The organism is Lancefieldella parvula (assembly GCF_963547875.1).
Taxonomy (GTDB): Bacteria; Actinomycetota; Coriobacteriia; order Coriobacteriales; family Atopobiaceae; genus Lancefieldella; species Lancefieldella parvula_D.
Map to the genome: position 1 here is coordinate 57,672 of NZ_CAUUSI010000004.1, position 50,905 is coordinate 108,576.

At 46.9% G+C, this 50,905-nt stretch carries 44 protein-coding genes (1 of these 44 running past the window's edge); 29 read left to right on the forward strand and 15 right to left on the reverse strand.

Translation table 11 applies throughout. The features are described from left to right. Both RWJ96_RS02885 and RWJ96_RS02890 read right to left on the reverse strand, forming a co-directional pair. Window positions 1–109 carry the 5' end (the start) of an aminopeptidase gene (locus tag RWJ96_RS02885; RefSeq protein ID WP_314018842.1) on the reverse strand. The gene continues 1,313 nt to the left of window position 1, outside the view, so only the first 109 of its 1,422 coding nucleotides appear in the window; it begins with the start codon at window positions 107–109; its stop codon lies off the left edge, out of view. Between the two features lie 144 nt (window positions 110–253). Continuing rightward, window positions 254–1,195, reverse strand: a complete 942-nt coding sequence (locus tag RWJ96_RS02890; protein WP_314018843.1) for a hypothetical protein — start codon at window positions 1,193–1,195, stop codon at window positions 254–256. 195 nt (window positions 1,196–1,390) lie between these two features. Between RWJ96_RS02890 and fba the strand changes: the two genes are divergently transcribed. Both fba and RWJ96_RS02900 read left to right on the forward strand, forming a co-directional pair. Further along, window positions 1,391–2,263, forward strand: a complete 873-nt coding sequence (gene fba, locus RWJ96_RS02895) for a class II fructose-1,6-bisphosphate aldolase (RefSeq protein ID WP_035432865.1) — start codon at window positions 1,391–1,393, stop codon at window positions 2,261–2,263. 386 nt (window positions 2,264–2,649) lie between these two features. Continuing rightward, window positions 2,650–3,852 (forward strand): hypothetical protein, encoded by a 1,203-nt coding sequence (locus RWJ96_RS02900; RefSeq protein WP_314018844.1) that lies wholly within the window; start codon window positions 2,650–2,652, stop codon window positions 3,850–3,852. A gap of 277 nt (window positions 3,853–4,129) precedes the next feature. Here RWJ96_RS02900 and RWJ96_RS02905 read toward each other — a convergent pair whose 3' ends face one another. Genes RWJ96_RS02905 through sufC form a run of 6 tightly spaced genes read right to left on the reverse strand, consistent with a single transcriptional unit; the run spans window position 4,130 to window position 9,767 of the window. After that, window positions 4,130–4,582: an Rrf2 family transcriptional regulator gene (locus tag RWJ96_RS02905; protein WP_035428255.1), complete on the reverse strand. Its 453-nt coding sequence runs from the start codon at window positions 4,580–4,582 to the stop codon at window positions 4,130–4,132. Between the two features lie 2 nt (window positions 4,583–4,584). Next, window positions 4,585–5,085 (reverse strand): Fe-S cluster assembly sulfur transfer protein SufU, encoded by a 501-nt coding sequence (gene sufU, locus RWJ96_RS02910; RefSeq protein ID WP_314018845.1) that lies wholly within the window; start codon window positions 5,083–5,085, stop codon window positions 4,585–4,587. 17 nt (window positions 5,086–5,102) lie between these two features. Further along, complete coding sequence (locus RWJ96_RS02915; protein ID WP_314018846.1) at window positions 5,103–6,374, reverse strand: SufS family cysteine desulfurase; 1,272 nt, start codon at window positions 6,372–6,374, stop codon at window positions 5,103–5,105. Then, window positions 6,374–7,582: a SufD family Fe-S cluster assembly protein gene (locus RWJ96_RS02920; RefSeq protein ID WP_314018847.1), complete on the reverse strand. Its 1,209-nt coding sequence runs from the start codon at window positions 7,580–7,582 to the stop codon at window positions 6,374–6,376. The genes RWJ96_RS02915 and RWJ96_RS02920 overlap by 1 nt, the downstream gene beginning before the upstream one ends. Further along, the gene (sufB, locus tag RWJ96_RS02925) at window positions 7,582–9,000 is read right to left on the reverse strand and encodes a Fe-S cluster assembly protein SufB (protein ID WP_314018848.1); all 1,419 of its coding nucleotides are present in this window, start codon (window positions 8,998–9,000) and stop codon (window positions 7,582–7,584) included. Before sufB ends, RWJ96_RS02920 begins: the two co-directional genes overlap by 1 nt. Then, entirely contained in the window at window positions 9,000–9,767 is a 768-nt protein-coding gene (gene sufC / locus RWJ96_RS02930) for a Fe-S cluster assembly ATPase SufC (RefSeq protein ID WP_314018849.1), read from the reverse strand. Before sufC ends, sufB begins: the two co-directional genes overlap by 1 nt. A 333-nt stretch (window positions 9,768–10,100) precedes the next feature. Between sufC and hisS the strand changes: the two genes are divergently transcribed. The 3 genes from hisS to RWJ96_RS02945 all read left to right on the forward strand — a co-directional run bounded on the left by hisS (window position 10,101) and on the right by RWJ96_RS02945 (window position 14,481). Continuing rightward, entirely contained in the window at window positions 10,101–11,411 is a 1,311-nt protein-coding gene (gene hisS, locus RWJ96_RS02935) for a histidine--tRNA ligase (protein WP_314018850.1), read from the forward strand. A gap of 248 nt (window positions 11,412–11,659) precedes the next feature. Beyond that, window positions 11,660–13,825 (forward strand): hypothetical protein, encoded by a 2,166-nt coding sequence (locus RWJ96_RS02940; protein WP_314018851.1) that lies wholly within the window; start codon window positions 11,660–11,662, stop codon window positions 13,823–13,825. A gap of 2 nt (window positions 13,826–13,827) precedes the next feature. Next, complete coding sequence (locus tag RWJ96_RS02945; RefSeq protein ID WP_314018852.1) at window positions 13,828–14,481, forward strand: ATP-binding cassette domain-containing protein; 654 nt, start codon at window positions 13,828–13,830, stop codon at window positions 14,479–14,481. 64 nt (window positions 14,482–14,545) lie between these two features. On the opposite strand, the gene RWJ96_RS02950 is transcribed toward RWJ96_RS02945, so the two are convergent. Further along, window positions 14,546–16,051, reverse strand: coding sequence for a Na+/H+ antiporter NhaC family protein (locus tag RWJ96_RS02950; RefSeq protein ID WP_314018853.1), 1,506 nt, complete (start codon window positions 16,049–16,051; stop codon window positions 14,546–14,548). 44 nt (window positions 16,052–16,095) lie between these two features. Here RWJ96_RS02950 and RWJ96_RS02955 point away from each other — a divergent pair, with 44 nt between their 5' ends. The 3 genes from RWJ96_RS02955 (at window position 16,096) to RWJ96_RS02965 (ending at window position 19,459) form a co-directional block, all read left to right on the forward strand. Continuing rightward, window positions 16,096–17,037, forward strand: a complete 942-nt coding sequence (locus RWJ96_RS02955) for a LysR family transcriptional regulator (RefSeq protein ID WP_314018854.1) — start codon at window positions 16,096–16,098, stop codon at window positions 17,035–17,037. 1 nt (window position 17,038) lies between these two features. Then, window positions 17,039–17,779: an RluA family pseudouridine synthase gene (locus tag RWJ96_RS02960; RefSeq protein ID WP_314018855.1), complete on the forward strand. Its 741-nt coding sequence runs from the start codon at window positions 17,039–17,041 to the stop codon at window positions 17,777–17,779. Window positions 17,780–17,863: 84 nt separating this feature from the next. After that, a complete protein-coding gene (locus RWJ96_RS02965) occupies window positions 17,864–19,459 on the forward strand; it encodes a 4Fe-4S dicluster domain-containing protein (RefSeq protein ID WP_314018856.1) in 1,596 nt (531 codons plus the stop codon). Window positions 19,460–19,627: 168 nt separating this feature from the next. Here the strand turns inward: RWJ96_RS02965 and RWJ96_RS02970 are convergent, their stop codons facing one another. Both RWJ96_RS02970 and RWJ96_RS02975 read right to left on the reverse strand, forming a co-directional pair. Continuing rightward, window positions 19,628–19,936, reverse strand: coding sequence for a hypothetical protein (locus RWJ96_RS02970; protein WP_035435265.1), 309 nt, complete (start codon window positions 19,934–19,936; stop codon window positions 19,628–19,630). 160 nt (window positions 19,937–20,096) lie between these two features. Next, window positions 20,097–20,750, reverse strand: a complete 654-nt coding sequence (locus tag RWJ96_RS02975) for an HAD-IIIA family hydrolase (protein ID WP_314018857.1) — start codon at window positions 20,748–20,750, stop codon at window positions 20,097–20,099. 246 nt (window positions 20,751–20,996) lie between these two features. Between RWJ96_RS02975 and aspS the strand changes: the two genes are divergently transcribed. The 4 genes from aspS to crcB are packed head-to-tail and all read left to right on the forward strand — an operon-like array spanning window position 20,997 to window position 26,865. Further along, entirely contained in the window at window positions 20,997–22,823 is a 1,827-nt protein-coding gene (gene aspS, locus RWJ96_RS02980) for an aspartate--tRNA ligase (RefSeq protein ID WP_314018858.1), read from the forward strand. A 45-nt stretch (window positions 22,824–22,868) separates the two neighbouring features. Next, a complete protein-coding gene (locus tag RWJ96_RS02985; protein ID WP_314018859.1) occupies window positions 22,869–24,671 on the forward strand; it encodes an ABC transporter ATP-binding protein in 1,803 nt (600 codons plus the stop codon). Continuing rightward, window positions 24,664–26,484, forward strand: coding sequence for an ABC transporter ATP-binding protein (locus RWJ96_RS02990; protein ID WP_314018860.1), 1,821 nt, complete (start codon window positions 24,664–24,666; stop codon window positions 26,482–26,484). The genes RWJ96_RS02985 and RWJ96_RS02990 overlap by 8 nt, the downstream gene beginning before the upstream one ends. Before the next feature lie 9 nt (window positions 26,485–26,493). Next, a complete protein-coding gene (crcB, locus tag RWJ96_RS02995) occupies window positions 26,494–26,865 on the forward strand; it encodes a fluoride efflux transporter CrcB (protein ID WP_314018861.1) in 372 nt (123 codons plus the stop codon). A gap of 93 nt (window positions 26,866–26,958) precedes the next feature. Here crcB and RWJ96_RS03000 read toward each other — a convergent pair whose 3' ends face one another. Further along, the gene (locus RWJ96_RS03000) at window positions 26,959–28,383 is read right to left on the reverse strand and encodes a DHA2 family efflux MFS transporter permease subunit (RefSeq protein ID WP_314018862.1); all 1,425 of its coding nucleotides are present in this window, start codon (window positions 28,381–28,383) and stop codon (window positions 26,959–26,961) included. Window positions 28,384–28,974: 591 nt separating this feature from the next. After that, on the reverse strand, window positions 28,975–29,736 hold the full coding sequence (gene gpmA / locus RWJ96_RS03005) for a 2,3-diphosphoglycerate-dependent phosphoglycerate mutase (protein WP_035433192.1): 762 nt from the start codon (window positions 29,734–29,736) through the stop codon (window positions 28,975–28,977). 769 nt (window positions 29,737–30,505) lie between these two features. Between gpmA and RWJ96_RS03010 the strand changes: the two genes are divergently transcribed. The 10 genes from RWJ96_RS03010 (at window position 30,506) to RWJ96_RS03055 (ending at window position 42,680) form a co-directional block, all read left to right on the forward strand. Further along, a complete protein-coding gene (locus RWJ96_RS03010; RefSeq protein WP_314018863.1) occupies window positions 30,506–30,709 on the forward strand; it encodes a FeoB-associated Cys-rich membrane protein in 204 nt (67 codons plus the stop codon). 128 nt (window positions 30,710–30,837) lie between these two features. Next, window positions 30,838–32,151, forward strand: a complete 1,314-nt coding sequence (locus RWJ96_RS03015) for a glutamine synthetase family protein (RefSeq protein WP_314018864.1) — start codon at window positions 30,838–30,840, stop codon at window positions 32,149–32,151. Between the two features lie 336 nt (window positions 32,152–32,487). Continuing rightward, a complete protein-coding gene (locus tag RWJ96_RS03020; protein WP_314018865.1) occupies window positions 32,488–33,339 on the forward strand; it encodes an ABC transporter substrate-binding protein in 852 nt (283 codons plus the stop codon). A 99-nt stretch (window positions 33,340–33,438) separates the two neighbouring features. Then, window positions 33,439–34,869, forward strand: coding sequence for an amino acid ABC transporter permease (locus RWJ96_RS03025; protein ID WP_314018866.1), 1,431 nt, complete (start codon window positions 33,439–33,441; stop codon window positions 34,867–34,869). Continuing rightward, the gene (locus tag RWJ96_RS03030; protein WP_314018868.1) at window positions 34,869–35,729 is read left to right on the forward strand and encodes an amino acid ABC transporter ATP-binding protein; all 861 of its coding nucleotides are present in this window, start codon (window positions 34,869–34,871) and stop codon (window positions 35,727–35,729) included. The genes RWJ96_RS03025 and RWJ96_RS03030 overlap by 1 nt, the downstream gene beginning before the upstream one ends. A gap of 153 nt (window positions 35,730–35,882) precedes the next feature. Further along, window positions 35,883–36,557 (forward strand): winged helix-turn-helix domain-containing protein, encoded by a 675-nt coding sequence (locus tag RWJ96_RS03035; protein ID WP_035427982.1) that lies wholly within the window; start codon window positions 35,883–35,885, stop codon window positions 36,555–36,557. Between the two features lie 196 nt (window positions 36,558–36,753). After that, on the forward strand, window positions 36,754–38,172 hold the full coding sequence (locus tag RWJ96_RS03040) for a trypsin-like peptidase domain-containing protein (protein WP_314018869.1): 1,419 nt from the start codon (window positions 36,754–36,756) through the stop codon (window positions 38,170–38,172). Window positions 38,173–38,233: 61 nt separating this feature from the next. Continuing rightward, window positions 38,234–39,595, forward strand: a complete 1,362-nt coding sequence (rmuC, locus tag RWJ96_RS03045) for a DNA recombination protein RmuC (protein WP_314018870.1) — start codon at window positions 38,234–38,236, stop codon at window positions 39,593–39,595. 148 nt (window positions 39,596–39,743) lie between these two features. Continuing rightward, entirely contained in the window at window positions 39,744–40,067 is a 324-nt protein-coding gene (locus RWJ96_RS03050; protein ID WP_314018872.1) for a metal-sensing transcriptional repressor, read from the forward strand. Window positions 40,068–40,076: 9 nt separating this feature from the next. After that, on the forward strand, window positions 40,077–42,680 hold the full coding sequence (locus RWJ96_RS03055; RefSeq protein WP_314018874.1) for a heavy metal translocating P-type ATPase: 2,604 nt from the start codon (window positions 40,077–40,079) through the stop codon (window positions 42,678–42,680). On the opposite strand, the gene add is transcribed toward RWJ96_RS03055, so the two are convergent. Together add and RWJ96_RS03065 are read right to left on the reverse strand one after the other, a co-directional pair. Further along, window positions 42,670–43,668: an adenosine deaminase gene (add, locus tag RWJ96_RS03060; RefSeq protein ID WP_314018875.1), complete on the reverse strand. Its 999-nt coding sequence runs from the start codon at window positions 43,666–43,668 to the stop codon at window positions 42,670–42,672. The two genes, RWJ96_RS03055 and add, sit on opposite strands and share 11 nt — an antisense overlap. Before the next feature lie 45 nt (window positions 43,669–43,713). Then, window positions 43,714–44,748: an ADP-ribosylglycohydrolase family protein gene (locus RWJ96_RS03065; RefSeq protein WP_314018877.1), complete on the reverse strand. Its 1,035-nt coding sequence runs from the start codon at window positions 44,746–44,748 to the stop codon at window positions 43,714–43,716. A 433-nt stretch (window positions 44,749–45,181) separates the two neighbouring features. On the opposite strand from RWJ96_RS03065, the gene RWJ96_RS03070 reads away from it, so the two are divergent. The 7 genes from RWJ96_RS03070 (at window position 45,182) to RWJ96_RS03100 (ending at window position 50,715) form a co-directional block, all read left to right on the forward strand. Next, window positions 45,182–46,144: a zinc dependent phospholipase C family protein gene (locus RWJ96_RS03070; RefSeq protein WP_314018878.1), complete on the forward strand. Its 963-nt coding sequence runs from the start codon at window positions 45,182–45,184 to the stop codon at window positions 46,142–46,144. A 6-nt stretch (window positions 46,145–46,150) separates the two neighbouring features. Next, a complete protein-coding gene (locus RWJ96_RS03075) occupies window positions 46,151–46,930 on the forward strand; it encodes a metallophosphoesterase family protein (RefSeq protein WP_314018880.1) in 780 nt (259 codons plus the stop codon). Window positions 46,931–46,932: 2 nt separating this feature from the next. Next, window positions 46,933–47,490, forward strand: a complete 558-nt coding sequence (locus RWJ96_RS03080) for a DNA-deoxyinosine glycosylase (RefSeq protein ID WP_314018882.1) — start codon at window positions 46,933–46,935, stop codon at window positions 47,488–47,490. A 204-nt stretch (window positions 47,491–47,694) separates the two neighbouring features. After that, window positions 47,695–48,348, forward strand: coding sequence for an amino acid ABC transporter permease (locus RWJ96_RS03085; RefSeq protein WP_314018884.1), 654 nt, complete (start codon window positions 47,695–47,697; stop codon window positions 48,346–48,348). Continuing rightward, a complete protein-coding gene (locus RWJ96_RS03090; RefSeq protein WP_314018886.1) occupies window positions 48,335–49,012 on the forward strand; it encodes an amino acid ABC transporter permease in 678 nt (225 codons plus the stop codon). The genes RWJ96_RS03085 and RWJ96_RS03090 overlap by 14 nt, the downstream gene beginning before the upstream one ends. Further along, window positions 49,005–49,760 carry an amino acid ABC transporter ATP-binding protein gene (locus RWJ96_RS03095; protein ID WP_314018887.1) on the forward strand — a complete coding sequence of 252 codons (756 nt, stop codon included), beginning with the start codon at window positions 49,005–49,007 and terminating at the stop codon, window positions 49,758–49,760. Before RWJ96_RS03090 ends, RWJ96_RS03095 begins: the two co-directional genes overlap by 8 nt. A gap of 58 nt (window positions 49,761–49,818) precedes the next feature. Continuing rightward, a complete protein-coding gene (locus RWJ96_RS03100) occupies window positions 49,819–50,715 on the forward strand; it encodes a transporter substrate-binding domain-containing protein (protein ID WP_314018888.1) in 897 nt (298 codons plus the stop codon). The last annotated feature ends 190 nt before the right edge of the window (window positions 50,716–50,905 follow it).

Sequence of the window (50,905 nt, forward strand, 5' to 3'; positions counted from 1 at the left end):
CGCGCTCAGTCTTGTTCTCGGAGATAAACTTTCTGTAGCCCTCGGTAAACGACTGGAGTTTGTCCAGGTCCTCCGAGGTGTACTTTTTCCATGCGTTTGTGGTTTCCATACCTATCCTTTCTGTAGCAAGCTCAGTTGAGCTGCTGTTTGTTGTTGCTGTTAGGTGCGTTGCAGTGGCCGCGAAGGCGGCTGCTGCGCCGGCGGCTGCTGCGCGGCGGCAACCGCCGGCGCCGGCAATTGACACGACCGCGGCTTAGTTGCCTCCGTTGGAGCCGTTTGAGCCAGAACCGTTAGATCCGCTTTTGGTGCCGCTGTTAGAGCCAGAGTTCTGATTGGAACCAGAATTGCTGCTTGAGCTGCCTGTTCCGGAGTTGTTGCTGGAAGAGTTGCTCTCCGATGAGTTGTTTGAACTGCTAGAATCGCTTGTCTTTTCCGAGCTAGACGAGCTGTCGGAGCTGGTGGTCTCCGATTTCTTGGAGTCAGTGCTCTCGGAAGAAGAATCCTTGGAATCAGTGGACTTGCTAGACTCGTCGGTCTTCTCGCTAGAAGAGCTGGAGTCGTTCTTCTTATCCGTTGAATTGCTGGTATCCGCAGTTTTTTCTGTCACAACTGGGGTAGTGCTGACCTTTGGTCCAAGACCGGATCCGTCGGTGATATAGCTGAGGAACATAGCGTAAAGAATGACGGCAGAAATGGTAAAGATAATCGAAATAATGGTCACGATAGTCAGCGCTCTTACACGCTTGCGCGACAACTTTGGCGCGCGATTTACCTGCGAAGACTGTCCCGCGGTAGAAGCGGCGTTGGAATAATAATCGCGAGAAGGTGCGTATTGGGGTTGAGGCATGTACTGCGTGCCCTCGAGCGTGTTCTGATTGCTGTCAGAATATGTCTGCTGGTTGTAGTCATCGTTGTCGCTGCTACGGAACTTGTGCGTGGAGCGCCTAATAACGTTCTGGTAAATCTGCGAGGCAAGCGCCGACGCAGCGGCACCAACGGCCACGCCGATGATTGAGCCAGCAATACCAATCTGGTTTGACAACACAAATGCGGTTACCGCAGCAAGCGACGTTGCCAAAATTTGGGTAATCGAGACATCCTTCAGAAGGCCGGGTTTCTCGTCTGCCGCTTCATCTGTAGGTTGAGCAGGCGACGCAAGTCGAGTTTTGTCTGCATCAAAGTGCTTATAGCTCACAAGATGCTCCTTTCTTCGAACTGATAGCCTACCTCATTTTTGTGAAGAAGTAATGTTTCGTCGCTAAATCGCAACATCAGTTGGCGAGAAACCCGTCGGGTTTCTCGCGGTGTTTTGTTAAAAACGACCCTATCAATGGTGATGAAACAAGGTATCATTTATATGTATCAGTTTTCCGTCAAACGGAGGTTTAGCATGCTTGTAAGCGCAAAAGCCATGCTCCAGAGTGCCGAGAAGGGTCACTATGGCATCGGCGCATTCAACGAGAACAACCTTGAGTGGACCGCAGCAATCCTTGATGCAGCAGAAGAGCTTCAGTCTCCTGTCATCATTCAGTGCACCAGCGGCGCAGCAAAGTGGCAGGTAAGCTACCGCGTTGTTGCAGATATGGTTCGTCGTCTTGTTGAGGACAAGAACATCACTGTTCCAGTTGCTCTCCATCTTGACCACGGTTCATACGAGGATGCATTCAAGTGCATCGAGGCTGGATTTACTTCCATCATGTATGACGGTTCTCACGAGCCTGATTTTGAGACCAACCTTAAGCGTACCGAAGAGGTCGTAAAGGCAGCTCACGCAAAGGGTATTTCTGTTGAGGCTGAGGTCGGCGGCATCGGCGGCACCGAGGATGGCGTTACCGCTAAGGGTGAGCTTGCTGATCCTGAGCAGTGCGCAAAGATTGCTGACCTGGGCGTTGACTTCCTTGCTTGCGGTATCGGCAACATTCACGGCATCTACCCAGCTAACTGGGAGGGCCTCTCCTTCGATCAGCTCAAGGCTATCAAGGAGCGCGTCGGTGATCTTCCACTTGTTCTCCACGGTGGTACCGGCATTCCTGTAGAGCAGGTTCAGAAGGCTATCTCTATGGGCATCTCCAAGATCAACGTCAATACCGACCTTCAGCTTGTCTTTGCTGAGGCAACCAAGAAGTACGTTGAGGCTGGCCTTGTTGACAACGGCAAGGGCTACGATCCTCGTAAGCTCCTGAAGCCTGGTCGTGAGGCAATCGTCGAGCGTACCAAGGAGCTCATCCGCGAGTTTGGTTCCGACGGTAAGGCTTGGAACTAACCTTCGACATGCGCTGAGCGCGGGCGTCGATGCGATGGCGTGCGATGCGACAGCGCGTTCTTGCTGCTAGTTAAAGCAACGGACCTGGATTTTCTCCAGGTCCGTTTTTTGTTGGGCACGGTACGCGCGAAAGACGTGCACCTAGCACGCCCTTCTCGCGAGAGGCGGTTGATGTGTTTGATGTGAGTTATAATGCGCGCCTGAAAAGTGAAAAGATTCTGTGGATTTTGCCTAAATTCGTCAAAGAGTCTGTGGATTTGCCTGATTTTGTCAAAGATTCTGTGGCCGTTTTACAGATTCTTTTAACTTTTTAGGCAACTTTTATACAAGGAAGATTAGATTTTCGCGCCTCAGTGCATTCTCACAGAAAAATGAAAATTACGAATTTGGCGCAAATTGAATTTGACCGAAATTTGACCGAGAATACGTCGCATGGAAGGTCTAACGCTACTAGCTGGGCATTTAGGAGCAATGATTTTCTGATAGATATCCCTAACCTGCAGTTTTACAACAAATGGCGCTTATCTACAATCAGCGACTTGGGTTGCAAGTTTTTCTTAAGAAAATACTATTGGCTTATGGAATTTTATCTATCACATACAACAGCTTTACAATTATTCCGTGCTATGAGAATTAAGGGTCACGGACTGATTCACCATGACTCGCCAAGTGCCGGAATTCATACAGAGTCTTTAACTTTGGAAATTGATCAAATCAAGAAAGAGGTATTTTCCAATCTAGGAATAATGCTGGCTAATCCAATTGAATTGGTGGTTGACGAGAAGAAAAGGACTTACCGATCGAGTGAAATAAAATTTCATACTTCGTCCCATTTTGCCCAGACATCATGTATGGAACTAACTCTCGGTAAATTAGCAATTAAAGTGGCATCACCTTTTGAACTCATGATTGAATTGGCCCAGGAACAAACGTTACTAGAAACCGTGATGCTAATTTCAGAATTTCAAGGCAGGTTTGCCATCGATCCATCTACCTCTGAATTAAGATCTAATTGGTATGAACCTGTCTTTCAAAAGACAGACTTTGAGCGTTATTTGTCTTCAGTATCTGGATGCCGCGGAATAAGGAATGCTAGATTGGCGTCTTTTTATTCTTTTGAAAATGCCGCTTCTCCGATGGAAGTAAAGCTTGCTCTTCGCGCTTCGCTTCCTATGTCTGCAGGTGGTTATGCAATTCCTAAGGTTGAGCTAAATAAGGAAGTACGGATTCAGCAATTAAAGAGCAGGAAGTCTACGGAGAAAACAAGGGCTATTGATTTATTACTTTCAAAAGGTGACTGCAATGCAGATACAAATAGACAGGCAGCCATTGAATATAATGGCGCTGTACATGAATTAGCAGATGTTTCAATGCGCGACTATCAACGTAATAATGAGCTCGTTTCAGCTGGCATATTGGAGTTCGTTATTGGGAAAGCTGAGTATGACGACATCATTTTTATGGATAACATGTTTAATTCAATTAGAAATCAGCTGGAAATGCCAAGAAGACACACATCACCTGATCGCAGAAAAATGGAAAGAGCAAAAAGAATTAAATTGTGGAGCGAATTAGAAAAGCTTCGTTAAAGTCATGGCAAGTGAGCCTGAGGCCCTTTTAAGTTGCCTAAAAAGTACAAAGAATCTGTAAATCTGACACAGATTCTTTAACGAAATCAGGCAAATCCACAGATTCTTTGATGCTTTTAGGCAAAAGTTACAGATTTTTTGCAGAAATCAGGCGCGCATTCGGAACACATCTGGCGCACTCCTGGTGCGCCCTTCTCGCGAGAAACCCGGTGCACTCCGGGGTTTTCTCGCTGTGCAAGTCCCACCGCACACGACAATAAAAGCGCAGTTTAAACGCTTACTCAGCAGTAGGGTTATCGGCGGGGGAGACGTGCATGTTGCCTTCGTTGCGGGCGATGTCCGCAAGCGTCTTGCTATCCAGGAAACTGGAGGTCATGCGGCCAAGGTCGCGCCAGATGTTGATGGTGGTGCAAGACTCCATCTGAGGACAAAGTGTGGTGTTTGTGCAGTTCAGGCAGCTAGCGGGAGCAAGATTTCCCTCAGCCGCGCGAAGAATCTCACCCAGCGTGTAGTCCTCGGGCTTGCGCGTGAGTCGATAGCCGCCGCCCTTTCCACGCAGGCTCTCAACGTATCCCGCCTTGTGCATCAGGGCAATGACCTGCTCAAGGTACTTGCGCGAGATGTTCTGGCGCTCGGAAACATCGCCCAGCGAGACCCAGCCGTCGTGAACGGCCAGGTCAGCCATTGCGCGAAGTGCGTACATTCCCTTTGTAGAGAACATTCCGGCCACGACTACTCGCCGTCCTTGGCGCTGCCGCTATCCGCGTCCTCGGTGGTAGATGCGCCAGCTGCGGCGGAACCGCTGTTGTGAGCCTCGAGCATCTCCTCGAGCGTGTGCCATGCCAGCTCAGCGCACTTAACGCGTGCAGGCATGTGTGCGATGTCGTGCAGAATGTTGGCGTCTTCCAGCTGATCAAGCACAGCCTCGTCAGTCTCTTCTCCGCGAATCATGCGCCCAAAGAGTTTGCAGAGCTCAATAGCCTCTTCTGGAGTGCGGTCAATCATCAGGTCGCTCATGATGTCGGCGGACGCCTGAGAGATTGCGCATCCGCTACCCACAAAAGCAGCCTCGGCAATCTTTCCGTCCTCAATACGCACGGAAAACGTCAGCTCATCGCCACAAGAAGGATTAACGCCCTCGTGAGAAACGGTAGGGTTGTCCATCTGATATTTGTAATCGGGGTGAGAAACGTGGTCCATAAACTCAGCGTTATACAGGTCGTTTGCTGCCACTTATTTCAACTCCTTGTTTATTTGCTGCTGACCGCGCTGCCAAAGATCTTCCATACCTGGTTAAGACCCTCGATCAGCTGGTCAATGTCGTGTTTATCGTTGTAGAACGCAACGGATGCGCGGCAGGTGCTGGACTCGTGCAGCTCAATCAAAAGCGGCTCGGCACAGTGATGACCAGCGCGAATGCAAACGTTGTTCATGTCCAGGATGCTCGAGACGTCGTGTGGATGAACGCCGCGCACGTTAAACGCCACAGCGCCCACGTGGTTCTGTCCCAGCTTAGAGCCTACGATGTCAACAAAGTCCAGCGTGCACAGTTGCTGCACCAAGTACCTGGCGAGAAGTTCTTCTCGCTTCTCGATCTTTGCCATGTCCAAGCCGTTAAGGTATTCGACAGCGGCGCCGGTAGCGTAGATACCTGCGGCGTCCTGCGTACCAGCCTCAAACTTCTCGGGAACAGGAGCCCAAACGGCGCTGGTTTCGGTGACAGAATCGATCATCTCGCCGCCAGTAAGGAACGGTGGCATGGCATCAAGCAGCTCGGCGCGACCCCAGAGCACGCCAATGCCCATAGGTCCGCACATCTTGTGTGCCGAGAAGGCCAACAAGTCGCAGTCAAGATCATGCACGTCAATAGGGATGTGGGGCGCTGATTGAGCGGCGTCAACAACCATGTAGGCACCCATGGTGTGAGCGCGCTTAGCAATGGCCTTGATGTCGTTACGGGTACCCAACACGTTGGAAACATGTGTGACAGATACAATTTTGGCGCGCTCAGTAATCTTTGATGCAATCTCTTCAGGCGTAATCTGGTACTGCGAATTCATGCGCAGGTACACAAGGTTAGCGCCGGTAGCTTTACAAATCTGCTGCCATGGGATGATATTGGAGTGGTGTTCCATAATGGAAATAACCACGTCATCGCCTGGCTTGAGTGCATAGCGGCCAAGGCTTGAAGCAACCAGATTAAGCGCCTCAGAAGTGTTGCGCGTAAAGATAATCTGATGGTCTTCTGGCTTGCCGTTTTTATCAACAGCACCAATGAACTTTGCAATCGAAGTACGAGCACCCTCGATAGCTGCGGTTGCTTCAACACTCCAACGATACAATCCACGCAGTGCGTTTGCGTTCATGGTCTCGTAAAAGCGAGACTGCGCTTCAATAACCGCACGGGGACGCTGAGAAGTAGCGGCGCTATCCAAGTAAGCTACCTCGGGATTTGCTGCCAAAAGCGGAAAATCTGCCTTGTAAGGGTTATCGGTAATCTGAGCAACTTCTGCGTCGGTCATTACGCGACACCACCTTTATTGGAATCAGCTTCAGCGCCGGAATCCCTGCCATCGCTGGCAGCCAGGGAGTTGCCAGCTGCGTCGTCACTAGCTGCAGCTTCGTCATAGTCGTGAGCAATTTCTGCGCCCAGCTCAGTCTCGCAACGCTCAACAGCCACGCGGTGAGAAATCTCTTCGGGTGCATTAATGATGGCGTCTTCAAAGAGCGCGCGTACAAAGAGCTGCTCAGCAGCCTGGCGAGAAAGTCCTCGAGCTGCAAGATAATCAAGCTGCTCAGGGGAGACAGAACCGATAGTAGCGCCGTGGTTACCGGCAACATCATCTTCATCGCAGAGAATAACAGGCATGGTCTTGTTGACAACGTCGTCACCAAGAATCATAACCGTTTCAATCTCGTTGCCCTGGGCATCCTTTGCACCGCGGACAAGATCAATAGTTGCGCGAAGCGTCTTCTTAGCTGCCTCGTTAAGGACGCCGGACTCGGTGAGCTGCGCGCGCGTAGAGGTACCACGCATGCGTACCAGGTGGTTAATATCAAGCGTCTCTTCGTGAGTAGCGTGATAGCGATTGTTAAGGTCAAGGCGGGCTCGAGCGCCAACTAAGTTGGCGGTAAGGCCAAGACCAATGGTTGATCCACCCAGAGCATATTGCTTAACGTCAACAGCAGCGTTCTGGTGAATCTCAAGGCCAACGCTTTCAAGGTGTTGCTGGCCCTCGTTGACGCCAAGCATCTCAATAAGGTGCAGCTTGGCACCAGCCTCAACCACAATGCGGGTGAGTGCAGCGCTGGTTGGAAGCGCGTCGCTGGAAGCACTCGCGTCGTCGTTCGCGTCGTTGCCTGCAGGTGCGTCGCCCGCGTCGCCTGCAAAAGCAGCGATAACTACGGTAGCCTCAGCGCCTTCACGCACAATAACGCCGGTGTTAGCGCACTTGTTTTGAGCTGCAGAAACAGCAACAACAATAGGATCTTCTCGCTTGGTATGAGCGGGAACATTGTAGAAATCAGACTTAAATGCCTGAGACTCTACGTAGTCAGTAACCTCCTGGCCCATTCCACACTCAATGCGCTCAAAAAGGCGAGGCAGAGGCAGGTACACTTTGCCTGCATCAGCGTGATTTGGGACAGAAACTGACAGTGAGTTAGCGCGTAGACGGTTCCATGTCTGAGCTGCAGGAACGTTGGCGCGATTAATCAAAACGTTATCCATTAGCCAATCGCTCCTTCCATCTCAAGTTTAATGAGGTTGTTCATCTCAACGGCGTACTCCATTGGGAGCTCCTTTGAGACGGGGTTTGCAAATCCGTTTACTACCATGGTGCGAGCCTCAGCCTCAGAGCAGCCGCGGCTCATCAGATACAAAACGGTGTCGTCAGAAATACGGCCAATAGTTGCCTCGTGGCCAATCTGAGCAGTTGCATTGCGGACATCCATCTCTGGAATGGTGTCGGAGCGGCTGATGTTATCCAACATCAGCGACTGGCACGAGAACGCTACGCGAGCGTTTTCTGCCTTGCGACCAACGGTAACTGCAGAGCGGAAGGTGTTGACGCCACCGTCCTTGGAAATGGACTTGGTATCAACGTTTGCCGAGTTGTTGGAGCCGTTGATAATAACCTTGCAGCCTGTATCCAGGTCCTGCGTAGCGCCTGCAAACGTAATACCGGTGAACTCGCAGTTAGAGGAATCGCCGTTCATGATGGTAGAAGGGTAGAGGTAGGAAACGTGGCTACCAAAAGAGCCCGAGACCCACTCCATCTTTGCATTGCTGCCAATGATTGCGCGCTTGGTGTTGAGGTTGTACATGTTCTTGGACCAGTTTTCGATGGTCGAGTAACGTAGACGTGCCCCGTCCTTAACAAAGAGCTCAACAGCTCCCGCGTGGAGGTTTGCTGCGTAGTACTTAGGTGCGGAGCAACCCTCAATAAAGTGCAGGTCAGCGCCTTCCTCAACAATAATAAGTGTGTGCTCAAACTGGCCAGCACCCTGAGCATTTAACCTAAAGTAGCTCTGAAGTGGGTAGTCCAGAGTGACGTTTTTTGGAACATACACAAAAGAGCCACCAGACCAAACGGCATAGTGCAGAGCCGCAAACTTGTGGTCTGAAGGAGGAATCAGCTTGCCAAAGTACTCTTTAACAACAGGCTCCCACTGCGGATCATGCAAAGCATCCTCAATGGTGGTGTAAATAACGCCCTGCTCAGCAACTTCCTCACGCATGTTGTGATAGACAATCTCGGAATCGTACTGAGCACCAACACCAGCAAGGCTCTCTGCCTCTGCCTGTGGAATGCCCAGACGATCAAAGGTATCCCTAATATCCTCAGGTACGTCGTCCCAGCTATTTGCTTGCTGAGTCTTTGGCGAGACATACGTGGAGATATGGTTCAAATCCAGACCTGCAATAGAAGGTCCCCAGTTGGTAGCCATCTGGCGCTGGTGATAGGTTTCCAGGGCCGACAACCTCATCTGGAGCATCCATTCGGGCTCTTCTTTTTTCTCGGAAATAGCACGCACAATTTCTGGCGTAAGGCCATCATCGTAGCGCTCGTAACCCTCTTCGGACTTGGTGAAGTCGTAGAGCGAGCGGTCTACATCAGCGACCTCAGATCGCTTCTTCTCGCTCACTAGTTAGCACCGCCCTCATCAGTCTGGTTCTCAAAACGCTCAAAGCCCTCGTGGTCAATCTGATTGATGAGGTCTGCAGAACCATCTGCTACCAGGTGACCCTTAACCATAACGTGAGTGCGGTCAATCTCAAGGCGCTCAAGAATGCGAGTGTTGTGAGTAATGATGAGCAGCGAGCCGTCGCAGGTCTCGCGATAGGCCTGAATGCCCTTTGAAACAACGGAGAGTGCGTCAACGTCCAAGCCAGAGTCTGTTTCGTCGAGAATGGCAAGTTTAGGCTGGAGCAGCAAAAGCTGGAGCATCTCAACCTTTTTCTTCTCGCCACCAGAGAAGCCAACGTTAAGCTCACGCATCAAGAATCCCTGATCAAGTTCAAGCTGATCAGAAATCTGACCAACACGCTGACGGAACTGACGAGCGGTCATCTTAAGCTCAGGGCGCATCTGTGTAATGGTGCGCAGGAATGAATAAAGAGGAACACCAGGAACCTCAACTGGCGCCTGATAGGAGAGGAAGATGCCTGCAAGGGAGCGCTTGTCTGCTGCAAGCTCGGTTACGTCCTCGCCGTTAAAGATAAGAGAACCATCGGTAATCGTATAGGTTGGATCACCCATGATAACGCGGCCAAGTGTAGATTTACCTGCGCCGTTAGGCCCCATAAGAACATGAGCCTGGCCATCACCAATGCTCAAATCAATTGAATGCAGGATGGATTTCTCCTCGGTACCTGCGGAAATTCCGTTTACACGGAGTAGCTCAGTTGCCATAAATCTCTCTCCAAATATCTCTACGTGCAAGCACGTGATACGTTTGTGACTAGCTAGATGTCAGCTCTAGGGCGAGCAAAACCTTTGCGCTAGTGCGATTTTGTGACAAAGACAAACGCCAATGTCACTGACGTTTTTGTCATACCCCAAAATCCGCTAATTCATACTAAATGGTAGGAATTAAAAAGCAACCCTTACATGAGCACTTTTTCACGTTTTCTAGAAAATAATCGGATTTTTTCATAGGTTTCAGAAGTTATGAAAGCTTTTCTGTGCCAGAGTTGCCGCTCACGGGTAAACTAGAAACATCTATGTTTGCAACAAGGAGGATTCATGGGTCAGAGAATTCAAGGTACCGAAGATCTTTACGGCGGCTATATGCGCTCTTGGGAGCATATGCAAGATATTGCCCGCCATCTGTTTGGTACTTACGGTTTTGACCGCATTGAGACTCCTGCACTTGAGCAGGTAGATACCTTTGTTCACGGTATTGGTGAGTCAACCGACGTGGTACGCAAAGAGATGTTCCGCGTCTTCTCTGGCGCGCTGCTTGAGGACCTGCTAGCTGCCGGCAATGAGTCCGGTCTTAAGCCTCGTCAGCGCATGGCTATGCGTCCTGAGGGAACTGCTGGTGTGGTTCGTGCTGCTGTTGAGCACAATTTTGTGCCACAGGGAGGAACACCCGCAAAGCTTTGGTATGCCGAGGCAATGTTCAGGGGAGAGCGTCCTCAGAAGGGTCGCCTGCGCCAGTTCCACCAGGTAGGTGTTGAGTGGCTTGGAGCTTCTGATCCAGCTGCCGATGCAGAGTCCATCATCATGTTGATGAAGTTTTACGAGCAGATGGGTTTCTCGCCAGCTGATATGAAGCTCATGATTAACTCCATGGGTGATGCGGAGTGCCGTCCTACATATCGCGAGAAGGTCAAGCAGTTCATTCTTGATCACAAGGATGAGATGTGTGAGGACTGTCTTGAGCGTGCAGAGATTAATCCGCTGCGTGCGTTTGACTGCAAAAACGAGAGTTGTCATGCGGTCATGAAGGACGCTCCGCTGATTTCTGACAACCTGTGTGATGATTGCCGTGCTCACTATGAGCAGGTCAAGGCATATTTGGATGCTGCTGGTATTTCATACGTTGAGGATCCAACACTTGTTCGTGGTTTGGATTACTATACGCGTACCGTCTTTGAGGTAGAGGTTCCAAACGCTGGTGTTGGCGCCATTGGCGGTGGCGGTCGTTATGACGGTCTTGTTGAGCTTGAAGGCGGAAAGCCAACTCCAGGTGTTGGATTTGCTGTTGGTTTTGAGCGCATTATGCTTGCGCTGGAAGCTCTTGGTGTTGCAGCCGAGCCAGCGGCTCCAAGCTGTGTCTATGTAGCTTGCGCAGGTGCTGAGCAGGCTCCTGTTGTATTTGATGCTGTGCTGGCACTACGTGAGGCTGGCATTAGATGCGAAGCTGATCGTACTGGCCGTTCGCTAAAGGCTCAGTTTAAGCAGGCAGATAAGATGGGTGCAACGCTTTGCGTGGTCATTGGTCCAGATGAGGTTGAAGCTGGCGCGGTAACTCTTCGTGACATGGAGTCTCACGAGCAGGTACAGGTACCTGCTGACCAGCTTGTTTCTGAGGTTATCACAAGACAGTAACAGCTAACAGTTTCTAACAGTTAATAGTTTCGATTCCTGAAACCTCTCATGTCCTAGCATGAGAGGTTTTTATTTAGGTAGTAAACACCGTTTGTAGAATAATAGAAGCCGTTTACGATAGTTATCAGTGAGATCAATTAAACGTAAACGGTTTAAGTTCATACTAATTCTGTAGAAGCATATTTATAGCTTTATAACTAATAAGCACCTTCATTTATTTGTAATCCAAAGAAATTGTAGGTGAAGAAATGAAAAGAGCGTACCGCTTCATTGTTTCTATCATAGTTGTCTTAATTGCACTTTCCTCATTTTTGGTGGGAAAAGGGTTTTTAGAAATTTTTACTTCCCGAAAATTCGATTCTTGGCTCTCTGATCAGCCGCAATTATATACTTCACAGATGTCTGATGAGACAAAAGAAACGTTTGTATCAGTTATTAGGTCTTACGCACAAACTCACAAGATGATTCTTATAACTAAGAAAACTGAATCAATTACTGAAGGGCCTAGGATATTGACCGTTGGCGTGCTATCTTCTCCAGGTAGTGAGGCTAATAGCTTTGATTCCTTTGATATTCTTGGTACCCAAGTTATAAATAGGCAAAAAATCAATGAACTCCTAGGACATTCTCCAGAGTCATATCTTGGCTACGGAATGGATACTAACAATAAGGTTAGTGACTTGCCGTATGTTTTGGGTTCAGTTTATTTCAAATTAGATCAAATTACTTCTGGCTATAATCTAGGAAATTCTTGTGCTGTTTTAGGCCTTTCTCCTGAAGAATTTGATGAATTGGTTAGTCAGATTTCAGAAGCTACTGGCCTACACAAAGAAAAATTTATTACTAATTATTCAGGATCAGCGGTTGAAATTGGACTCTTCTACTACGTTGCTGGAGTAACTTTTATAATCCTGAGCATATCGTTTTGTTTGCTGACGTATTACAACTCGTTACAAGAATTAAAGAAACTCGGTGTTCACGTAATGCTTGGCTGGAGTAAGAGCGATTACGTCGTTCATCATTATTTTTTCTATTGTGCTTTAGCAGCTGTTTTACTGCCATTAGCCTTTATGTGGACAATGGTTAATTGCTCCGGATTTGATATTACTGGCAGTTTTTTACTGTTTACGTTTACCTCGGCAATGCCAGCAATACTTGTAGTTGTGGTTTCGGTACTAATTTCTGCTGCTCCACTTCTAACAATTCGGCCTGTAGATGCAATTTTAGGAAGACTGTCGCAAAAGGGTCTGTACGTTCTAACGGCGATCATTTATGCGCTTTGTTGTGTAGTAGTTTTTGCTGGTTCTACGTATATGGATGCTCCTATAACAATGTACTCAAATTTACTATCCACTCAAGAAAATTGGTCTGTATATAAAGATTGGTATATTGTCCGAAATCACGTTTCTCAAGGTAATTTTTTCAACGGCAGGCCAATGGATAAAAGTAAGGAATTATTTGATTGGTATAAAACCCACGAGCACGATACAGGCGTGTATATTGCTCATGTAAATCAAATAGGTGAGCCAACGCTAAATGCCTATGAAGTAAATTCATCGATTTTGAAGCCATTTGATGTTCTGATTGCATCCCCATCTTATCTAAAAGAAATTGGGGTAGCGTTGACTGATGAACAAGTTAAAAAAGCGGAGAATGGAACAAGGATTTATCTCGTTCCAAGCTCGTACTCAGAAGAGCAAAAATCTCTGCTAAGAGAACTTGTGGCTAGAAGCGACAAGATATTTGAGTCAGACATTGTCACACCCTATATGCAAAATCCTTCATCTGAATTTATTGAATACGATGCTAGTGGGGGATTTTTTACCTGGTCAACAAATATAGACAGCCCTTCTATAAGCACAAATGTTGTAATCAAAGTGGTAACCTCAAATAACATGGTTCCCAAAGAATCAGAGAGCTTAGTTGCTACGGGGCTTGATAATAGCTACATAAAGTTATCACCTGAGGCCGCTGCAAATTTGTTGGATTCCAGCGGTGTTGTACAGCTATCTGATGATGGTTTTGGAACACAGTTTAGTTCGATAGAGAGCTTTATAAAGGACTACAGAAAATCTCTGCAGGAGCTCTTCCTCTTATTCGGTGTTGTAATTGTGCTTATGTTTGCAGCTATAACGGTGATTCAAATAAGCATGATTTCAATTGTTCAAAGATTGAATGAAAGAAAAATTGCCGTTGAATGCATGTTGGGATTTGGCATTTACAAGCAATACATAAATATTTTCCTCATAGTGAATTTCATTGCACTTGTTGGAACACTTTGCATGATTGTCATAGGTTCAACTCTTGGAATAATAATGGGCTGCTTGATGTTATTGATTTCCAATTTGACTATCAGTATTTCTGCAAATAGAAGCACTATGAGAATTGTTCTAGAGAATCTCTCTAAGGAGTAGTTATGAAAACATTTCTACAGGTAGATGCTCTCAATAAGTCATTTGGAAGCAACACAGTTCTTCATAACATTTCATTTGAGATAGAAAGCGGAGAGTCAGTGGCTCTCGTGGGCCCTTCTGGATGTGGAAAATCAACGCTTCTTAATATCATCGGTCTTCTCGAGACGCTAGACTCAGGCACAATCAACCTTGAGGGAAGAGCATATCCTTCGATCAATAGTAAAAAAGCAACAATAATGAGGCGTACAGAGATCAATTATTTGTTCCAATCTTTTGCTCTCATTAATGACTGGAAAGTAAGTAAAAATCTCTCACTAGCGCTTCAATACACTAAGTTGTCAAGGCAGGAGCAAGAACGCCTCATAAGAGCTGCTTTGGAAGGTTATGGAATTGGCGAGAAATACGACGCAGTTGTAAATGAGCTTTCTGGTGGAGAAAAGCAGAGGGTGGCAATTGCTCGAGCAATGATAAAACCGGGTAATTTAATTCTTGCTGACGAACCAACTGGATCACTTGATAAGGCTATGGCCACTATTGTTATAGACAGTTTGCTAGATTCCGTTCGCGCAAACCATAAGACGCTTCTTATGGTCACGCATGATATGAGTATTGCTCAACGTTGTGACCGAATTATTGAATTACCAAAGCATCAATAGAAGCGCAGGTGTAGTAAGGCACTTACAGTTTTAGCAATGCGTATTACAGGTGTTAAACAGAGCCTTAAGCAACCTTTACGGCAGGAAGGTTTGCGGTAGAGTCTGCGGACTCATCATCCTGTACGCGTGGCCATGAGCAGCTACGAACATCGTCAGAGGTAAGACCAAGCCAACGAGCGCGGTGACCGTCAATTTTTGCTGGACGGCGATGGAGCCACAGGGAAATTCCCAGAGTCCAAAGAGGCAGCAAATAGAGGAAACTTGCAGCCAGAAGGCTCATAGAAGGTGCGCCAATTGCAGAGAGTACCGAGATGTTTGAGATGGACCACGGAACCAGTGGAGCAAGAATTACAGCGCTATTCTCGATATCCAAAGCAAGGGCGCTTGAAGAGTCTTCTGCGTTCTCGCACAGATCGTTTGTCAGCATAATTGCCAAGGTCTGATTGCAAGAAACCATTGAAGTAAACATGCTGGTAATCAGAACGCCAAAGAAAGGCGTGGAGTTATCGGAGAGGTCAGCTACCAGCTGGCACATACGACGAAGCAGGCCAGTTGTCTGGAAAAGACCAGCGTAGCTTGAAGAAATGGTCACGATTGTCAAGACGTTCATCATGGAGAAGACGCCGCCGCCATTAACCATGTTTGCAACAGTAGCTCCTGGAGCACGTAGGCCAAAGAGCAGGATGACAGGCAGATCTGCAAGAGGAACTCGCTGAACGGTGACACACAGAATGCAGGCAAGTACCAGGCTGGATGCCATAGTCACAATGACATCAACCTTAAGAAGCGAGAAAACAATTACAAGAAGTGCTGGTGTAAGTGAAATCAAAGAAAGCCTAAAGGAGCGGCTCAGAAGACCAGTAATGTCGGGAATAGTTCCCGTGTTTGCCATGAAGAAGTCCCAAGCCACGTAGATAACACATGCAGCAATAAAAGGCACCACGCTGGTACGAAGCATGCGGTTAATGTTCTTGGATAGATTGGTATCGGTGAGTTGCGAAACAAGGATTGCGCTGGTAGACATAGGGGAGCAACGATCGCCAAAGTAGCTACCTGCAAGGACAGCGCCACCAATAAAAAATTCGCTTGCTCCAATTGCCTTACCAATAGACATGCAGATGATACCCATAGTTGCAGCGGTACCAAATGCGGTGCCCAAAAGCATGGACATCATGGTGCAGAGTAAGAAGGTTGCCAGAATAAAGACAGAAGGAGAAATAAGAGAAGCAGAAATGCTGACAATCTCTGGAATGGTTCCAGCTGCTCGCCATGCTGCGCTCATAGCACCAACAACAGCAAACAGCGCAATAATTGTTTTAACTTCCCAAACAGATTCAAAGGCTGCCAAAAGAAGCTTTTTTGCAGAGATTTTACGAGAGAGTCCGTAACCAAAAAAGAGGAAGAAACCAATGGTCAAGATAGATGTAAGGGGGAAAGATAGGGCTGTACCTACGATGAGCATCACCGCAAAGGCACTTAGTACTATTAGCTCTACCATGCATCCACTCCAAACGAATTTCTTATGTAAATAGAGTAGGCAACTAAAAAGTTGAAGTCCAACTGTTTTCAATGGTTATAATTACAAGTAATTTTTGTAATACAGTGGGAGCAAAAATGAACTTTCAAACTATGGATTATTTTGTTGCCGTTGCAGAAGAAAAGAGCTTCACCAAGGCGGCTGAGCGCCTGAGCGTAACGCAGCAAACGCTCTCGGCAAATATTGCGGCAGCAGAAAAAGAACTTGGCTCTAAGCTGTTGGAACGCACCGTCCCGTTGTCTCTAACGTTTGCGGGAGAAGAGTTCTTGCGTTATGCCCGTAGGTTTCAGGCTCAGCGTCGCGCTATGGATCAAGAGTTTCTTGATATTGCGGGCAACGAGCGAGGTCGCCTGCGTGTTGGTGTTACCGCAACACGAGGCCACATCATCATGCCGCGCTCCATCGCTGCTTTCCAAAAATTGCATCCAAATATCTCCATTGAGCTTGATGAGGGCGAGAATGACGAGCTGGTTGAGTGGCTATCTGAAGGCCAGCTTGACTTGATTGTTGCAACGGTTAATTCATCGTCGTATGACCTAGTTGTTAAAAAGCTATTTGACGAGAAGATCGTTCTGGTTGTTTCTCAAGCGCTTCTTGAGTCTTTGTATGCAGATAAGGTTGACTCGGTTGTCGCGCAAGTCAAAAAGACGGGAAAGCTCACGGCCTTGGAAGCTTGCCCCTTCTTAACGGTAGGTAAGCGAGACATTGCTGGTAGTTTTGCTCGCCATGCGTTTGCCGCGTCGGGTATTTCTCCCACTATCAAGGTCATGTCCAGAAACTCCGAGACGCTTTTGGCGCTTGCCATGAGAGGCGTTGGTGCGTGCTTCTTGCCATCAGAGCTGGTTGCTTCGTCTAATTACGACTTTGAAACGTCTGGCCTTCACATTATTGAGCTGGGAAAAGAGATGTCGTACTCGGTTAGTGTTGCCTGGCGGCGCACCGACCATGTGTGGAGCACAATCGAGTCATTTGCCCAGGTTCTCTCTGAGCAGCGCTATGTAGTTAAGCGAGGTGAGTAGCGTGGATGCTCTTCAGCCTGACAACAACCTTGAGATTTTGTACCAAGATGAGTATCTGCTTGCCGTGAATAAACCAGCGGGAATTATCGTTCACGCGGACGGTACCCAAGAGCCCTCGTTAACTGAGGTAGTTCGCGAGAAACTCCGTGCACTTGAGAGCCCAAGCCAGATAGACCTTTCCCAGGTCCAAGCTCTGAATCGCCTTGATAGAGAGACTACGGGCATTGTGCTTTTCTCGCTCAAAAAAGAAACGCAGCCACAGTTTGATCAGCTTATTGCCTCCAAGGAGCTTTCCAAAGAGTATCTTGCAGCTGTTAAGGGAGCATTTGAACCAAATAAACTGCTGATAGATAAGGCAATTGGAAAAGATCGTCATGATGCTCAGAAGATGAGAATCTCAGCCACAGGTAAGCCTTCTCAAACGGAGGTACGTCTTATTAAGGTTTCATCGTCAGCACAAGGTCAAATTCAAAGCTTGCTACTGGTCAATTTGCTGACAGGAAGAAAACATCAAATTAGAGTGCATCTCTCGTCACTTGGATTTCCTCTGGTAGGAGACATGCTGTACGGAGGTGTGTTGTCTTTTCAGCGTGCGTCAAAAAAGAAGCATAGGCCGCAGCCGTTAATGCTTCATGCATATCGCGTTGGATTTATTCATCCAGTCACGGGCGCAAAAATTGTGATTAAAACGGATATTCCAGAGCGATTTTCTTATTTTGGTGTCACCGAGGTGGACTTATAGTACATACTTTGTGGTAGAGACATACATTCATTTTGTGCGGAAACGTTACCCAGACGTGCATAAAGTGAACGAGGAGGGGGAGAAATGCCTGGCACAATGCGAGGTGTCTATACCAACCTGACTGAAATCCGCAGGAAGGTATTTAAAGAAGTTTCAACGCTTGCGTATGAAAAAGCAGATAAGAGCGTTGATGAAATTGCTCACCAGATGGAAGAGCTGCCGTACAAGATTATTCCTGGTGATATTGCTACGTATCGTGAGAGCGTCTTCTTGGAGCGCGCTATTGTTGGCGAGCGCATTCGCATGACTATGGGCATGCCTATGCAGGGCGTTGATCAACCAGAGCTTATTTCTGACGGCTTGGAAGAGGCCTCTCGACCTGAGGTTTATTACCAGCCACCGCTGATTAACATCGTTAAGTTTGCGTGTAACGCCTGCGAGGACAACGTGTATCGCGTTACCAACGCGTGCCAAGGTTGTCTTGCGCACCCTTGTCGAGAGATTTGTCCTAAAGAGGCAATTAGCTTCGTAGACAAAAAGGCATACATTGACCAGGAGAAGTGCATTCAGTGTGGCATGTGCTTCAAGGTTTGCCCTTACCAGGCAATTCATCACCACGTACGTCCTTGCGCAGCTGCTTGTGGTATGGACGCTATTGGCTCCGATGAGCATGGTCGCGCAGATATTGATTACGAGAAGTGCGTATCTTGTGGCCAGTGCCTGGTCAACTGCCCCTTTGGCGCAATTGCCGATAAGAGCCAGATTTTCCAGGTAATTCAGGCTATTAATGAGGGGTACACCGTTGTCCCAATTGTGGCTCCTTCGTTTGTTGGTCAGTTTGGCAAGGGTAGCGTTGGTCGTCTTCGTGAAGCCTTCAAAGAGATGGGCTTTGCCGAGGTAGAAGAGGTAGCAACCGGCGCTGACCTTTGTACCGTTCAGGAAGCAGAAGACTTTGTCAAAGAAGTCCCGGAAAAGCTTCCATTTATGGGAACAAGCTGCTGTCCTTCCTGGTCTGCCATGGCTAAAAAAGAGCACCCAGAACACGCAGATGCAATCTCTATGGCGCTAACCCCCATGGTTTTGACTGCTCGTCTGGTAAGAAAACAAAACCCAGAGTCCAAAATTGTCTTTATTGGGCCATGCACTGCTAAGAAGCTTGAGGCACTGCGTCGTTCCGTTAAGTCCGAGGTCGATTTTGTTCTGACTTTTGAGGAGCTTGCAGGAATGATGGAGTCTAAGGGTATTGACTACACCAAGCTTGATGACGATAACTCCGACTTTGAAAATGCTTCTCATGATGGCCGTGCTTTTGCAGTGGCCGGTGGCGTTGCAGGCGCAGTTGTAAACGTCATTCACCAGAAGTACCCCGATAGAGAAGTACCTATCATGGCTGTTGACGGTCTTGCTGAGTGCCGAGCTATGCTCAAGGACGCCGTTAAGGGTAAATATCCAGGTTATCTTCTTGAGGGCATGGCTTGCCCAGGAGGATGCGTTGGTGGCGCCGGTACGTTGAGCGCCGTTAACCGTGCTGCTGCGGCAGTTAAGCGTTACGCAAAGACCGCTTCTTCTGAGCTTGCTTCTTCTAATAAGTACAACGATCTTATTCCAGAGCTTGCCGGTACCGTCTCGCCTGAGGTTGAGATTGCCGAGGTTCTTGAGGTTCAGAAGCCTGTTGAGTAGACAGGTTTTCTCAAATTACAAGTTAAACGCCGGTGCACTGCATCGGCGTTTTTTATAAGGAACGTAGATTAATAAGGCAATTTACCAGGTAATAAAAAAGGATCTGCGATTAACAGATCCTTTAAGTTTTAGCTGAGAAATAGTCAACAAAATGCTGATTATTTTGAATTACTCAGATTTTTCGTTCTTCATGGACGCATAGAACGTTGCATGCGCAAATACGTCTTTAATGGTTTTTCCATTGATAAAAGGAAGAGCGAGAAATTCGTCTACCGTAGGAACTAGTTCAGAACAATCTACAAAGTGGTTTTTTGAGTTTCTGATACTGGTGTCTTGAGCTCTCCATGCCTCAAAATTGACATCAGTGAGGTAATAAACCTGGTGTCCGACTTGCATGTACACAGAGTGATTACTGTGCAGGTACTCTACCAGGTCTTCGTAAGAAATCTGGAGAACCTCAGAACTTTTCTTGCCCATGATGCAATCCTTTCCACGTCGCTTGCGCGCAAATTATGGACGCACTTTTATAGACTATACCGCCCTCAGAATACGCTTATTCAGATGAATTGAGAGGCATAGGCAAGCGGACGTTTTTTCTCGCTCAACGGCAATGAACGGATGGTTGCAATTTTTAGTGCTAGTATTTGAGAACTTCTTGCACCATTTCTTCTGCGGTATCGCAAAGCGTGGTAGCGCCTGCAGCTAGAAGCGTTTCTTTATCTCTAAATCCCCAGGTAACGCTAATGCAAGGCATGCCACTGTTGTGTGCTGTTGCAACATCAACCTCTGAGTCTCCAATATAGACAGCATTTTGAGGGTCAACGCCAATTTGAGCAAGGGCGTAATGGACAGGCTCGGCATCAGGCTTTCTTTTAAGGTCATCTCGCTGACCCAGAGCAAAGTCAAATCTGCCTGGGAAGAAATTACTCATTAAATCTGCAATGGCAAAGTCTGGCTTGTTTGAGACAACGGCACATTTAACACCAGCTGCCCTGAGTGTATCAACAGCATCAAGTATGCCAGGGTAGGGTGTCGTGTTGTCCAAACTGTGGTCAGCGTAGTGCTCCTTAAAACATGCAAGTACGCGCTGGTATGTTGCGTCATCGGTGCCCTTTGGTACCGCATCACGGATAAGCTTTGCAACGCCATTTCCCACCATCTGACGTACTTCATCAACGGTATAGGTGGGCATGTTGAACTGCTCAAGGGCATAATTTGTTGCCCAAGCAAGATCATCTATAGTGTTGAGTAATGTACCATCAAGATCAAAAACGGCGGCTTTATAGGCCATGAAAGCTCCAAGTTCTTCTCGCCCTGTAAGAGGGCTTGTGTGCATCAATTTCAGTCTAGCGTAAAAGTGTGACGGTAAGTTATTTATTCCTCGTGAATCTCCACTAAGTTTAGATTGAGAGGATTCGACTAAACGTTGGAGAGTACAATGTTTTATCTATGAGCAAGAACGTGCCGTCTACACGTTTTTGCCGTCTTGAAGGAGCTTTCCGATTTGGCACAGGGAAGCAAAGACGAAAGGATAAAAATGGATTGTTCCTCAGAAACCCCTCAGAATTATTCCGCTCACGCAGCTGTTGATTTGCACAGTATGCATACGCATACCTGCGGAGAGCTTCGCGCAGAGCATATCGGCCAGACCGTTACGCTCACTGGTTGGGTTTGGCGTCGTCGTGACTTTGGAGGCCTGATCTTTGTTGACCTTCGTGATCGCGAGGGTTTGACACAGATTTTATTTGACCCAGATGTCGATGCAGAAACATTTGCAACTGCAGAGACTATTCGTCCTGAGTGGCCTGTTTTGATTTCTGGTACGGTTCAGCATCGTTCTGAAGGTCAGACTAACGAAGCTCTTGCTACCGGTGAGGTAGAGGTACTTGCTTCAAAGATTGAGGTCCTTAACACCAGCGCTGTTCCACCATTCCAGATTGAGAACCACATTGATGTTAACGAGGACCTTCGCCTGAGGTATCGCTATGTTGACCTGCGACGTCCTCAGATGGCACAGAATCTTCGTATGCGTTCTGATTTTGCGTTTGCACTTCGTGAGGCTTTCCATAAGCGTGACTTTACCGAGGTAGAGACTCCAGCGCTGTTCAAATCTACCCCCGAGGGAGCTCGTGACTTCCTGGTTCCATCCAGAATGCAGGGCGGGAACTTCTATGCACTGCCACAGTCTCCACAGCTGTTGAAGCAGCTGCTGATGATTGGCGGTGTTGAGCGCTACTACCAGATTACTAAGTGCTTCCGTGATGAGGACCTTCGTGCAGATCGTCAGCCTGAGTTTACGCAGGTTGATATGGAGATGGCATTTGTCCGCGAGGAAGATGTCATGGCAGAGCTTGAGGATATTCTGGGCGATGCATTTGCAAAGATGGGTATTGAGTTCCCAGCTCCACTGCGCAAGATTCAGTACTGGGATGCAATGGATACCTACGGCTCCGATAAGCCTGATACCCGCATTGGTATGGAGCTCCACGATGTCTCTGAGGTCTTCAAGCAATCCAGCTTTAAGCTCTTTAGCTCTGCTGCAACAACTGATGGTCAGTACGTCAAGGCAATCAACGTTAAGGGTGCTGGCACCTGGCCACGTTCTCAGGTTGATAAACTTGCCGAGGTAGCCGCCGGCTTTGGTGCTAAGGGACTTGCATGGGTTGCCTTCAAAGAGGATGGTTCCGTGGGAGGTCCTATTACCAAGTTCTTCTCGCCAGAAGAGCTTGACGCACTACGCGCAGAGATGTCTGCTGAGGCAGGGGACTTGATTCTCTTTGCCGTGGGCGGTCGCCTGGAGACAGATGAGATTCTTGGCGGTATGCGCCTGCATATGGCAAAGGTCTTGGATGTACCACGAGAAGGTCATGATTTCCTCTGGGTTGTTAACTTCCCACTGTTCCACTGGGATGAGGAGACTCAGTCTTACGCCTCTGAGCACCAGCCCTTCACCCTTCCTCGCGAGGATGAGCTTGACCTTCTGGACACCAATCCTCTGGCTATGGGTTCGTATACCTACGACTTTGTTATGGACGGCTTTGAAGCTGGCGGCGGCGGAATGCGTATCCACAACGCTGAGCTGCAGCTTAAGATTCTGGAGAAACTCGGCTTTACTGAAGAGCGCGCAAAGGCTCAGTTTGGCTTCTTGATGGAGGCTCTGACGTTTGGCGCACCTCCAATGGGCGGCTTTGCGCTTGGTCTTGACCGCGTGTGCATGCTGCTTGCAGGTGCTGATTCCATCCGCGACGTCATGGCCTTCCCAAAGACTACTTCTGGCTCTGATCTGATGTCTAGCGCTCCTTCACCTGTTTCTAATGAGCAGCTCAAAGAGGTTTCGCTTCAGACGCTTCCAAAAGAGGCATAAGCAAATCAGGCAACGCAAGACAGTAAGGTACGTGGTGTTTTAGTAATGAATGATGCTTCTGTAAAAGAAAAAGCTCCATCTGCTCGCGCTGAGTTAAAGGTAATCTTGGACCATTTTGGCGCGTACAAAAAGGATTTTGTTATGTCGGGACTCTGTGTGTTTGCAGAGTCCCTACTCGAATTAGTGATTCCTGTACTCATGGCCCAAATTGTTGACCAGGGTATTTTGCAAGGCAACCTTCAGACTGTTTTTATAAACGGCACCGTTATGGTTGTCTTTGCTCTTCTCGCCATGTTTGCTGGTATTGGCTATGCGCGCTACTCAGCAAAAGCAGCTATGGGACTAGGCGCTCAACTCAGACAAGATGAATATCGCCGAATGGAAGAGTTTGCTTTTGCAAATCTTGATAAATACGATTCATCCTCTTTGGTTACGCGTTTGACTTCTGATGTAACCATTATTCAGAACGCCTTTGCAATGGGTACACGCCCGTTTATGCGTGGACCAATTATGCTGGTCATGGGCTTGGTTATGGCGTTTATTATGAGCCCAGAGCTGGCGGTAGTTTATTTTGCTGTACTGCCTTTCTTGGCCATTGCACTCTTCTTTATTGTGAAGCGCGTTGGCCCTTTGTACCGCGTTATGCAAGGCGCAATGGATAAGCTTAACGAGGCGCTGCAGGAAGACTTTGCTGCGGTGCGAGCGATTAAGGCATATGTCCGAGAAGGATATGTCTCCGAGCGCTTTGAAAAAGTTAATACCCAGTATGCGCAGACTGCTACAAAGACCTTTGGCACGTCCGTCTTAAACCTGCCTATTTTCCAGGCTTCAATGTATGTCACTAACGTGGCTATCCTTTGGTTTGGTGGTCAGATGATTATGGCTGGCAGACTGGGTGTTGGTGAGCTTACGGGCTTCATGAGTTACGTATTGCTTATCATGAACTCTCTTATGATGATTTCTGGCGTGTTCTTGCTTACTGCTCGCGCCATTACCAGCGTGCGTCGAATCGGAGAGATTCTTTCCGAGGAGCCTGCTATTGAGTCTCCAGAGCACGGTTTGACTGACGTTAAAAATGGTGCAGTACGCTTTGAAAACGTATCTTTCAAGTACAGTCAGAGTGCTGAAGAGGATGTCCTTGAAGACATTGATCTCTCGTTTGCGCCAGGCTCTACCGTTGGTATTCTCGGTGGCACTGGTTCCGGAAAAACCACTCTTATCCAGCTGATTGCACGCTTATATGATGCAACTGAAGGCACCGTGTTTGTTGGCGAGAATAACGTCCGCTCCTACAATCTTGTTTCACTTCGTGATGCGGTGTCTGTTGTCCTTCAGAAAAATGTGCTGTTCAGCGGTACCGTCCGCGACAACCTGCTCTGGGGAGATCCCAACGCTACTGACGAGGAACTGCTTCACGCCTGCTCTATTGCATGTGTTGATGAGTTCCTAGATAGGATTGGCGGCTTGGACGGAGATCTTGGCCAGGGTGGCGTCAATGTTTCTGGTGGCCAGAAGCAGCGCCTTTGCATTGCACGTGCGCTTTTGAAGAAGCCAAAAATCATCATTTTTGACGACTCTACCAGTGCAGTTGATACAGCAACCGACGCAAAGATTCGCGCAGGCCTTGCTGAGCTTGCTGACATGACAAAGATCATCATTGCTCAGCGTGTGAACTCCGTTATGGACTCAGATCAGATTGTCGTTCTTGATAACGGTAGGGTCCATATGACTGGCACTCACACAGAACTTCTCGCCAAGAGCCCTATCTATAGAGAGCTGTATGAGTCGCAGATTGGCGGTAGTCAATCGGATATTGATGCTGCTGGTAAGGAGGTGTCACATGGCTAATCGCGCAGGAGGAGCACGTCCTCAGAACATCGGACATACCATTAGAGTGTTTGTCTCGTACTTAGGGCATGCTAAGAAGCGCCTTATGTTGGTGGCACTTCTTGTTTCTATCAGCGGTTTAACGGCACTCCTTGGCACCTACATGATTAAGCCTGTTGTTGCTGCAGTGGGCAGGGGAGACGTAAACGCATTTACCAACCTCATTGTATTTACAGCGGTTGTGTATGCAATTGGCGCTCTTACCAGTGTTGGTTACACGCAAATTATGGTTCGTGCTGCTCAGAGAATTGTTTTTGACATCAGACGAGACCTCTTTGAGCACATTGAATCGCTGCCCCTAAGATTCTTTGACCAGCGTACTCGCGGCGATATTATGAGCTTCTTTACAAATGACGTGGATACCATCTCGGAAGCGCTCAACAACAGCTTTGCCAACCTTGTTCTGGCGTTTATTCAGATGGTTGGTACTCTTGTGCTGCTCATTGTCCTTAACTGGCAGCTGACGCTCATCACTGTTCTCTTTGATGTTTTGATTGTGATTTATGCACGTTATGCAAGTAAGCGCTCTGCCAAGCATTATTCGGTGCAGCAAAAGAGCCTTGGTGTTCTTAACGGTTTTGCAGAAGAAACAATCTCTGGCCTTAAAGTGGTTAAAGTTTTTAATCACGAAGATGCCAACTTTGCTGATTTTCTAAAGGTCAATGAGGAGCTTAGACACTCTGGAACAAGTGCTCAGGGTTATGCGGCAACTATGGTTCCTATCACGGTTTCATTGACGTATATCAATTACGCCGTGGTCACCGTGGTTGGCGCTCTGCTTGCGGTAAACGGACACGCAGATGTTGCAAGTCTTGCATCCTACCTGGTCTTTGTTCGCCAGGCAGCCATGCCGTTTAACCAGTTCACGCAGCTCTCCAACTTCCTGCTTACCGCTCTTGCCGGCGCCGAGCGCATCTTTGCGGTTATGGAAATGACTCCTGAGGTTGATGAGGGCAAGGTTGACCTGGTTCGCGTTAGTGGCTACGAGTCAGGAGAAGAGTCCTGGGCATGGGTCACACCGTCTGGCGAGAAAACCCCTCTTGCTGGAGACGTTCGCTTTGATGACGTGACCTTTGGATACGACGATGATCAGACGGTCCTTGCAAACCTCACGCTGTTTGCAAAGCCTGGTCAAAAGATTGCATTTGTTGGCTCAACTGGTGCTGGTAAAACAACCATTACCAACCTCATCAACCGTTTCTATGACGTTCGCAGCGGCACTATTACTTACGACGGCATTTCTATTAACAATATCAAGAAATCTGCTCTACGATCCTCGCTTGGTATTGTTTTGCAGGACACGCATCTGTTCACAGGGACCATCGCGGACAATATCCGCTTTGGTAAGTTAGACGCCACTGATGACGAGGTTATTGCTGCAGCAAAAATCGCAAACGCAGATAAGTTTATCCGTCGTATGCCACGTGGCTATAACACCGTGCTTACCTCGGACGGCGCTAACCTTTCCCAAGGTCAGAGGCAGCTTTTGGCAATTGCGCGTGCTGCTATTGCCGATCCTCCCGTGCTTATCTTGGACGAGGCAACCTCCAGTATTGATACACGTACTGAGGCACTTATCGAGAAGGGCATGGATGCCCTAATGGCAGGCCGTACTGTTTTTGTAATTGCTCACAGACTGTCTACAGTTCGCAACTCTGATGCCATCATGGTTCTGGAACATGGTCGCATTATTGAGCGTGGTACTCACGATGAGCTTATTGCAAAGCGTGGAGAGTATTATCAACTGTATACGGGATCGCGCGAGCTGGAGTAGGGGTATTTTATGTTTGAAGCGTTAGCTGTGGCTCTTGGTGGAGCTCTGGGTAGTTTAGGTCGCTGGCAGTTGGGAGTCCTCTTTAAACAGTGGATTCCTAATCTGCCAGTTGGTACGTTTGCTGCAAATGTTGTTGCAGGTTTGATTATTGGCTTTGTAACAGGGCTTGATCTTGCAAGTCCACTTCAGCCACAGGTAAAGCTATTCTTAGCCGTGGGCCTTTGCGGAGGACTTTCGACTTTCTCGACCTTCTCAAATGAAACCCTTACCTTTATTCAAGCAGGTAACTGGACTGCTGCAGGAGTGAACATTGCGGTCAACGTTGTTACTTGCCTGGTTGCTGTATTTATTGGATTGAAATTATCAGCTGTCGTGTCGTAGTTCTAACAATTCGATCGTCTAAATTAAAAGCTAGATATCCTTCTTTTGGATACCTAGCTTTTTAATTTGCTTTTTAAATACCGCCGTTGCGCTTTATTTTGTCATCTTTGGCAGCACAAAGAGTACGATTCCCATGGTAACAAGAGGAATACAAGCTACGCACACAAGTACAAAGAGTGCATTCTGAGCTCCTGCAAGGGTGCTTGTAGCTAAGTCTGTAGCTCCAAGCTGAGAAGCCGCTACAACGCCAGAAATAACGCTGGTGCCCATAGCGCCAAAGAGCTGCTGCATTGTGTTAATAACAGCATTTCCATCTGCTTTACGGTCTTCTGGAAGATGTCCCAAAGCTACCGTAAAATTGTTTCCCATCTGAAGTGCCTGACCAATGGCAAAAATGGCAAAAATATACGTAATCATTTCTACGGTAAGTACGTGAACAAAGAGTAGTAAAAGGAGCATGCTGGTAAGGCAACAAAGAATACCTGTAACAATAGGTTTTTTAGCTCCTAGTTTGTCTAAAATCTGGCCAGAAATTGGTGCCATAATTGCGCCAATAGCACATCCAGGAAGCATTTGAGCTCCTGCTGCAGCGGCTCCTGCACCCAGTACTAACTGGGAGAAGTTAGGCAGAAGATACGACTGGCCAAGAATAATAAATTGCAGGGCAACAATAGCAAAGAGCGAGAGCACAAAGCCTTTCTCGCCAAATACCTCAAGATTAATAATAGGAATTTTTGGAGATTTATCAGAGAGCTCCTGGTGTTTAAAGGAGTTCTCGTGACGTACAAAGAGCGCAAGCGAACCCACAAAAATCACCATCGCAAGCAAAACAGGAATGCTAAGCAGGCCAAACGCGCTGGACTCGTCAATAACAAAGATGAGTGCAATAAAACTTACCGTAAGCAGCAGCCAGCCAAAGACATCAAAAGAAATCACTTCAGTCTCATGGCTCTGTTGTATTGAACTAATTCCCAGTACAAATGCCACAATCAAGAAGGGGAGAAGACCGGCAAAAATCATTCGCCAGCCAAGATGCTCTGCAATCCAACCACCAGCTGAAGGCCCTACTGCAGGTGCAACGGCAGTAACTAGCATGCCGATGCCCATCATGACACCCATATTTTTAAGTGGGGCTTGCTCGGTGATGATGTTGAACATCAAAGGCAGTGCCAGACCGGTGCCAATGCCTTCTAAAATGCGGCCAAGCAGCAATAGCATAAACGTTGGAGCAGCAAATCCACAAAGAATGCCACTGATATAGAAGATCATGGCCACGGTAAAAATACTTTTAGTTTTGAATCGTCTGTTTAAAAACGACGACATAGGCATGATAATGGCAAGAATCAAAAGGTACGAAGTAGTCATCCATTGCACCGTTGAGGTGCCAATAGAAAATTCCTCCATCAACGTCGGAAACGTCACGTTCATGGCAGTTTCTACGACAACTCCCGAGAAGGACATAATTCCTGTTGCAATTACAGAAAGAACAAGTTTTGCGTTGAGCTCTCTTTTAAACATTTAATCCCTTCTTTTCTCGGCGGTACATCGTAACACTATTCAAAGTAGGTTTTATGGCTGTTGGCGTATTCTTTGAGTTTTTAATATGCTTTTGTTTATAGAGAATCTCATTTCATAAGTTATTTTTTTCTTTTTATTGGAGTAAATAAGTGGTATAAATAACTTAAAGAGGTGATGAAGATGTCTAGTTCTTTTATTGCCAGTAGAACATATCTACCATCTAAAAATGAAATTTCTAGGTTCTAATAATTTCTTTGTTTTAAATCAAATGCCCTGTGGAGTGATATTTCTGAACATGAATGAATTACCTCAATAGTGGGCTTTTGATTATTTAGGAGTATGAGTTTATGGGAGCACCAGAGATAATAATTCTTATTGTTCTTTTTCTAATCTTATCCGTCATGTTTTACTGTGGACGAAAGGCTTTTATTTGGCTTTCTCGCCATCTTAAGAAACTGGATGGTTTACAGGATTCTATTGATGATTTGAATAGAAAAATATAAGCAACGATTTGGTCAATTTAAGTTAGAAAAACGGGGTGGTTTAAAACCACCCCGTTCTGCTTAGTGATATTGCGTGTTAGCAAGCTGTTTATTTAGCTTTGCCCTGGTTAGCAACAGCGTTAATCTTTGCCTCGATGACGGCTGGATCGCCAATATAGTGCTTGTCTACAATGTTCCAATCCTTGTCAAAGGTGTATGCGCAAGGAATGCCAGTTGGGATGTTGACCTCAAGAATCTCTTCTGGAGTGAGGTGCTCAAACTGCATAACAAGAGCGCGAAGGCTGTTGCCGTGTGCAGCAATAAGAACACGCTTACCTGCCTCAAGCTGTGGCTTGATCTCCTGCTCAAAGTAAGGCCATGCGCGTGCAATGGTGTCCTTCAGGCACTCAGTATAAGGAAGGTCCTCTGCTGGAACATCGCGGAACATTTCCTGAACGTGAGGATCGCGCTCGTCACCTGGCTCAAGAGCTGGTGGCTGAACATCAAAGGAACGACGCCAAATCTTTACCTGCTCCTCGCCGTGCTCGGCAGCTGCATCAGCCTTGTTAAGGCCCTGAAGTGCACCATAGTGACGCTCGTTCAGACGCCAGGTCTTATGAACAGGAAGCCAGTTACGGTCAAGCTCATCAAGAACATGATTCAGAGTGTGAATAGCACGCTTGAGAAGAGAGGTGTAGCAAACATCAAAGTCATAGCCAGCCTCTTTGAGAGCACGGCCGCCAGCTGCTGCCTCCTCGTGACCAGTCTCGGTAAGGTCAACGTCAGTCCAACCAGTGAACAGGTTGAGCTTGTTCCACTCAGACTCACCGTGGCGAACAATAACAAGGTGCATGTACTGATCTTCAGCCATTAGGCTTCCTTTCTACGCGTCAAACTTTGTGCACCATACGTGGTAAACACCAAGTTTTTGGCAATACTTTACATACAGGTGCAAGACAAAACGCTTGCGAATAATATTCTACCGCACACCGAAAAATACGTGCGAATCAATGTCTAAAAGATTTTGCATATCGCGTGTGCCAACTTTGAACTGCCTCCCATTTCTTAGATACGAGAAATAGGAAGCAGTTCAAAACACACCTAAGTCAGATAATCTGTTAAAAAGACGTATACATGACGCTGAAAATACCTCAAACGTGCAGATTATCTGACTTAGAAGTGTAATATGCCCCCATCTGAGCAGAATATCTGACTTAGGTGTGTTCCGTAGATACAGAATTTACCGGTAGTTAAATTTCTTATATAAGTCTATTCATGTTTAAGCATATTAGATGAAGTTTATGCATAGATATGCATATCAGGTAATGTGACCGCCTAGCTGCCTGGCTATCTTGATTAAGAACATGTCGATTCTTCGGCAGAACCTACCAAAGCTGCACTATTTTGCGCGCCAAACGCAAAAGCCGACGCTAACACGCTGCAGAATCATAATCACCCGCATATGAACTGCCTCCCATTGCTTATGTCCAAGAAATGGGAGGCAGTTCACTTTGACTTAGATGGCAGTTCTCAATTGTTTTGGTAAGAATTTAGATTCTGCAAATAATTTATGATTTAGCGTATACATGCAAGCAATGAGGGTATAGTATGCCATGGTTAACAAATTGAGGAGTGTCTGTATGAGTCCTATTGATATTTTGGTTGTCCTTATTGTCGCTGCTCTTGTCGCTCTTTGTGTGCGTTCTCAACTTAAGAGTGCAAAAAAGGGCTCTTGTTCTGGCTGCTCTTCATCCAGCAGCTGTGGCACTCATCACGGCGGAGATGGACACTGTGGTGTTGCTCAGAAAATGATTTCTGACGTCGATAAGGCTTTTGACGCTTAATAGGTCAATTGTCACAATTTCATTAACAATTTTTGCCATTCACCCGGTTTCAGGGAAGTGGAAACACAGCCGTAACAAGAATGTGTCATGGTAGTTACGATTCCAGTTTTCTGACCCGGGAGGGCCATATGAGTACAGATAAGAAAATTGATTATATTCTTCGCACGGTAGAGGAGCGAGACGTCCGCTACCTGCGCCTTTGTTTTACCGATGTACTCGGCGGACTAAAGGCTCTCTCCATTTCCCCCGAGGAGCTAGAAGAGGCTTTTGTTGAGGGCATTGGTTTTGACGGCTCCAACGTTGACGGCTTTGCCTCTCAGGAGCAGTCAGATCTTCTCGCATTCCCTGACGCAGATACGTTCCAGATTCTTCCATGGAAGACAGATGACGGTGTAGTTGCAAACGTATTCTGCGATATTCAGACTCCTCGACGTGAGACCTTTACAGGCGATCCACGCCTTGTGCTGAGAAATGCTTTTATCAAGGCAGAAGACCTTGGCTATGTCGCAAATGTTGGCCCTAAGCTTGAGTATTTTTATTTTGTGAGTGGGACTGAGCCAAAGCCTATTGACCAGGCTGGATACCTTGATTTGAATTCTGCTGATCTCAGCCATAGCCTTCGCTACTCCACGTCTCGTGCACTTGAGAATCTTTCTATTCCTGTTCAGTATTCTTTCCATGCAGCTGGCCCTGCTCAAAACGGCGTTGAGCTCCGTTATGCAGAAGCACTAACTTGCGCGGATAACATTGTTACCGCTCGTCTTGTTATCAGACATATTGCAACACTTCACGGTGTGTTTGCTTCGTTTATGCCAAAGCCTCTTCAGGGAGTTCCTGGCTCAGCTATGCTTTTGAATCAGTCGCTTCTTGACCACGATGGCGAGTCTCTGTTCTGGGCTCCAAAGACTGAGAGCGAAGCCCACCTTTCTGAGCTTGCTCAACACTACATTGCAGGTCTTATTAAGTACGCTCCCGAGTACATGCTTATTACTAACCCAACGGTTAATTCCTATAAGCGTTTTGATCGTGATGCTATTCCTGCCTATGCAACCTGGGGTCGTAAAAACCGTTCTGCTATGGTTCGTATTCCTACGCATAAGCCAGGAAAGCATGTTGCCACCCGTGCCGAGCTGCGTATTCCTGATCCAACTGCAAATCCTTATTTGGCTAATGCTGTCACGCTTATGGCTGGACTTAAGGGTATTGAAGAAGGCCTCTTGCTTCCTGAAGAGTTTGTAGGCGGAAATCCTGCCGATTATGGCGAGAAGCTCCCAATTAATCTTGGAGAGGCACTTGAGCGCTTTAAGCAGTCAGAGCTTCTTAAAGATGTTCTTGGTGAGCATATCTTCTCGTACCTGTGCGAGCGCAAGGCAGAGGAGTGGCGTGAGTATTGCCTGGCAGTTACTGACTGGGATACACAAAAGTATTACGCTGGCTGCTAAGCAACTATTCTGCTTGCGTTTATAGGTACCTTTGAACCCTGTTCTGATTTTTTCAGAGCAGGGTTTTTTGACGAGAAACCCTTGTTTCACGCAAAGAATGCAGCCTTCTTATTCGAATTGTTACCGTTTTATGAACTGAAAAAATTACTTTTACCTGGGCTTTATTGGATAGAAGGATTAAATAGTAGTCATTTATACAAAGAAGTTGTTCTTTTCACCGTTTTTATGCAATAAAAACGAGAAATATGATGAAAATTATAAGTAGATTTTTCATATTTGCTTCCTATAATTCATTCCAATGAATTTCAGCTCAGATTTATTCAGGAAGAGGCAAATATGAAATCGTCACTGTTTACTGCCGTTAAAAAGAATGCTCTAAAGGGTGTAGCTGCTGTTTTTATGGCATGTGCACTTGTTGGTCTTATGGCTTGCTCGTCATCTAAGCAAGAAAATGCGCAACAGGGTACTACTTCATCCTCTGATTCAAGCTATACGCTGGTAACTAAGGGTCACCTGACTGTTGTTGCAGAGCTTGGTTTCCAACCTTTTGAGTATTTTGAAGGTAACTCAACCACTCCTGTTGGTTTTGACGTTGATCTTATTACCGAGATTGCAAAAAGACTCAATCTTGAGGTTACGTACCTGCCAAACCAGAAGTTTGACACTCTTGTTCCAACTATTAAGCAGGGTGGCAAAGCAGACGTTGCTATCGCAGGCATTACCATCACTGACGAGCGCTCTCAGGAGGTAGACTTCACTACTTCTTACCTCGACTCCAATCAGTCCCTGGTTGTTAAGTCTGGCAGCACCGAGACCGAGCAGACGCTCAATGATGCTTCCAAGAAGGTTGTTGTTCAGACAGGTACTTCCGGCGAGGATTGGGCCAAGGAGAACCTTCCAAAGGCAACTATTGTTTCTGTAGACGATGTTGCTGCAGCTATGGCAGGAGTCCAGACTGGTTTGTACGATGCTATGGTCATCGATTTACCTGTTGCTTCCAATCTGATTAGCACTTCATATTCTGATCTGACTATTTCAAAAGAAATTCCAACAGGTGAGCAGTACGGCATTGTTGTTTCCAAAGACAATCCTGCACTGACCGAAGCAATTAACAAGGTTCTTGCAGATATGGAGAAGGACGGAACCATGACTGCTCTCAAAACCAAATGGTTTGGCTCTAACATCTAGTTTTACCAGCTCAGCAAAAGTGCTTGAAGTCAGATTTGGCTTCAAGCACTCACTGTTTTCATCAGGATTTATCGCAACTAAGCTCTAAAGGAGTATCACGTGATTGCACTTTTGCACAAAACTATGTCAGGACAGCAACTGTCCTTGTGCATGTCATCTGCGAGTTTCAAAGCTGAATCTGCGCCTCAGAGTTCGGCTCATGTTTCGACTGAGTCAAAGCTCTCGCATAATCGTGCGTACTCCTCGCTGCTTGTAGTTCTTCTCGCCACGCTTCTTTTGAGTGGGCTGTTCTTTATGTCCTTGAGTACGTTTTCTGTTCAGAGTGTTTTTGCTCTCACCACAAATAAGGCAACAGTTAAGTCAAATCAGACAGAAGGCAATGGCGTTATCGGTGGCAAAGAGACTCGTTTAACCTGGGAGGGAACAGTTGAGGACGAGCAGGTCTCTCAGCTTACTTTGCAGCTTCCTGAGGGCTCCGATTTGCAGAGCGCAACTACTAAGGTGACCGTTCTTTCAGGTCTTACGCGCGAGAAGATCGAGGCAACTGCAAGCGTACAGGGAACGCAGGTTGTTATCTCTTTTGCAACACCCGTGGGCGCTCAGAAGCTTATTCGTGTAGAGATTTCCGGCATGAAGTTTCCCGCTGACGGCGGTTCGTACACTGTTGAGGGAACATATACCACTGAGCAGGGAACTCAAAAGCTTGCTTCTTCTCCCGAAATCACCATTATTCCTAACACGCCCGTTCAGGCTCTAGTGAATTGGCTTGATGCTCAGCCTTGGGTTGAAGCGTGGAACTCCAATCACTTTTTGGGCATGTTCTTAAAGCCTCAACTGATTGTCTCTTCAGTTGTGATGCTTTTTCCTGGATGGCTCGTTTGTCTTGCAATTGTAATTTGCGCCTATCCTGTGGCTATTGTGCTGGGAATGGGCTTTGCGCTGCTGAAGATTTCCAGGAATCCGCTCCTGCGTGCACTTGCGGTGATATATATCAATTTGTTGCGTGGAACCCCATTCTTCCTGCAGATTTATATTCTGTTCTTTGGTCTTCCCATGTTAAATATCAATCTGGACACCAATTTGCTTGGCTTTATTGTGGTTGCTATTAACTCATCTGCGTATCTTTCAGAGATTTTCCGCGCGGGCATTCAGTCAATTCCGCAGGGTCAGTATGAGGCAGCAAGCTCTCTTGGTATGAATCGTTTCCAGACTATGACGTTTATCATCATTCCTCAAACTATCCGCCGTGTTATTCCACCTCTTACCAGCGACTTTATTACTTCCTACAAAGATACCTCGCTGCTTTCTTCTGTAGGTGTTATGGAGCTGATGATGTTTGCTAAAAACCTCACCACCTCAACGGGAAACATGACGCCATACATGACAGCTGCTTTGTTCTATTTGGCAATTACCTTGCCACTTATTAAGGTAGTTGGCACTATCGAGAAACGCATGGAGCAGTCAGAAACTGGTAAAACAGCGAGTTCCGCAGATAGTAAGACTCAAGCTATCTCCAAGGAGGAAAACTAATGTCTTTCTTTTCTTTCAAAAAGAAGTCGAACACAGAACAACCTGCCTTGGATGCTGAAGTTGCTGCACAAGAGGCATTTGAGCGCGATAAGCCGCTTACTAACCATGCTTTCGAGTCAGGTGAACATCCTATTGTTCGTATTGAGCACCTCAATAAGTCGTTTGGATCAACGCATGTCTTAAATGACGTTAACCTGACCGTTTGGCCAGGTGAAGTTGTGGTTGTGCTTGGTCCTTCTGGCTCTGGTAAATCCACTATGCTCCGTTGCATCAATCTGCTGGAGACTCCTTCTGCAGGCCATATTCTTATTGAAGATCAAGAGATTACGTGCACAAACGAGGCAGAGGTAAATGCGCTTCGTAGAGATGTGGGAATGGTCTTTCAGCAATTCAATCTGTTTGGTCATTTAACGGTTAAAGAGAACGTAATGATTGGTCAGATTAAGGTTCTAGGAAAGTCAAAAGAAGAGGCAGAAGCAGAGGCACTAAAGCAGCTTGAGGCGGTTGGCCTTGCCGATAGAGCAGACTTCAAGCCTGGTGCGCTTTCCGGTGGGCAGCAGCAGCGTGTAGCAATTGCTCGTGCCGTTGCTATGCATCCAAATGTACTTCTGTTTGATGAGCCAACTTCCGCGCTTGACCCTGAGCTTGTTCGTGGTGTTTTGGACGTCATGCGTAATCTGGCAAAGAACTCTGGTATGACCATGATTGTGGTAACGCACGAGATGGGTTTTGCAAAAGACGTGGCAGATCGCGTGGTCTTTATGGAAGAGGGAGTGGTAGTTGAGCAAGGTACTCCTGATGTCATCTTCAACAATCCACAAAACCCTCGAACAGCTGAGTTCATTGGCGCTATTGCGTAAAACCCATACTTTTTAGAATTAATACGCAAACGTAAAAAATAATTTAGGGCGAGAAGATCTTCTCGCCCTAATTGCAGATAATAAGGTATATCTGCTCTTTATTCGCAGCTTGTGGTATGCTTTATAAGATTAAGCTTATCCTAGGGGGAATCGATGCATCACAAGAATATTCTTCTTGTATCTGCAACGACACGCTTACATGAACGTATGCGTGAACTTTCGCATGTCATTGATGTGTCTATTGCTCTTGCAAACGCAGCCTCATTTTCTCAGGCTGCGGCTTCTGGTCATACCTTTGACCTGATTATTCTTGATCAGAAAGAACTTTCCCAGGATGTTATTAGCACGGTAGAGAATTATTCTGCGCAAAATGGCGGAATTGCTCGCCTGTTTGTTGCTGACCTTGATAATCTTTCTAAGTTTGTTCTGCCTGTTCAGGGCAAGAGCGATTTTATTTTGTCTACTGCAACTATCCAGGAGTTTAGCCTTAGGTGCTCGCTGCTTTTGTGGCCAGGTACCGAGAGCACTTCTAGAGATTTGGTTATTGTTGACAATATAAAGATTAACCTGGCAACGTATCAGGTTTATATTGATGAATCTCCTGTTGATCTTACGTATATGGAGTATCTGCTGCTGTCATTCTTGGCAACCCATCCGTCTCGTGCATACTCGCGTGAGGCTCTTTTGCAGCGCGTTTGGGGCTTTGAGTACTGTGGTGGCACTAGAACAGTAGACGTTCACGTAAGGCGTGTTCGCTCAAAGATTGGTCCTCAAGCAGCCGCTCATCTTGAGACGGTTCGTGGCGTAGGCTATCTGTTTAGAGCATAATCGCAGGTACAGACTGCATTTAATGGGATCTGCAAACTTCTTTCTTACGAGCAGGACTCCCGCACGTCTTTCTCATAATGAGAAACGAATTTTTGTCCGGTATAACGGGTAGAATACACATATTGAAAAATTGATGTTTAGCGCAGAATTATGTGCGTTAGTTGTTTGCATCAAAGTGATGTTAAGGAGGATGTCTATGGAGAACCAAGCACATGGTTTAACCACAGATTCCGCTGGTTATAAGCGTTTCTCGCCAGTTGAGCAGACTGGATTTATGTCTATGTTCAAAAGCTCAAGTGTAAAAAGAACAGCTTGTGCAATTGCTTTTGCCGTTGCTTGTGTTCCTACCATTGCTTTGGGAGAGGGAATTTCTAAGCTTCCTGCAGTATCTGGTCAGGCAACTATTTCTCAAGCTGCGACGTCTCGTCCTGCTGCAGAACCAACTGATACTAAGACGGCAGAAACGGTAGCTTCTAAGGTTTTGCCTTCGGTTGTGTCCGTTAAGGCTACCAGTGATTCATCAGGCTCAACCGGTTCTGGCGTTGTATTGAACACAAATGGAGACATTCTTACCAATTACCACGTCATTGAGGGTATGGATACGTTCTCTATCTCCGTTAATGATAAAGAGTATGAGTGTACTGTTGTTGGTACAGATCCAACCTCCGACCTGGCCGTTCTTCATGCAGATCTTAAAGGAGATAGCCTTACTCCAATTGAGATTGGTAATTCCGATAACTTGGCTCCTGGTAGTTGGGTTATGAGTGTTGGTAGTCCATTTGGTCTTGATCACTCTGTTTCTGCAGGTATTGTTTCCGCACTTTCTCGTGGAGATATGCTTGAGACAGAGGGTGGAGAAACCACTATTTATGCAAACCTCATCCAGGTTGATGCAGCTATTAACCCAGGTAATTCTGGCGGCGCTCTGGTTGACTCTAATGGTCAGCTTGTGGGTATTTGTACGTTGTTCTCGTCAGATACCAAGTCATTTGCGGGTATTGGTTTTGCAATTCCTTCTAACTATGCCATTGATATTGCAAATCAGATTCTTTCTGGCCAGCAAGTTAAGCATGCCTATATTGGTCTTTCTATGCAGACCGTTACTCCTCGAGTTGCAAAGCGCAATGATCTCTCGGTAGATTACGGTGCGTATGTAGCAGGCCTTCTTGATGATAGTCCTGCAGAGGGTGCTGGTATTAAAAAGGGTGACGTTATTGTCTCTATTGGTGGAGAGCGCGTAGTTTCTGCTGATGCAGCTATTATTGCCGTTCGCTCTCACAAGATTGGAGAGACCGTTCCTGTAGAAATCATGCGTGGAGAAGACCGCCTTACTATCAACGTCACGCTTGGTTCTGATGAGACGCTTTCTACTAAGAAAGAGAAAGAAAAGAACAGCAAGAACGAAACAAACAACGATACTGATGATAAGCAGGATCGCACTGAAGATGATGATTCCTATAGGTATTATCGCCAGCAAAACTATTGGGAAGAGTTCTGGGATTACTTTACTAATCCTTATGGAGATAAAGACGTTGATTCCGATAATCCATTTGTGAATTTCGTAGAGAGCATTACCAATAGCATTGCAGAAGTAATCTACGGTATTTTTGGTTAACACTCAGATTGCGTTTGCTGTGTTTGCGTTTGTTTGTTCTGCTATGAGTTAGGGGAGTCTTGTGGATTTGCTTGTGCTGTTAGTTTTGGCTGTAGTTGTCATTGTGCTTATCGTGAGCCTTGTCACACTTTCCTCTAAGCTTTCGCAAGTAAAGACGCTGCAAGAGCAAAGTCAAACATCATCTGCAGAGCTTATAAGAAGCTCCCAAGAGTTGGATCGTCGTGTTACGGATAACATGGCAAAAATGCAAGAGCTTATGGATACAAAGCTTGAGAAGGTAAGAGAGGTAGTTGATCAAAAGCTCACCTCAACACTGCAAAATCAGACGAAGCAGACTGACCAGCGCATTGCTCAGCTTGATGCTCGCTTTGATGCTTTTCAGCGTCGTGTGGATGACAACATGAAATCAACTTCCCAGGCTTCAACTGAGCAGCTTGGTAAGGTTAGAGAGACTGTTGACAAACAGCTCAGCGACATGCGTAAAGAGAATGAAGCAAAGCTTGAGCTTATGCGCCAGACCGTTGACGAGAAACTCCAGAAAACGCTTGATGAGCGTATGACCCAATCGTTCCAGCGCGTATCTACGCAACTTGAGCAAGTTCATCAAGGCTTGGGAGAAATGCGCGGCCTTGCAGAGGGTGTTGGAGACTTAAAAAAGGTGCTTTCTGGCGTTAAGACTCGCGGAATTGTTGGAGAAATCCAGCTTGGAGCAATTCTAAGAGACATTCTTTCTCCAGAGCAGTACGAAGAGAATGTTGCCACCATTTCTGGCTCTACCGAGCGCGTGGAGTTTGCCGTTAAGCTGCCTGGAGAGTCAGGGGAGACTGTTTGGCTTCCTATTGATTCTAAGTTCCCAGGAGATACGTACGAGCATTTAGTGGATGCAATCAATGCAGGTAATGAGGAGGCGATTGCTGCTGCTAAAAAGGGCCTAGAGACTCGAATTAAGGCAGAGGCAAAAGATATCTCTACAAAGTATATTGCCCCACCAGAGACAACTAACTTTGCTATTTTGTTCCTTCCTTTTGAGGGACTTTATGCAGAGGTAGTCAGTCAGACGGGTTTGCTTGAGCAGCTACAGAGAGAGTATCGCGTTAATGTGTGTGGACCTTCCACTATGGCTGCCCTTCTTAACAGTCTTCAAATGGGATTTCAATCTGTTGCTATTCAGAAGCATGCCGACGAAATTCAAAAGGTACTCTCTGCGGTTAAGACAGAGTTTGAGACGTATCAGGCTCAGCTTGAGAAGGCTCAAAAACAGATTAGAACTGCAGAAACCACTATTGATAAGATTCTTACTACTAGAACAAAGGCTATGAACCGCAAGCTCAGAGGTGTTACTGCATTAGAGAGCCTTGAAGATGCACAGAGTACTTTAGGTCTTGTTGAGGGAAGTGTAGAAGATCAAGAGGACGATGAATAGCACGTATTTTTGAGTGCTGAGTTTCTCTTTCATAGGTAGATAAAAAACGGCGGCTTCGGTCGCTGTTTTTTTGTTGCATAAAAATACCTTATGGGGGTATACTGTTTACAGAAACTAATACCCCCTTAGGGTATATAAAGGAGGACAGATGGCTCAGAAAGACGGCCAATCACAAAAGACATGCTGTCATTGTGATCACAAGGCAATCCCTCGCTCAAGCGAACTTAAAAGCGGGGTTTCTCGCCGTATTAACCGTGCAATCGGCCAGTTAAATGGCATTAAAACAATGATTGACGAGGATCGTTATTGCGGAGATATCCTTATTCAGCTTGCAGCAGTTGAGTCTGCGGTTAAGGCCATATCAAGAGAGGTAATGCAGGATCACCTGGAGTCTTGCGTAGTTGACCGCATCCAGTCGGGTGATACAGAAGTTATTGATGAGGTCATGGACCTCTTTAAGCGATTTATGTAAGGTGGCGTTATGGATCAGAAAGTTTTTGATGTACAAGGAATGACGTGTGCAAGTTGTTCTGCGCACGTAGAGAAGGCGGCAAATTCTGTTTCTGGTGTCTCTGAGGCTCGCGTTAATCTGCTTAAGAATTCTATGGAAGTTGATTACGACGGTAATCCAGACACCCTTAAGCAGATTTCTGACGCAGTAAGCAAAGCAGGCTATGAGGCAACACCTCGTAGCGACAAAAAAGATTCTGACGCAGCTACTAAGGCAGATGCTACCGATGCTTCAGAAAAGGCGGTGAAGCAGAAGAGAGTCGAGCTTATTTCCTCAATGGCGTTTGCCATTCCACTTCTCTATCTTGCCATGGGTGAGATGATAGGAGCACCTGTTCCATCTGCTGTTTCTGGAATGAATGGCATGATGAACTTGGCTCTTACTGAGCTTTTGCTTTGCATTCCTATTCTCTTTATTTGTCGTCACTATTTTATTGGCGGATTCCGCGCGTTTTTGCATGGCTCGCCTAATATGGATTCACTCATTGCGATAGGTTCAGCAGCGTCGTTTGCTTACAGTGTTGTTAGTCTGTATCAGATGGCAAATGCTTTTATTGCAGGAGATGTTGCTGCAGCTCACCAAGCAATGCACGGCATGTACTTTGAGACCGCAGGTGTGATTCTTGCTCTGATTTCCCTGGGCAAGTTCTTTGAGGCACGCGCAAAGGGTCATACCACAGGTGCAATTAGCGCACTTATGAACCTTGCTCCAAAGACGGCTATTCTCGTCAAAGACGGTATTGAGCAGGAAGTTCCTGCAGAGACCGTTGTAGTGGGAGACGTGCTTGTGGTAAGGGCTGGACAGTCAATTCCTGTTGATGGCCAAGTCATCGAAGGAGAAGGATCTGTCGATGAGTCCGCGATTACCGGAGAGCCCGTTCCTGTAAGTAAGACCGTTGGCGATTCCGTGACCGGCGCAACGGTATCTACCGGTGGCTGGTTTAAGATGCGTGCCACCGCTGTTGGCAATGACACTACCCTTGCAGGCATCATTCGCCTGGTTGACGAGGCAACAAGCTCCAAAGCACCTATCGAGCGTCTTGCTGACAGTATTGCTGGCGTCTTTGTCCCCGTTGTCATTGGAATTGCGCTGGTCACGTTTGCGGCATGGTTTGTCTTTGTGGCTCCCGGTGACTTTGCAGTTGCTCTGTCGCATGCTGTTGCTGTTCTGGTTATTTCGTGCCCTTGCGCACTTGGTTTGGCAACGCCTACCGCCATTATGGTGGGCACTGGTCTGGGCGCTTCAAATGGTATTTTGGTCAAGTCCGCCGAGGCGCTTGAGGGTGCGGTTAGGGCGACCGTGGTTGTTCTTGATAAGACAGGAACGCTCACTGAGGGCAAGCCAAGTGTAACTGACGTACTTTTTGCAGATAGTACCTCCGAGGATCAGCTGCTTGAGTATGCATATGCGCTTGAGCAAAAGAGTGAGCATCCACTTGCGCAGGCTATTGTTACGTATGCTCAAGAGAAGCTTGGAGAGTCTGCAGGCAGCTCTCTTGATGTACAGGAGTTCTCACAGGTTGCTGGTGGCGGCCTCATAGCAACGGTTGGCGAGAAACGCCTTGTAGCAGGAAACGCTCGTCTGATGGAGCAGGAGAACGTCAGCACACAAGAGTTGACTTCCCAGGCTCAGCAGCTAGCTGAACAGGCAAAAACACCGCTGTACTTTGCACTTGAGGGTAAGCTTCTTGGTGTTATTGCTGTGGCCGATAAGGTTAAGCAAACTAGCGCATCTACCATTGCTCGTCTTCGTGCTATGGGCGTTAAGTCCGTCATGCTTACTGGAGATCAGGCAACAACGGCAAACGTCATTGGTAAGGAGCTTGGCGTTGACCAGGTAATCTCTGACGTCTTGCCAAGCCAAAAAGAGTCTTACATTAGGCAGTTCCAGGATGCTGGAGAAAACGTTGTCATGGTAGGCGATGGCATTAACGATGCTCCAGCACTCGCGCGAGCAAATGTGGGAATTGCAATTGGTGCAGGTACCGATGTTGCTATTGAGTCCGCTGACATTGTCTTGATGAAGTCTGATCCAGCTGATGTTGCAACTTCAATTGAGCTTTCTCGTGCCACTATGACCAACATCAAAGAAAACCTGTTCTGGGCTCTGTTCTATAACACCATTTGTATCCCTGTTGCTATGGGCCTGTTGTATCCATTTGGCATTTCGCTGAACCCTATGATTGGTGCAGCCGCCATGGGCTTCTCGTCAGTCTTTGTTGTATGCAATGCACTGCGCCTGCGTACCTGGAAGCCAAAGAATGCCGACTCAGCAACTCGCCAAGACGCTCATGACACAAAACCAGTCATTGACGTTCAAACTAAGTCCACAAACGACGCATCCGCGTCACAGAAGGAGGAATCTTATATGGAGAAGAAACTAAACGTAGAGGGCATGTCTTGCCAGCACTGTGTTGCACACGTCACACAGGCTCTTGAGGCTGTCGAGGGTGTCTCTAAGGCAACCGTTTCGCTTGACGAGAAGAGCGCTGTAGTTGAGCTGTCTTCTGATGTTGCTGATAGCGTATTGGTTGACGCTGTTGTTCAGGCAGGATATGAGGCTACTATTGCCTAAGGTAGGCAAGTAGACGATCCTTCTCGCTAGAATCACTAAATACCGCACGTGCAGCATTTTCAGCAAGCTCACGCGCGGTATTTTTGTCTAGACCGCAGTGCTGCTGTAAAAGTTCAAACTCGCGCGAGAGCGTAGTGTTGGAGACAGTCATGTTGTCCGTGTTGATAGTAACCGTTAAGCCAGCATCAAGCAGTTGCTCAAGCGGGAAGCACTCAATTGACTCAAAGATGCGCGTCTGAACGTTGCTGGTAGGGCAAATCTCAAGGGCAACATTTGCAGCTTTGAGGTCCTGGATAACGCTTTTGTCTTCCAAGGATCGAACGCCGTGGCCGATACGTTGTGCGCCAAGTCGAAGCGCAGCCTTGATGCTTTCTGGACCAGCAGCTTCTCCCGCGTGGATAGTAAAAGGAACGTCTTTTCTTTGTGCTTCAGCAAAAAGTGACGAGAAATTCTCTGTGGCAAAGAGCGCTTCTGCTCCTGCTAAGTCTGCTGCTACGACGCCATTGCCAAGGTACGCTGCAGCCAGATCAATTGACTCTTCATTTTTGTGCTTAAGCTTTTCACCTGTGCCACGCATAGCGCAAATAAGGTATGCCGTGTGGAGTGCTGACTGTGGATGCTCTGCATAGAAGTCAGCTCTACCAGCAAGAGCAGCCTCAAGGACTTCTTGCTGAGAAAGACCTTCTGCAGTAAGGCTTCCTAGTGCAAAGCGGGGTTCAGCGTAGAGAATGCCCTCTGCGTCAAGCTGCTCATGAAATGCCTTTGCAACCGTACGAATGCCCTGTGCTGACTGCATAAGCTTGAGCGGCAGCTCAAATGTTGCAAGATACTGGTTAAGATCCTGGCAATGAGCCGGGACTTGCATCTTTTCTTTGAGTTCAGCCAAAGAGAAATCAAGTCCCGCATCTGCTGCAAGTTGAGCTGCGGCAGGAAGTGGGATTGATCCATCAAGGTGGACATGCAAATCGATAAGAGCACAGGAGCTCATGGCGCCTCCTACAAGAAACGTATGCTATGGCGCAAAGAGCGCAAACTAGATAGCTACATCATACGGTAGGGAAGTGGCGTTTTCCAAATCGTTTGCAAGTTTTTCAAACTGGTATCCATTGACGCGCTCAAGCAGACGTACTTCATCAGGCAAAACGTCATAGTGAATCTGTGAACAAATAGCGCAGGCAATAGACCCAATGGTGTCCGTGTCTCCACCCATTTCTGCAGCTATTCTTGCTGCTCTAGAGACTTTTCCTTGAGAGAGCTTAACTACCGCAAGAACTGCAGGGATGGTCTCTATAGTTTCATAACCACAGCCGCAGTAGTCGTAGATGTCTCTTGATGCTGCTAGGGGAGCCTCAAGGTTTTTGGCACCCTCGCAAAACTCCAGCGCCATGATGCACTTTTGATACATACTGGGCATAGGCATTTGTGTACCAATTTTTGTGTAGAGAGCTCGGTGTCCGTAACTTAAAGCAGTTTCAAGAGCGTCCTCTACCGTAAACGAGTTTTCAGAAAGACCTCTGCTTATGGCGGCCACAATCATTGCTGCGCCCATGATAGCTACGTTGGTTCCGTGCGTGGGAAGCGCAAGTTCAGTAACGCTGTTAATGAGCGCATGTTTGTCTTTCCAGCTCACAATTGAAGCCAATGGAGCACACTTCATGGCACATCCGTTAGTGGTACCAAGGCGTCCACACGTTTTAAGTGAGTGACCAGAAAGTCGATTGGCTAGTGCAGCTCTTGTGGAGGGGCCAACCACCTGGGCAGCATTTGGCTCTGTTGCCACATAATTTTCTAGCGCATCAAAGTAGCTTGACTGATTAAAAATACCCTGGTTATCAATGAGATTTTTAGTCAGAATGATTGCGTTTGCGGTGTCATCTGTGGTTTGACCTGCGGTAAAAGGTCTTCCAAAGAAGTCGTTTTTTGGTGGACTTGAAAGACTCTGAACTCCATCAGGAAACGCAAAATCAATTTGGTGTGGTGACATCATCTCTGTTGGCATGCCATAGGCGTCACCATAGGCAAGGGCCGTAAGCATCCTATAGAGTTTGATTTTTCTTGCCGTATTCATGTTACTCACGCTTCTTCATGTGAGAAGAACGTGATGTTTTGGCTCTGCAGAGACTATTTTTACCTGCAGAGATAAGCTTCTCATAGCAGCGTGCCATGATTGCTCCCCTCAATTAGATATTCTCTGTCTTTACAGATTTTTCTTTACTGTGCCGTAAGGAATGCCTCACTCCTTAGATCCTTACTTTCCCAGCTTGTAGTCGCAATACAAGCTAGATGGCTTAGACAGAAAATATCTCCCCCAAGTATGTTTAAAGATATCAAATATTTAAGTATTACTACAGGGGGTAAGGCGTATTAATCGGCAGACGGTAGCTGAAGAGAGCTTAGAGGTAACTTGCTCACAATAGTGACTACATGCTGTTTTATATTCTCTCTAACGTACTGAGCCATTGCTGGGTAAAATGGATGGTAGCAATCTGAAAGGAATGGACATGCCCGCAATTTTGACTCATGACTTCTTTGGTAAGGATGCCTTTGATATAGCTGCAGGCAAACTTGGTTTTTCTACGATGGAAGAGAGAGAAGCTTTTCTGTTGGGCAACCAAGGTCCAGATCCGCTGTTTTATTTAGCAGCAGATCCGCTGCTGCATCGCTACGCTAAATATGCGTCGATCATGCATAAAGAAAAAACGCCTGAACTTCTTCTTTCTATGCGAGACGCAATTGCGCCTCTGCCACTTAAAGATGTTGCGGTTGCTCGCGCCTATATTGCGGGATTCCTCTGCCACTATATGCTTGATTCCACTGCTCATCCCTTTGTCTATTACTGGCAAAACATGCTTACCTCTCAAGGCGTAGAGGGCTTGGATGAATCTGCTAAAAATCAAGTACATGCAGAGATCGAGAAGGACCTTGATGAGGCAATTCTTTATGCCCATCTTGGTAAAACGGTAGCTACCTATAGACCTTATAGCGAGGTTTTGAAGGCATCGCTGCATACGCTTTACGTTTTGGATAGGGTGTTTTTCTTTGCGTTGCTATGGACGTATGAAAAACCTACCGATACCAGGATTTTCTCGTCAGCTGCTGTTGATTTTAGGATTATCCAGCATCTAGCATATTCGCCAACAGGTAAGAAGAGAAAGCTACTTGGTCATCTTGAGCGTACCTTTGGTACAAATAGGTTCTCTTTGATTGAGGCACTCTCTCACGGGGCAAGGGAATCCTCTGATTCTGATTTTGATAACAGGGCGGGAAATGAGTGGACTGATCCTTTTACGGGAGAGGTGCGCAAAGAGAGCTTCTGGGATTTGTATGACCATGCATTGGCAAATGTGCCGTATGCACTTGACGTTTTCTTCTCGCCAGACTTTAATCTTGATACTGCAAAAGAGCTTACGCAAAATCTGAACTTTGATGGTCAGACGCTTGCAGGTGAAGGTTCGACAGAATAGGTTTTTGTGGCAACGTACGTTTTTTCTGATATTCACGGTCATGTAGAGCCGCTTAGGCGTGCTCTAGAGCGTATTAATCCAACTGAGTCAGACGTGTTCTATTGTCTTGGCGACATGATTGACCGTGGTCCTAGCTCGCTTGCCACTATTAAGACAATTCGCGCGCTTCCTAACTGCACCGTTTTAATGGGCAATCATGAGCAGCTTGCGCTGCAAGCGTTGGACCCAGAGGCAGATATTGAAGCTCAGTTTATGTGGCAGATTAACGGGGGAGACGCAACGCTTGCTGAGCTCAAGACGCTTTCTGAAGAAGAATATAGTGAGTTGATTGACTGGTTGCAGGCGCTTCCTTTGTACGCCACCGTTGAGGTCCAAGGCAGAGATTTTGTTCTGGTACATGCGGGCGTAAGGTCCAATGGTGTTCCCTTGCCAACCGCCTGGGATAAGACTTCTTTGGAGCAGTATTTAAGCAAGCAGTCTGAAAATGATCTTTTGTGGATTCGTGAAGAGTTTTGGCAATATCCTACGGATTTCCGCACGTCAGAAGCAGCGTATCCCGTTGTAATTTGCGGCCATACACCCACGCCTTTGTTAGCAAGCTTTGGTGCAAAAAACTTGAATCGTAGCGCCACTACTCCTGATGGCCTTGCGCAATGGGTCCAGTCAGATGGCGATAAGTGGGGAATTGACACGGGCACTACAGGTGGAGCCGGCTATGGCCAAGTAACTGTACTGCGCCTTGATGATTTGCAGGAGTTTGTTGAGCCGCTGCAAGAAGGCGAGTAGCTGTGGCTGTGAAGACGCCACGGCCTGCCGGCGATAGTACAAAAACAGTGCTTGCGCATGTAGAGAACACGCTTGATCCCATTATTTTCCCGGACTCTCGCGTGTTGCTCTTGGGATCAATGCCTAGTCCCAAGTCTCGAGAAATTGGCTTTTACTTTGGCAATCCTCAGAATAGATTCTGGCGCGTAGTTGCCGCGTTATATGGTGAGAAACCCCTCAAGTCCATACCTGAAAAGATTGACTTCTGCAAAAGACATCATCTTGCTCTTTGTGATGTGCTTAAGGCTTGTGATATTAAGGGTGCAAGCGACGCTTCTATTGCAAATCCAGTTCCACACAATATTGGCGCTCTTATTCAAGATTCATCAATCTGCGCTATTTTTACGCTAGGCGGCACCGCAACAAAATTTTATAAGCGCTACACTGAGCAACAAACTGGTATTTCTGCACGTCAACTACCTTCTACAAGTCCCGCTAACGCACGTATGACAGTTGAGGATTTGGTGAAGGAATTTTCCATTATCAAAAAATTTACCAATTGTGAGTTGACAATATCCTAGTTGCGACTAGGATTATACGCATGCGAATTATGGCTACGACATACACTGCACTTTGTGCATGCACCGCGATGTGTCTGGTGCCCGGGTCACATATGACCAGGGTGTAATTGTCGCTGAGCAAAATTTTCCTGGTACAGACTCGGGCGTAAAGCTATTTTGTAACTCTTGTGTGAGTATTCGCACATCCCGAGAGGATTTATTCGCATGGACTGGAGCTTCATAGGGGAACACCTCCCACTGTATGCAGAAGCTGCAAAAATAACACTCACTATCTCTTTCTTTGGAGTTTTCTTCTCGCTTATCGTTGGTTTGATAAGTGCTCAGATTTCGCTGACAAAAATTCCTGTTTTAAGTCAGCTTAATGCTGTTTATGTTGAGCTTTCCAGAGGAACACCCCTGCTTATTCAGCTGTTTCTAATCTACTTTGGCCTAACTAAAGTTGGTCTCAAAATGGATGCAGAAGTAGCTGCTGTTGTGGGTTTAACGTTTCTTGGTGGCTCCTATATGGCAGAGGTGTTTCGCGCAGGCTTTGAATCAGTTGCAACTATTCAGTTTGAGTCTGCAAAGGTTTTGGGCCTCTCAAAGATTCAAGCGCTCCAGCATGTAATTCTTCCACAGGCACTTTCTGTAGCAATTCCAGGTCTGGTTGCTAACGTCATTTTCTTGATTAAGGAATCTTCCGTTGTTTCCGGCATTGCCTTGGCAGACTTGATGTATGTAACCAAAGACATTATTGGCATGCAATACGACACTACAGAAGCCCTCTTTATGCTGGTAGTTGCCTATGTGATTATCCTTGTTCCTATTTCTTTGCTTGGTAGCTGGCTGGAGAGGAGGCTTGACTATGCCCGTCGATAACATTTTGCTGCAGGACGGAGTGATAGTGCGCCTTCTTGGAGGTCTTGCAACAACGGTGCACATCGGCCTTATCTCCGTGGCACTTTCTATTCCTCTTGGTGTTCTCGTTGGACTTTTTATGACATCCAACAACAAGGTTGTTCGCACAATTCTTCGTGTTTACCTTGAGATTGTTCGTGTTATGCCTCAGCTAGTGCTGCTCTTTGTAGTGTTCTTTGGTACTTCTGAATGGTTTGATGTCAACTTTGATGGTATTGAGGCATCAATTGTAGTTTTTACCTTCTGGGGAGCCGCTGAGCTTGGAGACCTGGTACGAGGGTCGTTGGAGTCAATTCCAGCATCTCAGTATGACAGCGCATTTGTACTTGGCCTTTCTCGCCAGCAAACGTTCTTTAAGGTCATTCTGCCCCAGGCTTTCAAACGCCTTTTGCCACCAGCCATCAACCTGATTACACGCATGATTAAGACAACGTCACTTTGTAATCTGATTGGCGTAGTTGAGTTGCTTAGAGTTGGAAGTCAGATCACCGATTTTTATCGTTTCAAGTTCCCAACCGACGGAGCACTTTGGATTTACGGAGCTATTTTCTTCCTATATTTTGCTGCCTGCTTCCCGCTTTCGTATCTTTCACGCAGGCTTGAGAGGAGCGCCTCACATGAGTAACACCGTTTTAGCAGTTAAGGACCTCACTAAGGTATATCCCTCAAGCGAGAAACCCGTGCTTGACAAGATCTCGCTCTCCATCAATAAAGGCGAGGTAGTTGTGGTGTTGGGACCTTCCGGTTGCGGTAAGTCTACGCTACTTCGCGCCATTGTTGGCTTGGAAGATATCCAAGGGGGAGAAGTGCTTCTCCACGATCAGGTTATTTCTGGTCAGAAGAGGGAAAGCGCCGCAGCAGGCATTGGTATGGTTTTTCAAAGCTATGACTTGTTCCCCAACATGACGGTTTTGAAAAATGTAACTCTGGCTCCTCAGGTAGTGCAGAAGCGCTCAGAGGATGAGGTTTTGGCACAGGCAGAAGAACTGCTGCGTCGTGTGGGACTGTGGGAGAAGAAAGACTCCTACCCATCGGCTCTTTCCGGCGGTCAAAAGCAGCGCGTGGCAATTGTTCGTGCTCTTATGACTAACCCTGAAGTTCTTTTGCTAGACGAGATTACCGCAGCTCTTGACCCCGAGATGGTTCACGAGGTTTTGCAGGTAGTTATGGAGCTAGCAGAGCAGGGAATGACCATGCTGGTGGTAACTCACGAGATGCGCTTTGCTCAAGCAGTTGCTGATCGAGTCATCTTGATTGATCAGGGACACATCGTAGAAGAGTCGTCCGATGCACAAGGGTTTTTCTCGGCACCTAAAACAGAAAGGGCACAAGAGTTTTTGCGCACCTTTGAGTTTGAACGTGTGCATAAGTAAACAACGTGTTTTTGCACGTAGATGATGTAGTAATTGATACAACTTGTTAGGATTTGAAATGAACTTCTTTGAAAATACTTCCACTTCTCTTTCTCGCCGTGCTTTCCTTGGTGCAAGCGCACTTTCTGCTGCAGCTCTTTTGGCTGCTTGCAAGAAAAAGGATTCCGACGGAGCTCAGGGTGGATCTTCTGATACAGACTCAAAGTTCAGAACTCTTGATGACATCAAGAAGGCGGGCACAGTAAATATCGGCGTCTTTAGCGACAAGGCTCCTTTTGGTTATGTTGATGCAAACGGCAATTACGCTGGTTACGACATTGTTTTTGCAGAGCGCCTTGCAAAGGATATGGGTGTTAAGATCAACTACATTGCCACTGACGGACAGAACCGCGTACCTTTCTTGCAGTCCAATAAGGCAGATATCATGCTGGCAAACTTTACGGTAACTGATGACCGTAAAGAGAAGGTTGATTTCTCCCTGCCATACATGAAGATTAAACTGGGCGTTGTTTCTCCATCTTCTGCGCCAATTACAGACGTTTCTCAGCTTGACGGCAAGAAGCTTATTGTTTCTAAGGGAACCACAGCCGAGGTTTGGTTTGCTAAGAACGCGCCTAAAGTTGAGCTGGTCAAATTTGATAGCTATGCTGATGCGTATAACGCGCTGCTCGATGGCCGCGGCGATGCTTTCTCAACCGATAATACCGAGGTACTTGCATGGATTAAGTCTAACCCTGGCTTTGTTGTTGGCATTGATGACCTGGGCGACTCCGATACTATCGCTGCTGCAGTTCACAAGGGCAACTCCTCGGTGTTGGAGTTTATCAACAACGAGATTACCGGCCCTCTTGCAGAGGAGAACTTCTTCCACAAGGACTATGAAGAGACACTCGCTCCAATTTATGGCGACGAGGTAGATCCAAACAACATTGTCGTTGAAGGCGGCAAAATCTAAGTTATAGCCCTCAGTTTTACGCGCCGCGTCGTCCTCAACACTCATATACGCCCATTTCGCGAGAAGACCTTGCAGCTTGTAAGGTCTTCTCGCGTTTGTAGCTAAATTGTTAATTTGTACAGCGCTTTTCAAAAATGTTTCTTTATGCTGATAAAGTAGGTCAACTATTTTTTGACCACCAGGGCAAAGG

Excerpts from the sequence above, each read along its gene's own strand:
- fba (WP_035432865.1), top strand. The coding sequence starts at position 1,391 with ATGCTTGTAAGCGCAAAAGCCATGCTCCAGAGTGCCGAGAAGGGTCAC.
- RWJ96_RS02915 (WP_314018846.1), bottom strand. The coding sequence starts at position 6,374 with ATGACCGACGCAGAAGTTGCTCAGATTACCGATAACCCTTACAAGGCA.
- RWJ96_RS02920 (WP_314018847.1), bottom strand. The coding sequence starts at position 7,582 with ATGGATAACGTTTTGATTAATCGCGCCAACGTTCCTGCAGCTCAGACA.
- sufC (WP_314018849.1), bottom strand. The coding sequence starts at position 9,767 with ATGGCAACTGAGCTACTCCGTGTAAACGGAATTTCCGCAGGTACCGAG.
- hisS (WP_314018850.1), top strand. The coding sequence starts at position 10,101 with ATGGGTCAGAGAATTCAAGGTACCGAAGATCTTTACGGCGGCTATATG.
- RWJ96_RS02940 (WP_314018851.1), top strand. The coding sequence starts at position 11,660 with ATGAAAAGAGCGTACCGCTTCATTGTTTCTATCATAGTTGTCTTAATT.
- RWJ96_RS02945 (WP_314018852.1), top strand. The coding sequence starts at position 13,828 with ATGAAAACATTTCTACAGGTAGATGCTCTCAATAAGTCATTTGGAAGC.
- RWJ96_RS02955 (WP_314018854.1), top strand. The coding sequence starts at position 16,096 with ATGAACTTTCAAACTATGGATTATTTTGTTGCCGTTGCAGAAGAAAAG.
- RWJ96_RS02965 (WP_314018856.1), top strand. The coding sequence starts at position 17,864 with ATGCCTGGCACAATGCGAGGTGTCTATACCAACCTGACTGAAATCCGC.
- RWJ96_RS02970 (WP_035435265.1), bottom strand. The coding sequence starts at position 19,936 with ATGGGCAAGAAAAGTTCTGAGGTTCTCCAGATTTCTTACGAAGACCTG.
- RWJ96_RS02975 (WP_314018857.1), bottom strand. The coding sequence starts at position 20,750 with ATGGCCTATAAAGCCGCCGTTTTTGATCTTGATGGTACATTACTCAAC.
- aspS (WP_314018858.1), top strand. The coding sequence starts at position 20,997 with ATGGATTGTTCCTCAGAAACCCCTCAGAATTATTCCGCTCACGCAGCT.
- RWJ96_RS02985 (WP_314018859.1), top strand. The coding sequence starts at position 22,869 with ATGAATGATGCTTCTGTAAAAGAAAAAGCTCCATCTGCTCGCGCTGAG.
- RWJ96_RS02990 (WP_314018860.1), top strand. The coding sequence starts at position 24,664 with ATGGCTAATCGCGCAGGAGGAGCACGTCCTCAGAACATCGGACATACC.
- crcB (WP_314018861.1), top strand. The coding sequence starts at position 26,494 with ATGTTTGAAGCGTTAGCTGTGGCTCTTGGTGGAGCTCTGGGTAGTTTA.
- RWJ96_RS03000 (WP_314018862.1), bottom strand. The coding sequence starts at position 28,383 with ATGTTTAAAAGAGAGCTCAACGCAAAACTTGTTCTTTCTGTAATTGCA.
- gpmA (WP_035433192.1), bottom strand. The coding sequence starts at position 29,736 with ATGGCTGAAGATCAGTACATGCACCTTGTTATTGTTCGCCACGGTGAG.
- RWJ96_RS03010 (WP_314018863.1), top strand. The coding sequence starts at position 30,506 with ATGAGTCCTATTGATATTTTGGTTGTCCTTATTGTCGCTGCTCTTGTC.
- RWJ96_RS03015 (WP_314018864.1), top strand. The coding sequence starts at position 30,838 with ATGAGTACAGATAAGAAAATTGATTATATTCTTCGCACGGTAGAGGAG.
- RWJ96_RS03020 (WP_314018865.1), top strand. The coding sequence starts at position 32,488 with ATGAAATCGTCACTGTTTACTGCCGTTAAAAAGAATGCTCTAAAGGGT.
- RWJ96_RS03030 (WP_314018868.1), top strand. The coding sequence starts at position 34,869 with ATGTCTTTCTTTTCTTTCAAAAAGAAGTCGAACACAGAACAACCTGCC.
- RWJ96_RS03035 (WP_035427982.1), top strand. The coding sequence starts at position 35,883 with ATGCATCACAAGAATATTCTTCTTGTATCTGCAACGACACGCTTACAT.
- RWJ96_RS03040 (WP_314018869.1), top strand. The coding sequence starts at position 36,754 with ATGGAGAACCAAGCACATGGTTTAACCACAGATTCCGCTGGTTATAAG.
- RWJ96_RS03050 (WP_314018872.1), top strand. The coding sequence starts at position 39,744 with ATGGCTCAGAAAGACGGCCAATCACAAAAGACATGCTGTCATTGTGAT.
- RWJ96_RS03055 (WP_314018874.1), top strand. The coding sequence starts at position 40,077 with ATGGATCAGAAAGTTTTTGATGTACAAGGAATGACGTGTGCAAGTTGT.
- add (WP_314018875.1), bottom strand. The coding sequence starts at position 43,668 with ATGAGCTCCTGTGCTCTTATCGATTTGCATGTCCACCTTGATGGATCA.
- RWJ96_RS03065 (WP_314018877.1), bottom strand. The coding sequence starts at position 44,748 with ATGAATACGGCAAGAAAAATCAAACTCTATAGGATGCTTACGGCCCTT.
- RWJ96_RS03070 (WP_314018878.1), top strand. The coding sequence starts at position 45,182 with ATGCCCGCAATTTTGACTCATGACTTCTTTGGTAAGGATGCCTTTGAT.
- RWJ96_RS03085 (WP_314018884.1), top strand. The coding sequence starts at position 47,695 with ATGGACTGGAGCTTCATAGGGGAACACCTCCCACTGTATGCAGAAGCT.
- RWJ96_RS03090 (WP_314018886.1), top strand. The coding sequence starts at position 48,335 with ATGCCCGTCGATAACATTTTGCTGCAGGACGGAGTGATAGTGCGCCTT.
- RWJ96_RS03095 (WP_314018887.1), top strand. The coding sequence starts at position 49,005 with ATGAGTAACACCGTTTTAGCAGTTAAGGACCTCACTAAGGTATATCCC.
- RWJ96_RS03100 (WP_314018888.1), top strand. The coding sequence starts at position 49,819 with ATGAACTTCTTTGAAAATACTTCCACTTCTCTTTCTCGCCGTGCTTTC.